Annotated in this window: 43 protein-coding genes, 2 tRNA genes, 20 pseudogenes and 1 other annotated feature; of the genes and pseudogenes, 31 read left to right on the top strand and 34 right to left on the bottom strand. The window is 35.8% G+C overall.

The window, feature by feature from the left end; all coding sequences use genetic code 11:
• Window positions 1-62: 62 nt before the first annotated feature.
• The 7 genes and pseudogenes from JCM21714_RS11030 to JCM21714_RS11000 all read right to left on the bottom strand — a co-directional run bounded on the left by JCM21714_RS11030 (window position 63) and on the right by JCM21714_RS11000 (window position 7,932).
• Window positions 63-1,469 carry a M23 family metallopeptidase gene (locus tag JCM21714_RS11030; RefSeq protein ID WP_035724326.1) on the bottom strand — a complete coding sequence of 469 codons (1,407 nt, stop codon included), beginning with the start codon at window positions 1,467-1,469 and terminating at the stop codon, window positions 63-65.
• 215 nt (window positions 1,470-1,684) lie between these two features.
• Window positions 1,685-2,975: pseudogene (locus tag JCM21714_RS11025) on the bottom strand (adenylosuccinate synthase).
• A 124-nt stretch (window positions 2,976-3,099) separates the two neighbouring features.
• A pseudogene (dnaB, locus tag JCM21714_RS11020) lies at window positions 3,100-4,465 on the bottom strand (replicative DNA helicase).
• A gap of 77 nt (window positions 4,466-4,542) precedes the next feature.
• Window positions 4,543-4,995 carry a 50S ribosomal protein L9 gene (rplI, locus tag JCM21714_RS11015; protein WP_035724323.1) on the bottom strand — a complete coding sequence of 151 codons (453 nt, stop codon included), beginning with the start codon at window positions 4,993-4,995 and terminating at the stop codon, window positions 4,543-4,545.
• Window positions 4,992-6,971, bottom strand: coding sequence for a DHH family phosphoesterase (locus JCM21714_RS11010; protein ID WP_035724320.1), 1,980 nt, complete (start codon window positions 6,969-6,971; stop codon window positions 4,992-4,994). Before JCM21714_RS11010 ends, rplI begins: the two co-directional genes overlap by 4 nt.
• 131 nt (window positions 6,972-7,102) lie before the next feature.
• Entirely contained in the window at window positions 7,103-7,675 is a 573-nt protein-coding gene (locus JCM21714_RS11005) for a DUF2232 domain-containing protein (protein ID WP_035724317.1), read from the bottom strand.
• Complete coding sequence (locus JCM21714_RS11000; protein WP_035724315.1) at window positions 7,672-7,932, bottom strand: YybS family protein; 261 nt, start codon at window positions 7,930-7,932, stop codon at window positions 7,672-7,674. The genes JCM21714_RS11005 and JCM21714_RS11000 overlap by 4 nt, the downstream gene beginning before the upstream one ends.
• A gap of 266 nt (window positions 7,933-8,198) precedes the next feature.
• On the opposite strand from JCM21714_RS11000, the pseudogene JCM21714_RS10995 reads away from it, so the two are divergent.
• Window positions 8,199-8,981 (top strand): annotated as a pseudogene (locus JCM21714_RS10995) (HAD family hydrolase).
• A gap of 84 nt (window positions 8,982-9,065) precedes the next feature.
• Here the strand turns inward: JCM21714_RS10995 and serA are convergent.
• From serA to rpmH, 19 genes and pseudogenes are all read right to left on the bottom strand, one after another.
• Window positions 9,066-10,657 (bottom strand): annotated as a pseudogene (gene serA, locus JCM21714_RS10990) (phosphoglycerate dehydrogenase).
• Between the two features lie 481 nt (window positions 10,658-11,138).
• Window positions 11,139-11,369 carry a 30S ribosomal protein S18 gene (rpsR, locus tag JCM21714_RS10985; RefSeq protein ID WP_035724312.1) on the bottom strand — a complete coding sequence of 77 codons (231 nt, stop codon included), beginning with the start codon at window positions 11,367-11,369 and terminating at the stop codon, window positions 11,139-11,141.
• 20 nt (window positions 11,370-11,389) lie between these two features.
• Window positions 11,390-11,934: pseudogene (ssb, locus tag JCM21714_RS10980) on the bottom strand (single-stranded DNA-binding protein).
• Between the two features lie 15 nt (window positions 11,935-11,949).
• Window positions 11,950-12,240, bottom strand: a complete 291-nt coding sequence (gene rpsF, locus JCM21714_RS10975) for a 30S ribosomal protein S6 (RefSeq protein ID WP_035724310.1) — start codon at window positions 12,238-12,240, stop codon at window positions 11,950-11,952.
• 131 nt (window positions 12,241-12,371) lie between these two features.
• On the bottom strand, window positions 12,372-13,475 hold the full coding sequence (gene ychF / locus JCM21714_RS10970; RefSeq protein WP_035724307.1) for a redox-regulated ATPase YchF: 1,104 nt from the start codon (window positions 13,473-13,475) through the stop codon (window positions 12,372-12,374).
• Window positions 13,476-13,680: 205 nt separating this feature from the next.
• Window positions 13,681-13,875, bottom strand: a complete 195-nt coding sequence (locus JCM21714_RS10965; RefSeq protein WP_035724304.1) for a DUF951 domain-containing protein — start codon at window positions 13,873-13,875, stop codon at window positions 13,681-13,683.
• Window positions 13,876-13,918: 43 nt separating this feature from the next.
• A complete protein-coding gene (locus JCM21714_RS10960) occupies window positions 13,919-14,929 on the bottom strand; it encodes a YkvI family membrane protein (RefSeq protein ID WP_035724301.1) in 1,011 nt (336 codons plus the stop codon).
• A gap of 150 nt (window positions 14,930-15,079) precedes the next feature.
• Window positions 15,080-15,791, bottom strand: a pseudogene (locus JCM21714_RS10955) (DUF554 domain-containing protein).
• Window positions 15,792-15,870: 79 nt separating this feature from the next.
• Window positions 15,871-16,709 (bottom strand): annotated as a pseudogene (locus JCM21714_RS10950) (ParB/RepB/Spo0J family partition protein).
• A pseudogene (locus tag JCM21714_RS10945) lies at window positions 16,702-17,461 on the bottom strand (ParA family protein). Before JCM21714_RS10945 ends, JCM21714_RS10950 begins: the two co-directional pseudogenes overlap by 8 nt.
• Before the next feature lie 206 nt (window positions 17,462-17,667).
• Window positions 17,668-18,528 (bottom strand): nucleoid occlusion protein, encoded by an 861-nt coding sequence (gene noc, locus JCM21714_RS10940; RefSeq protein ID WP_035724296.1) that lies wholly within the window; start codon window positions 18,526-18,528, stop codon window positions 17,668-17,670.
• A 233-nt stretch (window positions 18,529-18,761) separates the two neighbouring features.
• Window positions 18,762-19,479 (bottom strand): annotated as a pseudogene (gene rsmG / locus JCM21714_RS10935) (16S rRNA (guanine(527)-N(7))-methyltransferase RsmG).
• 15 nt (window positions 19,480-19,494) lie between these two features.
• Window positions 19,495-21,405, bottom strand: a complete 1,911-nt coding sequence (gene mnmG / locus JCM21714_RS10930; RefSeq protein WP_035724293.1) for a tRNA uridine-5-carboxymethylaminomethyl(34) synthesis enzyme MnmG — start codon at window positions 21,403-21,405, stop codon at window positions 19,495-19,497.
• 26 nt (window positions 21,406-21,431) lie between these two features.
• Window positions 21,432-22,813 (bottom strand): annotated as a pseudogene (gene mnmE, locus JCM21714_RS10925) (tRNA uridine-5-carboxymethylaminomethyl(34) synthesis GTPase MnmE).
• A 406-nt stretch (window positions 22,814-23,219) separates the two neighbouring features.
• The gene (locus JCM21714_RS10920; RefSeq protein WP_035724291.1) at window positions 23,220-23,462 is read right to left on the bottom strand and encodes an exotoxin beta-grasp domain-containing protein; all 243 of its coding nucleotides are present in this window, start codon (window positions 23,460-23,462) and stop codon (window positions 23,220-23,222) included.
• A 421-nt stretch (window positions 23,463-23,883) separates the two neighbouring features.
• Window positions 23,884-24,501, bottom strand: coding sequence for an RNA-binding cell elongation regulator Jag/EloR (gene jag, locus JCM21714_RS10915; protein ID WP_035724288.1), 618 nt, complete (start codon window positions 24,499-24,501; stop codon window positions 23,884-23,886).
• Window positions 24,501-25,293, bottom strand: a pseudogene (spoIIIJ, locus tag JCM21714_RS10910) (YidC family membrane integrase SpoIIIJ). Before spoIIIJ ends, jag begins: the two are co-directional and overlap by 1 nt.
• A gap of 102 nt (window positions 25,294-25,395) precedes the next feature.
• Window positions 25,396-25,743 carry a ribonuclease P protein component gene (gene rnpA, locus JCM21714_RS10905; protein ID WP_035724283.1) on the bottom strand — a complete coding sequence of 116 codons (348 nt, stop codon included), beginning with the start codon at window positions 25,741-25,743 and terminating at the stop codon, window positions 25,396-25,398.
• Window positions 25,744-25,829: 86 nt separating this feature from the next.
• Window positions 25,830-25,964 (bottom strand): 50S ribosomal protein L34, encoded by a 135-nt coding sequence (gene rpmH / locus JCM21714_RS10900; protein ID WP_035724279.1) that lies wholly within the window; start codon window positions 25,962-25,964, stop codon window positions 25,830-25,832.
• Window positions 25,965-26,532: 568 nt separating this feature from the next.
• Between rpmH and dnaA the strand changes: the two genes are divergently transcribed.
• From dnaA to JCM21714_RS10800, 27 genes and pseudogenes are all read left to right on the top strand, one after another.
• A complete protein-coding gene (dnaA, locus tag JCM21714_RS10895) occupies window positions 26,533-27,894 on the top strand; it encodes a chromosomal replication initiator protein DnaA (protein ID WP_035724273.1) in 1,362 nt (453 codons plus the stop codon).
• A gap of 188 nt (window positions 27,895-28,082) precedes the next feature.
• A pseudogene (dnaN, locus tag JCM21714_RS10890) lies at window positions 28,083-29,230 on the top strand (DNA polymerase III subunit beta).
• A gap of 170 nt (window positions 29,231-29,400) precedes the next feature.
• Window positions 29,401-29,628: a S4 domain-containing protein YaaA gene (yaaA, locus tag JCM21714_RS10885; protein WP_035724260.1), complete on the top strand. Its 228-nt coding sequence runs from the start codon at window positions 29,401-29,403 to the stop codon at window positions 29,626-29,628.
• Between the two features lie 18 nt (window positions 29,629-29,646).
• Window positions 29,647-30,766 (top strand): annotated as a pseudogene (gene recF, locus JCM21714_RS10880) (DNA replication/repair protein RecF).
• 7 nt (window positions 30,767-30,773) lie between these two features.
• On the top strand, window positions 30,774-31,061 hold the full coding sequence (gene remB, locus JCM21714_RS10875; protein ID WP_035724253.1) for an extracellular matrix regulator RemB: 288 nt from the start codon (window positions 30,774-30,776) through the stop codon (window positions 31,059-31,061).
• Between the two features lie 34 nt (window positions 31,062-31,095).
• A pseudogene (gene gyrB, locus JCM21714_RS10870) lies at window positions 31,096-33,028 on the top strand (DNA topoisomerase (ATP-hydrolyzing) subunit B).
• 70 nt (window positions 33,029-33,098) lie between these two features.
• Window positions 33,099-35,577 (top strand): annotated as a pseudogene (gene gyrA, locus JCM21714_RS10865) (DNA gyrase subunit A).
• Window positions 35,578-35,638: 61 nt separating this feature from the next.
• On the top strand, window positions 35,639-36,691 hold the full coding sequence (locus JCM21714_RS10860) for an HD-GYP domain-containing protein (protein WP_235182773.1): 1,053 nt from the start codon (window positions 35,639-35,641) through the stop codon (window positions 36,689-36,691).
• A gap of 578 nt (window positions 36,692-37,269) precedes the next feature.
• Complete coding sequence (locus JCM21714_RS24100; RefSeq protein WP_369403554.1) at window positions 37,270-37,737, top strand: IMP dehydrogenase; 468 nt, start codon at window positions 37,270-37,272, stop codon at window positions 37,735-37,737.
• Between the two features lie 61 nt (window positions 37,738-37,798).
• A complete protein-coding gene (locus JCM21714_RS24095) occupies window positions 37,799-38,053 on the top strand; it encodes an IMP dehydrogenase (RefSeq protein WP_369403553.1) in 255 nt (84 codons plus the stop codon).
• A pseudogene (gene guaB, locus JCM21714_RS24090) lies at window positions 38,028-38,740 on the top strand (IMP dehydrogenase). The gene JCM21714_RS24095 and the pseudogene guaB overlap by 26 nt, the downstream one beginning before the upstream one ends.
• A 155-nt stretch (window positions 38,741-38,895) precedes the next feature.
• Complete coding sequence (locus tag JCM21714_RS24760) at window positions 38,896-39,501, top strand: D-alanyl-D-alanine carboxypeptidase family protein (RefSeq protein WP_439644458.1); 606 nt, start codon at window positions 38,896-38,898, stop codon at window positions 39,499-39,501.
• The gene (locus JCM21714_RS24755; RefSeq protein WP_439644457.1) at window positions 39,474-40,235 is read left to right on the top strand and encodes a hypothetical protein; all 762 of its coding nucleotides are present in this window, start codon (window positions 39,474-39,476) and stop codon (window positions 40,233-40,235) included. The genes JCM21714_RS24760 and JCM21714_RS24755 overlap by 28 nt, the downstream gene beginning before the upstream one ends.
• A 114-nt stretch (window positions 40,236-40,349) precedes the next feature.
• Window positions 40,350-41,237 carry a pyridoxal 5'-phosphate synthase lyase subunit PdxS gene (gene pdxS / locus JCM21714_RS10845; protein WP_035724247.1) on the top strand — a complete coding sequence of 296 codons (888 nt, stop codon included), beginning with the start codon at window positions 40,350-40,352 and terminating at the stop codon, window positions 41,235-41,237.
• Window positions 41,238-41,262: 25 nt separating this feature from the next.
• A pseudogene (pdxT, locus tag JCM21714_RS10840) lies at window positions 41,263-41,833 on the top strand (pyridoxal 5'-phosphate synthase glutaminase subunit PdxT).
• 22 nt (window positions 41,834-41,855) lie between these two features.
• Window positions 41,856-42,070: a binding site (T-box leader), on the top strand.
• A gap of 249 nt (window positions 42,071-42,319) precedes the next feature.
• A pseudogene (serS, locus tag JCM21714_RS10835) lies at window positions 42,320-43,604 on the top strand (serine--tRNA ligase).
• Window positions 43,605-43,898: 294 nt separating this feature from the next.
• A tRNA-Ser gene (locus JCM21714_RS10830) sits at window positions 43,899-43,997 on the top strand.
• A 135-nt stretch (window positions 43,998-44,132) separates the two neighbouring features.
• A complete protein-coding gene (proC, locus tag JCM21714_RS10825; RefSeq protein ID WP_035724239.1) occupies window positions 44,133-44,954 on the top strand; it encodes a pyrroline-5-carboxylate reductase in 822 nt (273 codons plus the stop codon).
• 52 nt (window positions 44,955-45,006) lie between these two features.
• Window positions 45,007-45,082 (top strand) — tRNA-Arg (locus JCM21714_RS10820).
• A gap of 148 nt (window positions 45,083-45,230) precedes the next feature.
• Window positions 45,231-45,401, top strand: a complete 171-nt coding sequence (locus tag JCM21714_RS21485; RefSeq protein WP_235182772.1) for a hypothetical protein — start codon at window positions 45,231-45,233, stop codon at window positions 45,399-45,401.
• A 37-nt stretch (window positions 45,402-45,438) separates the two neighbouring features.
• Window positions 45,439-46,134 carry a tyrosine-type recombinase/integrase gene (locus tag JCM21714_RS10815; RefSeq protein WP_052000522.1) on the top strand — a complete coding sequence of 232 codons (696 nt, stop codon included), beginning with the start codon at window positions 45,439-45,441 and terminating at the stop codon, window positions 46,132-46,134.
• A gap of 141 nt (window positions 46,135-46,275) precedes the next feature.
• Window positions 46,276-46,842 carry a hypothetical protein gene (locus tag JCM21714_RS10810; RefSeq protein WP_035724236.1) on the top strand — a complete coding sequence of 189 codons (567 nt, stop codon included), beginning with the start codon at window positions 46,276-46,278 and terminating at the stop codon, window positions 46,840-46,842.
• A gap of 129 nt (window positions 46,843-46,971) precedes the next feature.
• Window positions 46,972-47,598, top strand: a pseudogene (locus tag JCM21714_RS24750) (transposase); the annotation flags it as partial.
• A 147-nt stretch (window positions 47,599-47,745) separates the two neighbouring features.
• On the top strand, window positions 47,746-48,486 hold the full coding sequence (locus JCM21714_RS21480) for a transposase (RefSeq protein ID WP_052000521.1): 741 nt from the start codon (window positions 47,746-47,748) through the stop codon (window positions 48,484-48,486).
• 149 nt (window positions 48,487-48,635) lie between these two features.
• The gene (locus JCM21714_RS21475; RefSeq protein WP_235182771.1) at window positions 48,636-48,983 is read left to right on the top strand and encodes a hypothetical protein; all 348 of its coding nucleotides are present in this window, start codon (window positions 48,636-48,638) and stop codon (window positions 48,981-48,983) included.
• Between the two features lie 11 nt (window positions 48,984-48,994).
• Window positions 48,995-49,150, top strand: a complete 156-nt coding sequence (locus JCM21714_RS21470) for a hypothetical protein (protein ID WP_235182770.1) — start codon at window positions 48,995-48,997, stop codon at window positions 49,148-49,150.
• Between the two features lie 63 nt (window positions 49,151-49,213).
• Window positions 49,214-49,546 carry an ATP-binding protein gene (locus JCM21714_RS10800; protein WP_052000519.1) on the top strand — a complete coding sequence of 111 codons (333 nt, stop codon included), beginning with the start codon at window positions 49,214-49,216 and terminating at the stop codon, window positions 49,544-49,546.
• A 77-nt stretch (window positions 49,547-49,623) separates the two neighbouring features.
• Here the strand turns inward: JCM21714_RS10800 and JCM21714_RS10795 are convergent, their stop codons facing one another.
• The 8 genes and pseudogenes from JCM21714_RS10795 to JCM21714_RS21445 form a co-directional block, all read right to left on the bottom strand.
• The gene (locus tag JCM21714_RS10795; RefSeq protein WP_035724233.1) at window positions 49,624-50,649 is read right to left on the bottom strand and encodes a tyrosine-type recombinase/integrase; all 1,026 of its coding nucleotides are present in this window, start codon (window positions 50,647-50,649) and stop codon (window positions 49,624-49,626) included.
• The gene (locus tag JCM21714_RS10790) at window positions 50,636-51,619 is read right to left on the bottom strand and encodes a tyrosine-type recombinase/integrase (RefSeq protein WP_035724231.1); all 984 of its coding nucleotides are present in this window, start codon (window positions 51,617-51,619) and stop codon (window positions 50,636-50,638) included. Before JCM21714_RS10790 ends, JCM21714_RS10795 begins: the two co-directional genes overlap by 14 nt.
• A gap of 101 nt (window positions 51,620-51,720) precedes the next feature.
• Window positions 51,721-52,167, bottom strand: coding sequence for a tyrosine-type recombinase/integrase (locus JCM21714_RS21465; protein WP_235182769.1), 447 nt, complete (start codon window positions 52,165-52,167; stop codon window positions 51,721-51,723).
• Window positions 52,168-52,219: 52 nt separating this feature from the next.
• Window positions 52,220-52,858: a site-specific integrase gene (locus JCM21714_RS21460; RefSeq protein ID WP_235182768.1), complete on the bottom strand. Its 639-nt coding sequence runs from the start codon at window positions 52,856-52,858 to the stop codon at window positions 52,220-52,222.
• Between the two features lie 121 nt (window positions 52,859-52,979).
• Window positions 52,980-53,318 (bottom strand): annotated as a pseudogene (locus JCM21714_RS10780) (ATP-binding protein); the annotation flags it as partial.
• A complete protein-coding gene (locus JCM21714_RS21455) occupies window positions 53,254-53,808 on the bottom strand; it encodes a hypothetical protein (RefSeq protein WP_235182766.1) in 555 nt (184 codons plus the stop codon). The pseudogene JCM21714_RS10780 and the gene JCM21714_RS21455, both read right to left, overlap by 65 nt.
• A gap of 10 nt (window positions 53,809-53,818) precedes the next feature.
• Window positions 53,819-54,661 carry an IS21 family transposase gene (gene istA / locus JCM21714_RS21450; protein WP_235182765.1) on the bottom strand — a complete coding sequence of 281 codons (843 nt, stop codon included), beginning with the start codon at window positions 54,659-54,661 and terminating at the stop codon, window positions 53,819-53,821.
• Entirely contained in the window at window positions 54,610-54,864 is a 255-nt protein-coding gene (locus tag JCM21714_RS21445) for a helix-turn-helix domain-containing protein (RefSeq protein ID WP_235182764.1), read from the bottom strand. The genes istA and JCM21714_RS21445 overlap by 52 nt, the downstream gene beginning before the upstream one ends.
• A 542-nt stretch (window positions 54,865-55,406) precedes the next feature.
• Here JCM21714_RS21445 and JCM21714_RS10770 point away from each other — a divergent pair.
• From JCM21714_RS10770 to JCM21714_RS21440, 3 genes are all read left to right on the top strand, one after another.
• Complete coding sequence (locus JCM21714_RS10770; RefSeq protein WP_035724227.1) at window positions 55,407-55,628, top strand: hypothetical protein; 222 nt, start codon at window positions 55,407-55,409, stop codon at window positions 55,626-55,628.
• A 567-nt stretch (window positions 55,629-56,195) separates the two neighbouring features.
• Window positions 56,196-57,014, top strand: coding sequence for a hypothetical protein (locus JCM21714_RS10765; protein WP_035724221.1), 819 nt, complete (start codon window positions 56,196-56,198; stop codon window positions 57,012-57,014).
• Between the two features lie 401 nt (window positions 57,015-57,415).
• A partial coding sequence (locus JCM21714_RS21440) for a hypothetical protein (RefSeq protein ID WP_235182763.1) occupies window positions 57,416-57,671 on the top strand: 256 nt, incomplete at its 3' end.

Below are 57,671 nucleotides of genomic sequence, written 5' to 3'. Positions count from 1 at the left end.
TGCTACTTTTTTCTGTAACAAGGGTTTTGGTATCTTTAGTTTTGGGTATTGTATTTATAGAATTAATACAAAGTTGCCGGGTTTACAAGGGAGCCATCTTTGTATACTTCAAAGTGTAAATGGATGCCTGTAGAAAATCCTGTCGTACCCATCACACCGATTTTTTGTCCTGCTTCCACTACTTGTCCAGATGAAACATCAATTGATGCAAGGTGCGCATAAACTGTACGGTATCCGTTATTGTGGTTAATCACAACTTTATTTCCATAGCCGCCACTGTCCCAACCAGCAGAAGTTACAGTACCGTTATCGGCTGCTAAAATCGAACGATTGCTGACACCTGCAATATCAAGCCCTTTATGGTAAGAACCCCATCTTTCGCCAACATGACTGGTGATAGTGCCACCAACAGCAGGCCATTGAAAGCTTCCCGAACCACGGGATGATACAACTTTTGTGCCTTTTACAATTACCTTATTAGTAGGTTCCTTCGTAATGTTTTCAGCCAAAATTTCCATTTCAACACTTTTACCGTTTATTTTTTCAATACGATAATGAGTCTCCACGGTACCATTTTTGCCCTCGTGCTTCACTTCTTCTTCACCTTTATACATATCTTCTGACTCTTCTATTTCTGTTTCAAAAGCAATTTTGTCTTCTTCTAACTTCTCTTCTACTACTTTTACTTCGACATATGGTTCAAATGCTGTCACATTCAGCTCATCACCAATTTGAATGACAGAATCTGCATTTAAATTTGGATTTAATTCTAGTAATTTATCTATTGATAAGTCATATTTACTTCCAATCGACCCTAACACTTCGCCAGCATTCACGATGTGTTTTTTATTCTCGAGTGTGCCCTTTTCAAGTAATGTAAGACCTTCTTCTACGGTTAAAATCTTATCTTCAGCAACTTTTGATTTTTCAAATGTAACTTCTTTCGTAAGTGATACGTCTATAATATTAGAATCTCCTGCAGATAATGGTTCCGTTTCTGCTGAATCATTATCTAATTTTTCTAATATGTCGGAACTAACGTATTTTTCTTTATAGGATTGAATTACCTGATTTGCTTTTTCCTGTTCAGAAAAGTAACCAACTACTTTATCCCCCCCTATTTTTAATGCTTGTGCTTCGACACCTATTGTAATCTCTTCCTCTAAATAATCTAGCACTTCCTGATTATCTGCCTTTGAGGAAAATACTTGCTCTGTTACATAGGAAACCTTCTCGTTTATGGTATATGTATAATTATTCTCTCCTTGATGATGAGAGATTGTATCCGTAATATATTTCTCTACTACCTGCTTTTGATCTACAATACCAACGTGTTCATTGTCTACATACACGTGATAAACATTGGTTAGCTCTGTGTCGTCCGCGAACGCTATCTGTGATGTAAGACCTAAAGCTACTACACTAGCAACCGTTAGATGCTTTACATATCCTTTTACATTCCCTAGCATTTTTGCTTCCTCCTATAACCCCCAAAACATACTTTTTTTATATTATCTTTAATTCGAGTGTTTCCGCTTTAATTAATCTATCATATCCTTCTTACGAATTAAATGGTTTTAATAGGAATGTAATACAACTGTATAATAAAACCCATTAATTTACATGAAAACACAAAAAAAGTCACTCTAATATAATTTTGAGTGACTTTTTAACTTACTCTTATTTAGCTGTATACGCTTCTTACAATGTTCGTTTGAGAACGGTCTGGCCCCCCCACAGAAAAGATGGAAAGCGAAATCCCTGTTAACTGTGAGATACGCTCTAAATAATGTCGGGCATTTTCAGGTAATTCATGCAATGATTTCACACCTGTTAGATCTTCTGTCCAGCCAGGCAGTTCTTCATATATCGGCTCACATTCTGCCAGAACTTTCAAACTTGCAGGAAATTCTTCCATGATTTCTCCCTTATATTTATATGCAGTACATATTTTTAATGTTTCGATTCCTGTTAATACATCAATAGAATTCAAAGATAAGTCAGTAATACCACTAACTCGACGTGCATGTCTTACAACGACACTGTCGAACCATCCGACACGGCGAGGTCGACCTGTTGTAGTCCCATATTCATTACCAATCTCACGAATCTTGTCACCCACTTCATCGTGTAATTCAGTTGGGAACGGACCATCGCCAACGCGAGTCGTATATGCTTTTGACACACCTACAACATGATTAATCTTAGAAGGACCTACTCCTGAACCAATCGTCACTCCACCAGCAATCGGATTGGAGGATGTTACAAATGGATAGGTTCCCTGATCAATATCCAACATTACACCTTGGGCTCCTTCAAATAGGACCCGACGTCCACCATCCAACGCTTCATTTAATACAACCGAAGTATCAGCAACATATTTTTTTAACTGTTGACCGTATTCGTAATATTCTTCTAAAATATCTTCTATTTTCAGTTCTTCTGTTTCATACACTTTTTTAAACAGGCGATTTTTTTCTTTAAGATTACTTTCTAATTTTTCCTGGAAAGTTTCTTTATCCAATAAATCAGTTATACGGATACCTACACGTGCTGCTTTATCCATGTATGCTGGTCCAATACCTTTACGTGTTGTTCCAATCTTATTGACACCTTTATCCTCTTCTTGCAAGATATCCAATTTTAAGTGATAGGGTAGAATCACATGTGCACGATTGCTGATTCGTAAATTATCTGTGCTTATATCCCTGTCATGCAGATATTTTAATTCCTCTATCATTGCTTTCGGATCGATAACCATTCCGTTTCCTAGTACACAAACTTTATCATCGAAAAAGATCCCTGAGGGAATTAAGTGTAGTTTATATGTAATACCATCAAATTTAATAGTGTGTCCTGCATTATTACCACCTTGATAACGTGCTACAACCTCTGCGTTTTGGGAAAGAAAATCTGTGATCTTGCCTTTTCCTTCGTCTCCCCCATTGTGTTCCTACAACTACTACTGAAGACATAAACGGCACCTCCGCCTTATCATTTTATTCATTCCAAACTAATTCTACCAACGATAATGACCAATGTCAATTGTATATACGAACAATTCTTTTGTTTATATTAATATCGTTCGTGAAACATGTTTCACCCTGGTGGTACATCGCCGGCTTGGTAGCGGTGATCGAGATCGACGAATTTATTATATTCTTTGACAAATGCTAGTTCTACTGTACCAACTGGGCCGTTACGCTGCTTTGCGATAATTATTTCAATAATATTTTCTTTCTCTGATTCCTGGTCATAATAGTCATCACGATATAAGAAACCAACAATGTCGGCATCTTGTTCAATACTCCCGGAATCACGTAAGTCAGACATCATTGGTCGTTTATCCTGGCGCGACTCGACGCCACGGGATAACTGAGATAAAGCAATTAAAGGAACATTTAATTCTCTTGCTAACCCCCCCTTTAAGGACCTTGAAATATCTGATACTTCCTGTTGTCTGTTCTCTTTGGCGTTTCCGCTTCCTTGAATAAGCTGGAGGTAATCGATTAAAACCAATCCCACTCCGTGTTCCTGTTTCAAACGACGACATTTAGAGCGAATTTCATTTACCCGGATACCTGGTGTATCATCAATGAAGATCCCGGCGTTCGATAAACTACCCATTGCCATTGATAAACGTCCCCAGTCCTCTTCTTCTAAAGAACCGGTTCGTAATCGTTGGGCATCGATATTGCCTTCTGCACATAACATCCGGGAAACTAACTGATCTGCACCCATCTCCAAACTAAAGATGGCCACATTCTCATTTGTTTTAATTGCCACGTTTTGGGCAATATTTAAGGCAAAAGCGGTTTTCCCCACTGAAGGACGGGCAGCAACGATAATCAGATCATTTTTCTGAAAGCCTGATGTAATATAATCCAGGTCGCGAAAGCCTGAAGCAATTCCGTTCACTCCGCCGTCATTCTTGTGCAACCTATCAATATTATCATAGACTTCCATTAAGACATCTTTAATATTCTTAAAAGCGGATGCATTTTTACGATTTGAGACCTCCAGTATCCGCTTCTCTGATTCATTGAGAACTTCCTCAACATCATCTTCTTTGGAATAACTATCGGTAACAATATCCGTTGCCGTACGTATCAATCTTCTCAGGATTGATTTCTCTTCCACGATCCGACAATAATAAATCATATTAGCTGCTGTAGGTACTGCATTTGCCAAGTCACTCAAATAGGAAACACCGCCAACATCATCTAACTGCTGTACATTGGACAAAGACGTTGTCGTCGTAACAATATCGATTGGTTCCCCTTTATCTGAAAGATCTAACATTACTCGAAAAATCTGTTGATGACTGGCACGGTAAAAATCTTCCGGGATTAATATTTCAGAAGCACTTGAAATTGCATCCGGCTCTAAAAAGATGGCCCCCCAGCACCGCTTGTTCTGCTTCAATATTATGTGGTGGCGTTCGCCCTTGTATTGCATCTGCCATATCCTTGCACTCCTTCTTACTGCTTCAACCCATTATAAGAATAAAAAAAGGGAAGCACGAAAAACTCCCCCATTTCATTACGCTTCTACAACATGTACCTTGATCATTCCTGTTACTTCTGGATGAATTTTTACGGGAACATTCGTATAGCCTAAAGCACGAATGGGCTGATCTAATTCAATCTTGCGCTTGTCCATGCTGATGTTATGGTCTTTTTTTAAGGTTTCTGCAATTTGCTTACTGGTAATAGAACCAAACAAACGACCTGCTTCCCCCCCCGATTTTGCTGTTAATTTCACTTCTAGATTTGCTAATTTTTCTTGCAGTTGTTTCGCTTCGTCTACTTCTTCTTGTTCCAGGTTTTGTTCTTTCTTTTTCTTTGCATCCAGTGCTTTCATATTACCGTGATTTGCTTCCACTGCCATGTTATTTTTTAACAAAAAGTTTCTTGCATACCCATCTGAAACGTTCTTAACGTCCCCCCCTTTTTTTCCTTTTCCTTTTACATCCTGCGTAAATATTACTTTCATTCTGAATTTCCTCCCTCATAATATTCATCAATAATGTCCTTTAACCATTCATAAGCATCAATTACTGCCATGTCATCTAACTGTGTAGCGGCATTCGTTAAATGACCACCACCGTTCATTTTTTCCATAATAACTTGAACGTTGACACCACCCAATGATCTGGCACTAATTCCAATTCGTCCATCTTTTCTTTCTGAAATGACAAAGGACGCTTCCACGCCTGTCATCGTTAACAGAGTATCTGCAGCCTGAGCGATCACAACTGGTCCATAAGCTTCTCTGGAATTTCCGACAGAGATTGCAATATTACCCCGATAAATATTTGTGTTTTCAATAAGTCTACTGCGTTTCACATAAATATCCAAATCTTCTTTAAGGAATTTCTGGACCAGCACCGTATCCGCACCCTTTGAACGTAAATAGGATGCTGCATCAAAAGTTCTGGATCCGGTTCGCAATGTGAAACTTTTGGTATCTACGATCATACCCGCCAATAACGCTGTCGATTCTAACATGTTTAATGTCAGTTTACCTGGCTGATATTCCAGCAATTCTGTCACAAGCTCAGCGGTAGACGATGCATATGGTTCCATATAGACTAAGATAGGATGATCGATAAATTCTTCACCACGTCGATGATGGTCGATAACTACCACATGTTCTGTTTTCTGAATTAATTTTTCCTCTTGTACTAATGAAGGTTTATGGGTGTCAACAACGACAAGCAAGGTTTCTTTCGTAACAATGTCTAAGGCAGAGTCAGGATCAATAAAGTGAGACCAAAGTTCATCATTCTCTTTCATTTCTTCTACCAGCCGCTGGACACCTGTATCAATATCATTTTCGTCTAACACGATATATCCGTCGATATCATTTGCTTGTGCTATCTTTAAGACACCGATCGATGCTCCAATCGAATCCATATCAGGAGCTTTATGCCCCATTACTAATACTTGATCACTTTCTTTTACTAATTCCTTCAAGGCATGGGAGATAACTCGTGCTCTAACTCGTGTTCGCTTTTCCATTGGGTTCGTTTTACCACCATAAAAACGCACTTTCCCTGATTCATCATCTTTAATTACAACCTGATCCCCACCTCTGCCTAAGGCTAAATCCAGACTTGATTGCGTCAATTCACCTAAATTAGGTAATGTCTCACAACCCAGGCCAATACCTATACTTAATGTGAGTGGAATATTCTTATCGGTTATTAACTCTCTCACTTCATCTAATATTTCAAATTTAATATCCTCTAATTCTGACAATATTCTCTGATTCATCACAGCAAGGAATCTCTCCTGTGATGTCCGTTTTAGATAAATTCCGTGTTCGTTTGACCATTTATTCAGAGTAGATGTTACTTGTGAGTTGATGTGACTCTTCGCTGTATCGTCTAGATTTTGGCTAATTTCTTCATAGTTATCTAAAAAGATAATCCCTAATACTGTTTTATCATTTTGATATAAACACTGTAATTCCGTTTGTTTCGTTCGATCAAATAAATATAATAGACGTTCTTCTCTTTTATTATAGACTTGGAAATCATATTCATCGATTGTCAGCCAAAATATCTCTTTCTCATCTTTTAAAATGGATGTTATATCATTTGACAATACTTCTAAGTTTTCGCCAACCAAGGTCTCTTCTTCCGTAAATTGACTCATATACGGATTTGACCATTTGATTTGATAATCATCACCATATAGGATAATACCAATTGGCATCTCTAATAAAGCTTCCTCCCCAACTTTTTTAACCCGATAGGAGAGCGTAGAGATATATGCCTCTGTCTGATCCACTAGTTTTCGCTCTCGTTGGAAGCTATAATATAATGATATGGTAAACAAAACAGCTATTATAATTCCTAGAATCCAATGATAATAAAACAGGAAGATAAGCAACACAAATGATAATATATAAATAGCAATTATATGCCGTCCCATCACTACTGATTTATCCATTAATTTTGGCATTTGTTCAGCTCCTAACCAAAGTCCTCTTTACTTTGCCATTCTTTTTCTTAATTCAAATCCTAAATCAATTATACCTAAGATTCTCATCAAATAAAGACCTAACACAGGAAAAAGTATGACGAATATAACACTTAGAACAGGTAATGCCATTGATTTACGTTTCGTATGACTATAAAAAATACAAAGGATAAACCATTCAGGGCGATTAGGATTCCTCCTAATTGAAATACATTCAAAACGATAACGGAAGCAGTTGTTGAATAATCACTCGCCACAAAAAGGGAAATAATTAACATAAGGAAATAGATCCATAAAATAATTTTAGGTAATTGTAATTTGCGAAAAGCCGGGAAATATAATTGTTCCTTATACCATTGGTTCATAATCTTATAGGTTATCCATTGTGTCAAAATCGCCAAAGCCATCGATACTACTACTAAAATTACCGGCAGCAGTTGTAACACATTCATCATTTGCTCACGAACTAATTCAAAATCCTGCTGACCCATCCCAATACTCTGAAATAAATCTTCTGTCATCTGCAATGAGTCGTCAATGGTGGTCTCCAAATAATCCGTAATCGAAAATTGTACAATCATCTCAATATACATATAAATCAGCACTAAACCTAATGCATATCCTGCAGTACCCTTCGCCCATGTTTCATAAGGATGCTGTGCCTTTACAATCGAACATGCTATCATACCCCCCCGCTAATTAACGCTAATACAGTTAGAGGTATAGAGAAATAAGGAAAAACAAACAAGGAAAATACGAACATGATTCCCATTGCAATTGCTGCCCACTTTAGTTGATATTGTTTCATTACTAATATAATAGGGAGCGGAAGCAAAAAGATCATAAATCCCGATAGGAAAGGAATAAATATGGCTGCTAACACGAGCAAGAAAAATAATCCGATATATAAGAAAAAATCTATTTTAATTGATTTGGGGACCATCTACATTTCACCTTCTTTCCAACAGATGCTTGCGCTTAACTTGTTACTCATCTTTGATGGAAAAAGCACAGCAAGAAAGTGCTGTGCTTTTCCTATTTTTATAACCTAATTATATACGATACTCCTACTACCGACAAATCAAAGCAACTAAAAATCAAGACTTTGATCGTCTGCCTATTTGTTCACCACTGATAAGCAGTACTATGATAAAATAATAGACACTGATTATTATTGTCCAATACCAGCTAAACAGGAGGAAATAAACTATGATAACAACGATAATATTTGACCTTGATGATACCCTTCTATGGGACAAAAAGAGTGTAAAGACAGCCTTTGAAGAAACGTGTCAACTTGCGCAGAAAAAATATCAACTTGATCCCGAAAAATTAGAAGAAGCTGTGAGAGAGGAAGCCCGTAAGCTATATCAAGGCTATGAAACCTATGAATTCACTCAAATGATTGGTATCAATCCCTTCGAAGGATTATGGGGGGGTAATTTTTTAGACGATCATACCTATTTTAAAAAAATGGCCGAGATTGTCCCTAACTACCGGAAGGATGCTTGGACAAGAGGACTATATCGACTCGGAATTGACGATTCAGAATTTGGTGCCTATTTAGGAGAACAATTCCCTATCAAGCGGAAAGAAAATCCGTTTGTTTTTGAGGAAGTATTTTCTATTTTAGAGAAATTGAAAAAAACTACCAGTTAATTATGTTAACGAATGGATCACCGGAATTACAGCATACAAAATTATCGATCACCCCCAGAATTAAACGATTATTTTGATCATATTATAATCTCCGGAGATTTTGGTAAAGGGAAACCGGATCCGAGTATTTTTGAACATGTATTAACGACGGCAGATGTCTCCAGGACAGAGGCAATAATGGTTGGTGATAATTTAATGACAGATATCCTAGGAGCTAACCGTGCAGGCATTAAAAGTGTATGGATTAACCGTGACAATAAACAAGCAACAGAAGTTAAACCGACCTATGAAATCAGCCATTTAGAAGACTTGTTTGAATTACTTCATAAATAAAGTTTTGCGATAAATAGAAAGAGCACTCCTGAAATGGACTAGCGAAAGCCATATCGGAGTGCTCTTATGCTATTTGTTATGGAATTAAAGTTCCATAGCTGTTAGTTTTTCAATTTCATCTAATTGTTTTAATGCTTCAACATCTGCATCTTCCAGGCTTTTATCGACGGTTAAAATCATAATTGCCTCTCCGCCAACGCCAGTACGTCCTACTTGCATTGCGCCAATATTAATTCCCTTTTCAGCAAGCAGGCTACCTACTTTACCAATAACACCCGGGCGGTCATTATGCTTAATAACCACTAGATTCCCCCCTCTGGTACTAAGTCAACACTGTATGCATCAACTTGTACAATACGTGGTCCTAAGCCATTCAGTAATGTACCTGCAACAGAACGAGTCACTTCTTTGGTTTTTACTTCTACTTTTAATAGGTTTGTAAAACCCTTAACGGCAGAAGTTTTGTTTTCATTTACTTGAATACCACGTTTTTCTGCTAAATAAGATGCATTCACATCATTCACATGGTCTCCTAAGTGACGTTTTAGCAACCCTTTAATCGTATTACGTGTGATTGGAGCTACTTCTTGTTCAGATAATTCACCGGAATAGGAAATATTAATTTCTTCAATAGCATCTGTTGCCAAATAAGTTAAGAAAGTACCCAATTTTTCTGATAAGTAGAAGTATGGTTCAATTTTACTCATGATTTCTTTTGGTACAGATGGTAAGTTAACAGGATTTTTTGCGACACCTTCTGTGAAGTACCTTACCACATCATGACTTACATCAATCGCAACATTTTCTTGTGCTTCTACCGTACTTGCACCTAAGTGTGGTGTTCCAATCACTTCAGGGAAATCAAATAAGCGGTTATCTACAGCTGGTTCTTCTTCATATACGTCAAGCGCAGCACCGGCAACTTTTCCTGATTTGAGGGCTTCATATAAAGCATCTTCATCAAGTACACCACCACGTGCACAGTTAATGATCCGTACGCCTTCTTTCATTTTTGCAAAAGCTTCTTTATTAATAATATGCTTCGTTTCTTTCAATAGTGGCGTGTGAATTGTAATAAAATCTGATTTTGTAAAGACATCATCAAGTGTACCATATTCGACACCAAGCTTGTCCGCTCTTTCTTTAGTTAGAAAAGGATCATAGCCAATTACATTCATGCGCTGACCTTTTGCACGAAATGCTACTTCAGAACCGATACGGCCCATACCAATAATACCCAATGTCTTCCCATTAATTTCTACCCCCCCTACATGTGTTTTACGATCCCAATTGCCATTTTTCAATGCTAAAAAGGCTTGCGGAATTTTACGAGATAGAGACATCAACATAGAAATCGTATGCTCTGCAGCAGAGTTGGTATTACCATCTGGTGCATTTACGACAATTACACCATATTCTGTTGCTGCGCTTAAATCGATGTTATCAACACCTACGCCTGCGCGACCAATTATTTTTAACTTACTTGCCTTACTAATGATATCTTTTGTTACTTTTGTTTGACTTCTTACAAGCAATGCATCATAGTCACCAATTTTTTCAGCCAGTTCATCTGGAGATAACTCAGTGTCAACGTCTACTTGAATATTATCTGCTTCACGTAATGGCTGTATACCATCTTCACTTAACGGATCACTAATTAAAACTTTAAATGTCATAGTTGTCCCCCCCTCCACTAATTTTATATATTGTTCATTATAGCTTATAAAGCCTGTTTCGTGAATGTTTTCACTTATACTTCTTGCTTTTTTAAGAAAATTCTTTCAACACTAAACATTATAGCACTTTTGCCAGTTAATAAATAGAAATGTAGTAAGAAAATTTAGACTTTTTAATCTTTTTCATTTCTATTTGATTAAATGTTCTCTCTATCATAGCAAATTAATTGATATTGTCAATACGAATCACAACTAAAACCTCATTAATGTTCGTGTTTTATGATTAATTATGGGTAATATTATAGATAAAGTTGTTTAAATCAGCCATAAAAACGAACATTTTCATACCACTCGCATTCATTGTATAATTTTACATAGCGGAGGCGTCCACTATGACTCCTGAGGGATCAGCGTGATCTGAAGATCCACATTATATAAAAAGGGCTTGGGGTAGTTTACTACTCCAAGCCCTTTACTATCATTACTCAGTCACATATGGTAATAGTGCCATTTGACGAGCACGCTTAATTGCTATTGTCAATTTACGTTGGTATTTTGCAGAAGTTCCAGTTACACGACGAGGAAGAATCTTTCCACGTTCAGAAACGAAACGTCTTAATAAGTCAACATCTTTATAGTCGATATGTGTAATACCGTTCGCTGTAAAATAACACACCTTACGACGCTTTGCGCGTCCACGACGAGCTGCCATAATCAAAAACCTCCTTTAGATTAAAATGGTAAGTCATCATCAGAAATATCGATCGGCTCTCCACTATCCTGAAACGGACTATCGCCTCCGTTATTTCCTTGATTATTTTGGTTATTTTGATTTTGATTATTGTTATTATTATTGTTTTGATTATATTGATTCTGGTTTGCTTGACTCGGTTGGTTCTGATTCTGATTTTGATTATATCCTTGAGATCCCTGGTTAGGTTGTCCACCACCAGATCCACCTTTAGATTCCAGGAATTGGATGGAATCTGCTACTACTTCTGTAACAAAGACTCGCTGACCTTCCTGATTATCAAAGTTACGGGTTTGAATTCGGCCGTCTACACCGACTAAACTTCCTTTGCCCATGTAGTTAGCAAGATTCTCTGCTTGCCTTCTCCATGTAACACAGTTAATAAAGTCTGCTTCGCGTTCCCCTTGCTGATTGGAAAAAGGTCTATTACAGCTACTGTAAAATTGGCTACCGCTACGCCATTTGGTGTATAACGCAAATCAGGATCTTTCGTTAACCTGCCGACAAGCACGACACGATTTAACATCAGAACCACTCCTTATTATTTATCGTCTTCGCGAATTGCCATGTAACGTATAACGTCTTCAGAGAATTTCGCTTGACGATTAAATTCGTTAATTGCTTTTTCATCACCAGCAAATTTAATAATTACGTAGTATCCATCACGGTGATCATTGATTTCATAAGCAAGACGTTTCTTACCTACTTCTTCAACTTTTTCAATTTCCGCACCATTATTCGTAAGGTAACCACTAAAACGCTCAATTAAAGCTTTCTGTGCTTCCTCTTCGATATCTGGGCGGATGATGTACATGATTTCGTATTTATTCATCCGTTTACACCTCCTTTTGGTCTTGGCGGCTCTATTTTATAAATAGAGCAAGGAATAATAGTCTCATTACTCACAATAAATTATTTTATCATTTTTTCAATAATAATGCAAATATTAATTTAGTAATTTCATTATACGTTAAAACGGAAATGCATCACATCTCCATCTTTCACCAAATAATCTTTACCTTCTAACCTTACTTTACCCTTTTCCTTAGCTGCCTGTTCAGAGCCTGCCTCCACTAAATCCTCATAGGAGACTGTTTCTGCGCGGATAAATCCTTTCTCAAAATCAGTATGAATAATTCCTGCAGCTTGAGGTGCTTTGATCCCTTTCTTAAATGTCCAGGCCCGTACCTCTTGTTCACCTGCAGTAAAGTACGTTGCAAATCCCAATAATTGATAGGTGGCTTGGATCAATTGATCTAAACCTGATTGAGCAATACCCAATTCCTCAAGAAACATTGCTTTCTCTTCGCCATCCAATTCAGCTATTTCAGATTCAACCTTTGCGCTAATAACGATAAACTTCGCCTCGTCTTTTTCGGCAAACTCTTTTACAAGCTGCACATACTTATTATTATCTATGTCTAATAATTCATCTTCACCAACATTTGCTACATATAATACTGATTTGCTTGTTAATAGGTGGAAACCTTTTACTAGTTTTTGTTGATCTTCAGTGAATTCGACTGCGCGAGCAGGTATTTCCTCTTCAAATGCGTCTCTTAGTTTAGAGAGCACTTCAAATTCTGCCATTGCTTCTTTATCCTTTTGTCTTGTCAATTTTTCTACGCGTTGAATTCTTTTCAAAACGGTTTCCAGGTCAGCTAAAATTAATTCTAAATTAATGGTTTCAATATCTGAAATGGGATCTACCTTTCCAGAGACATGTGTTATATTATCATCTTGAAAACAACGCACAACATGACAAATAGCATCCACCTGACGTATATGGGAAAGAAATTTATTGCCTAACCCCTCACCTTTACTTGCACCCTTAACAATCCCTGCAATATCAGTAAATTCAAATGCTGTGGGAATTGTTTTCTTGGGGGGGTTTACTAATTCTGTTAATTTTTGAAGTCTATGATCAGGGACTTCTACGATCCCTACATTTGGATCAATTGTACAGAAAGGATAGTTTGCTGATTCTGCTCCAGCCTGCGTTATTGCGTTAAATAATGTTGATTTACCCACGTTAGGTAAACCGACAATTCCTGCTGTTAATGCCATGTAACTTTCACTCCTTAAGGATTGCGTCCATATGAACGTTTCAGTCATACCAATTATAGTGATACTTTTAATAATTGACAAGTTATTAAAAAACAAAAATCAAGGGATTGATGTCCTTGATTTTCTGATTATTCCTATACCAAAATACCATTTTATATAGAAATCACTTGTTAAAAAAATGGATTTGTTTCACGTGAAACATTTTTTATTCAGCATTTACGAGTACCTTTTTCAATTTTTGTTCGAAACGTTTGCGTGGCAGCATTACACTATGCCCACAACCCTCACACTTAATTCGAATATCCATCCCCATACGAATTATCTTCCAACGATTTTCTCCGCATGGATGGGACTTTTTCATTTCTACGATATCGTTTAATTCAAATTGTTTCCGTTCCATCCTATCACCTCATCAAAACAACGCCTACTCTTTCATTATTATATTAGATTTTCTTATAAAATGGAAATAGTAAGATAGCACATAATAAATATAAATTTACAATGCCGTATATTGGATATAATAAAGCAATTAGGGTAGAGAAGCCTATTTTTGTTAATGGGGTTAAAATAAAAAGCAGCACACATGCTATCTGCCACATATTATATTTTATAAATCTGGCTAACCTTGTTACGATACCAAGAACACTGGATACAGCCGTGGTAAAAATAGCGAACCATAATAAGACGGTCATAATAATATACGTATAGTCAGGATAATTCTTTAAAATTGCAAACAATGGTATTTCATATAAAATAATGATTTCCGAGATTTGGATGAGACTGTTATTATATAAATACGAGGTAAATCCCAAGATAAGGCCACTGCCAATACTAGCAATTATAATTTCCCCATTTGACTTGATCTGATCCCCTACCGCTCCAAGCACGGCTAAAATGGACAATATATTTAATGCAGTGAAAGTAAAGGCAGCCATCCAGTTATCCTGATGATCCAGTTTTATCATAAAGGTAAGTTTTTCATCCAATGAGTATATGACTAATATCGATAGTAAGCCTACCATTAAAAGAGGTAATACCGCTACATTAAAGGTAAGTACTCCATTAATTCCCTTCATGAATATCAGAATAATAAATAGAATGATAAAAAAAATTCCAATCCATTTAGAAAGAAAGAAAGCCTCAAATGTCGCACCGCTTCCAGCAATCATTATAACTGTAGTGGACATTAGGTAAAAAAAGATTAATACATCGTAAAATCTGGCAATTTTGGTACCTAACAAAATTTCTAATAAATTATAATAGTTTTTTGTTTGATTGGCATAGCTTACTTTCATAGTAATGGCTACCGCACAAATAAATAATATGGTAAATAAAATAATGGCTAGTCCACTTTCGTGACCGAAAAATTGCCATAATTCACGACCAGAGGCATATCCAGCACCAACCATTGTTCCAATGATTAAAAACATCCACTTCATTCCAGATTTCCACATATTTTTGCCTCCAAAAAGCTTTAGATATAATAAAATATGCAACAGGAGACAAACCTATGTGATAAATATTCTTATCGTCAAAGCTTGACTTTATAAACCTGAACCGTAAAGTGAATGGTTATTTAGAAAGTATAATAAATCGAAACAGCTTTAAACAAGTAATGAATAGCTAAAGTAAAAGATAATAAATACGAAGATAGCAGGCAGGAAATCACCAATTTTAATTTTTGTGATATTCAATATATTTAGCCCAATCGCTAATATTAACAGGCCACCAATAGCAGTAACTTCATTAATAAAACCATCTAATACCTGTTGTGGCAGCCATTTATTTATCTGAACAGCTAATAATGCAATTGATCCTTGGTATAAAATAACAGGGATAACAGAAAAAACAACTCCAAATCCTAAGGTAGTGGTTAAAACCATCGCCATAAAGCCGTCTAAAAATGCCTTTGTTATTAAAACCTCATGATCATTCCTTAAACCCCCCATCAATTGCACCTACAATCGCCATCGCACCAATTACAAATATTAAAGTAGCAGTTACAAAGCCTTCTGTTAAATTACGTTTTCCATTACCTTTTTTATTCAATCTAGTTTCAAGTTTTTTCCCAATTATATTCAACTTATCCTCTAGCTGGATACCAGTGCCAATAAGCGAGCCTATCAAAAGGCTTAAGAGAATTAAGACAACATTATCTGCTTGTATGGCCATCTGAATTCCGATTATAGCTACTACTAATCCTATTCCTTGCAATGCGGTTTCTTTCATTCTATCTGGAATATTTGTAAAGATAAGGCCTAAAATTGTTCCAATGATAATACATAAACCATTCACTAATGTCCCTAATAACACCATTTTCGTTACTCCTTCATATCCATAAAATTCACAATGAAAAGGTCTGATTGTTTGACTAGCAAACAATCAGACCTTATGGTTATTCCATTTTGTCCAAAATACGATTTAAATCATCTTCAGAGAAAAATTCAATCTCTATTTTACCTTTTCTTTTACCTTTGTTAATTTTAACGTTAGTTCCAAAAAGGTCTTTTAAATGATTTTCTTTTTCTGTTATAAAAACATCTTTCTTTTCTTTCTTTTTCTTTTGTTTAATTTGATGATTATTTAGTTCGTTTACTAACGCCTCTACCTGGCGGACATTAAGCTTCTCTGTAGTTATACGCTTTGCTACTGGTATCATTCGATTCTCATCTTTTAGTCCTAACAATGCTCTACCATGTCCCATTGAAAGTGCCCCCCCATGATTTATCTGAGTAATAATATCTTCCGGTAAACTTAGTAAACGCACTAAATTCGCAATATGTGATCTGCTTTTACCGAGGCGCTTTGATAACTGATCCTGAGTAGTGCCTAATTCCGTAATCAGTCGCTCATAGGCAGTAGCTTCTTCTATAGGAGTTAAGTCTTCCCGTTGGATATTTTCCAGTAATGCTAATTCCATCATTTGTTCGTCCGTTAAATCCTTGATTATTACAGGGACGGTTTCTAAATTAGCTTCTTTTGCTGCACGGAATCTTCTTTCTCCTACTACAATTTCATAGCCTCTGATACTTTTACGGACAATAAGTGGTTGTAGTATGCCATGCTCAAGAATCGATTCTTTTAATTCATCGATTGCATCAGCTTCAAAGACTTTACGAGGTTGATATGGATTTGGCCGGCACTTTTTTAATTCGATCTCTTCTATCTTATCTGAATCTTTTTCCTCCATTCCTGGAAAAAAGCGTCTAATCCTTTACCTAATCCTCTAGCCATCTGCAAGCACTTCCTTTGCAAGATCAAGATATACTTCTGCACCCCTTGATCTAGAGTCATAAGTTATAATCGGCTGACCATGACTTGGTGCCTCACCTAATCGAACATTTCGAGGTATAATTGTCTGGTAGACTTTATCCTGAAAATATTTCTTTACTTCCTCGATTACCTGCAGACCCAAATTAGTTCTGGCATCTAGCATAGTTAATAGAACACCTTCTATCATCAGCTCTTTATTTAAATGTTTCTGCACCAATCGAATCGTATTTAGCAATTGACTTAGTCCCTCTAATGCATAATATTCGCATTGAACCGGAATTAAGACAGTGTCAGAGGCTGTTAGTGCATTAATAGTTAATAACCCTAATGATGGAGCAGTCTATTATGATAAAATCATATTGATCTCTGATATTATCAATTGCTTTTTTTAATCTCACTTCACGTGAAATAGTAGAAACGAGTTCTATTTCCGCACCAGCTAGTTGAATGGTTGCGGGAATAATATCTAAATTTGAAATCTCCGTATCTATACACACTTTACTAGTTTCAATATCATCCACTAATACATCGTAAATACAGTGGTTAACATCTGCTTTATTTATCCCTACACCACTAGTAGCATTCCCTTGTGGATCTATATCAACTAATAATACTTTTTTATTAAAATGTGCTAAACCTGCACTCAGATTAACGGAAGATGTTGTTTTGCCGACGCCACCTTTTTGGTTTGCAACGGCTATTACTTTTGCCATGATGTGTCACCTACCTCTTGCTTCATTATCATTTATTTTTATTTTATCATTGTTTCTAGTAAATAAATATTTCTTTTTAGCAAAATTTAATAAATAGTGCTATCGATTCAATAAAATCTATCAATATTACTATATATTAAAATTAATTATACTTTCTCATAAAACAACCCATCTTCTTTGATCATTAAAGATGGGTCTTTGTTTTATCATTTTTTCTTTGATATTTTAATAGTAATTTGATAAAAGTCCTCATGATCTTGTTCATCTGTTTCTAAATCTATACCAGCATCAGATACCATGTCTAAGGATTGCCGGATCGTATTCATCGCTATTCGCATATCCTTATTGATTCCCTTTTGACGTGGTTTCTTGGGTTTTTTCTTGTCTGTCATTAATCTCTCAATCTGCGCTTCCGTTTGCTTCACATTCAAATCTCTCTCGATGATTTGATTTAATACTTTTAATTGTAACTCTTCGTTTTTTAGTATGATTAAAGCCCTTCCATGTCTTTCAGTAATCTGCTTTTTCAATATGGCTTGTTGCACTTCTTCTGGCAGTTTTAACAGGCGCATTTTATTAGCTATTGTAGATTGATTCTTCCCTAAACGTTGTGCCAGGGCCTCTTGCGTTAATTCATGCAACTGAATTAATTTTTCATATGCGGCGGCTTCTTCAATTACCGTCAGTTCCTCCCGTTGCAAGTTTTCTATTAACGCTACAGATGCGGTTTCCTTATCTGTCATTTCACGAATAATGGCAGGGACCTTATCCCAATTAAGACTTTTAGCTGCACGCCAGCGTCTTTCCCCAGCAATTATTTCATATTTATCTGTAGCATTTTCAATTCGACGTACAACGATTGGTTGGATCAAACCGTGCGTATGTAACGTTTGGGCTAATTCTTTAATTTTTTCCTCATTAAATATTGATCTTGGTTGGAAACGATTTGCCTCAATAGCATCAATGTTAATAAAGACCACTTCATCCTGAAGACTATTTGTATCTTCTATGATGTTTTCTTCAGCTTTATCGCCAATACCAAAAATACGACCAAATGGGTGTAACATATTAAACACCACCTTTTTTCTGCTTCAACAAATTCAAAAAAAAAAATTCGTCATCTACTTTAAAGTATATAAAAGGGAAAACTTGCTTAAATAATTGTTTTAAGCAAGTCATGGAAGTCGTTATATATTCCAAAATGTTTCACGTGGAACATAACTAGTAATCTGTTACTATCATTTTATCATAAAAATACAAAAAGCGATAAATTTTATGCCTTATTTTTAAAAATAAATAATTATAGTGGGTTTTTATTAGGCACACCTGGTTTTCTAGGAAAATTCTTTGGCGTCTTCCTTTTTTTATCAATAAATAAGATATTTCTTTCTCCATTATTTTCAGGCAACTGAAAATGTTCTATCTTTTTAATTTTACCTCCAAGTAACTCAATTGCTTCTTTACCATCTGCTAATTCTTCTTCCATGTGAGCACCCTTCATTGCAATAAACATACCATTTGTGCGAATTAAAGGTAAGCATAATTCTGACAGAACTGATGTTCTTGCTACAGCGCGCGCCATTACAACATCAAATTTATGTCTGAATTTTTCATTTTTCCCAAATAACTCTGCGCGATCATGGTAAAAGGATACTCCCTCTAGTTCTAATTCAGATGCTAGATGATTTAAGAATGTAATTCGCTTTCTTAATGAATCAACTATAGTAACTTGCAGATGGGGGGGAAAGAGAATTTTTAGCGGAATACTTGGAAAACCTGCCCCCTGCCCCGACATCACACACATGTAATTCCTGAGTAAAGTCAAAATAAAATGCAGCCGTTACCGAATCAAAGAAGTGTTTAGCGTATACTTCTTCTTTTTCGGTAATTGCTGTTAAATTCATTTTTTCATTCCACTCTACTAATGTGTGATAATAGGTTTCAAATTGTTGTAATTGGTTGTTTGAAGGATTAATACCTTTTTCCTGCAAATTTTCTTGAAAAGACTGGAGATTCATTTAGCCACTCCTTTATTATTCATTCGATACTTTAGCTACATTTCCTTGTTCAATATAGACTAATAAAATAGAGACATCTGCTGGATTAACGCCCGAAATTCTGGAAGCTTGTGCAACTGATAGAGGTCTTACCTTTTTTAGTTTCTCTCGTGCCTCTGTTGCAATTCCGCTGATCGCATCATAATCGATATGATCAGGGATTAATTTATTCTCCATTTTTTTCATTCGTTCTACTTGTTGATTAGATTTAGCGATATACCCCCCCTGATACTTAATTTGAATTTCTACCTGTTCTTTCACATCTGCTGCTAACCCTTTCTCTGAAGGTACGATTTGATCGATCACATGATAGGTGACTTCAGGTCTTTTTAATAAGTCGTAGGCTAAGATTCCATCTTTTAATTGTGTGCCACCAATTAAATCCATTATTTGCTGCAGTTGTTCTGTTGGTTTTAATCGAAGCGTACTTAGTCGTTCCTTCTCTTCTTCAATTAGTTGTTTCTTTTCCTCAAAACGGGCATATCTTTCTGCAGAGATTAATCCAATTTGATGACCGATTTCTGTTAAACGTAAATCCGCATTGTCATGACGCAATAATAAGCGATACTCTGCGCGTGATGTTAATAAACGGTAAGGCTCATTTGTTCCTTTTGTAACCAAGTCATCAATTAAAACCCCCCCGATATATGCCTGAGAGCGATCCAAAATTAACGATTCTTCCCCCCCTAATGCTTTTGCCGCAGCATTTATACCAGCCATTAAACCTTGGCCAGCTGCTTCTTCATAACCAGAGGTTCCATTAATTTGACCAGCTGTAAACAGCCCTTCGATATTTTTCACTTCTAACGTTGGCCATAACTGTGTAGGGACAACGGAATCATATTCAATCGCATATCCAGATCGCATAATTTCTGATTCTTCTAATCCTGGAATGCTGCGTAAAATTTCCCTTTGAACAAACTCTGGTAACGATGTGGACAAGCCTTGCACATATACTTCATCCGTGTTACGTCCTTCAGGCTCTAAGAAAATTTGATGACGCGGTTTATCATGAAAACGAACTATCTTATCTTCAATAGATGGACAATAACGTGGGCCTGTCCCTTTAATCATACCTGAATACATAGCAGATAGACCTAAATTATCATTGATAATTTGATGTGTATTTTCATTTGTATATGTTAACCAGCATGGAATCTGATCGACAATTGCTTCCGTTGTTTCATAGGAAAAGTGTTGAGGGTTTTCATCCCCCCCTGGTTGAATTTCTGTCTTAGTATAATCAATCGAATGACTGTTCACTCTTGGCGGTGTTCCTGTTTTAAAGCGAACAAGATCAAAACCATTTTCCTCCAAATTTTCTGCAAGCTTCACACTTGCACGCTGATTGTTAGGTCCACTCTCATATGAAATATCGCCAATAATCACTCGTCCCCCCCGCATAAAAGTCCCTGTGGTGATAATGACAGACTTCGCCCGGTAAAGTGCTCGCGTTTCGGTAATCACGCCTTTACATTTGCCATCCTCCACAAGTAATCTTTCTACCATGCCTTGACGAAGCGTTAAATTTGCTTCTTTTTCTAACGTTTTTTTCATTTCCTGAATGTATAACGGTTTATCCGCCTGTGCTCGTAATGCACGAACAGCAGGACCCTTCCCGGTATTTAACATTCTCATTTGAATATATGTCTTATCGATAACTTTGCCCATTAAACCACCTAATGCATCGATTTCGCGTACAACAATTCCCTTCGCAGGGCCGCCTATCGATGGATTACATGGCATAAATGCAATCATATCTAAATTTAATGTTAATATTAGTGTTTTTGCACCTCTCTTTGCTGCAGCGTAAGCAGCTTCTACCCCCCCTGCATGTCCTGCACCAATTACAATTACATCATATTGACCAGCTTCGTAAGTTGTCATCGCTGATCCTCCTTTTAAATTTTCAGTTATTTACCTAAACAAAATTGGGAGAACAATTGATCAATTAAACTATCCTGCATTGTATCACCAACAATTTCACCTAACAATTCCCATGCTCTTGTTACATCTATTTGAATTAAATCAATTGGCATTTCTGCATCCATTGCATCGATCGCATCCGTTAATGACGATAGCGTCTCTTGTAACAATTGAATATGGCGGACATTTGATACATAGGATAAATCACCTGTATCAAGCTCACCTTCAAAAAAGAGACTTGCAATAGCTTCTTCGAGTGTATCCATTCCCTTATCTTCAATTAAAGCTGTCGTTATCACCTTTTGTTTGCCTGCAAGTTGTTTTACCTCTTCCAGGTCCAGTTTAGCCTCTAAGTCTGTTTTATTTACAATCACAATATATTCTAATCCTTCTACGGCCTTAAATAGATTATGATCTTCCTCTGTTAATGCTTCACCATAATTCAAAACCAGTAAAATTAAATCCGATTCCTTCAAGGCTTGACGTGAGCGTTCTACCCCCCCAATTCTTTCTACGATATCTTCCGTTTCTCTAATTCCAGCTGTATCAACTAATCTTAATGGTATGCCCCCCCGGACATTTACATATTCTTCGATAATGTCTCTCGTCGTGCCTGGTATATCAGTTACGATTGCCTTTGTTTCCTGGACAAAAGCATTCAATAGAGAAGATTTACCAACGTTAGGTCGTCCAATAATAGCTGTAGCAATTCCTTCTCTTAGTATTTTCCCTTGTCTTGCCATACTTAGAAGTTTGTCTACTTCCTGATACACTTCATTTGTTTTTTCCCGCAACATTTGGTGTGACATTTCCTCGACATCCTCATATTCCGGGTAATCTATATTAACTTCTACGTGTGCCACCGTTTCTATTAACTTTTGTCTTAATTGGTGCACAAGCTTCGATAATTTTCCATCTAATTGTTTTAAGGCAACATTCATCGCCTTATCTGTTTTAGCACGAATTAGATCCATGACAGCTTCTGCTTGGGATAAATCAATTCTTCCATTCAAAAAGGCCCGCTTTGTAAATTCACCTGGTTCAGCAAGACGTGCCCCATGTAACAATACTTGTTCCAGTAAACGGTTTACCGAGCTAGTCCACCATGGCAATTTATTTCAACAACATCTTCTTTGGTAAACGTTCTGGGTGCCCGCATAACGGAAACCATTACTTCCTCCATCATTTCTCCAGTAGCCGGATCAATGACTTTTCCATATTGGATAGTATGTGTGGCTACCTTTTCTAAGTCTTTGCCTTCAAATAATTTATTACTTATTTTAATAGCATCTTCTCCACTCAATCGAACAATTGCTATTGCACCTTCGCCAATTGGTGTGGATATTGCTGCAATTGTATCCTGCTCCATTTTTTCACCCCCCATTACAAAAAGTATATATATTTCAAATTTATTAATTTAAATTGTGTCACGACATATTAGAATATCATACATCTCTATCAATTGGAAAGATATCCACACTTATTTTTCACTTTTTATTATAAATTATTTTGTCCACATGTGTATAACTTTTTAAATTTAATACTATTCACATGCTATTCATGGTATATAATAAAAACCTGTTAAGCACAACTTATCTTTATTATTACTTCAGATGATTTACCTTTCCTAATATTGAACCGTATTTTGTAGTACCAATTCAATTATAATTGAGATTTTTCTCCTATTTATTTTCAATTGTTTGTTCAACTAAAGCACCCGTTAATTTAAGTGTACCTCTTCACAAACTGCATTATAAGAGAATCCAGCCTTTCCATTAAGACTGGATTCTCTTCTCAAGATTATTTATTTTCGTATCATGTTTACCTGTTTTCTCACTTAAATAATCAACATCATACAATATATTGTCAACCTTCTTTGATATTAAATGTAATGTTCCTTTAACATCATCCTGCTGACTTTTCTCTATACTATCAAGTCTGTTTAATACTTCTTTGAACTGCATGTCCACTTTATCAAATCGTTCTAAGATGATTCTAAGCAACTGGTCATTATCCATTAAATCGCCTCTTCAAATAATTACTTATATTATATCATAAGATTAAGTGAATATTATCTAATCACAGATAGAAATTGAAAAATTACTTGTTCAATATAAGCTCCTTTTAGTTGAACACTATTCCTTACATATTACTTTGATTTCCTCTTCCCACAATGTTGTCAGGATGTAAAATCACCCTCATATTCATAGTCGCAATTAGGGCATTTTATAAGTCTTGTGTGAAGTTGTCTCTCACGCTCATTATATATAACAAGTGTCCTACTCATTATTAACACCTACCTTTATTGAACATTACTGCTCGTTAGTTTAAGTGTAGTCGTTCAAAATATAAATACTGGAATGGCAATGCTTATATACTTTACTAATTTATAACAAACACGAGCAATCTATTTAAGATTACGCGTGTTTTTTTGGAAGATTATTTTGGTTTTATGACAACATAACGATTTGGTTCACTACCTTGTGAATCCGTCTCGATTGCTTTATGTCGTTGTAATGCCGTATGAATGATTTTACGTTCATAAGATGGCATCGGTTCAATTTTTACAGGTTTATTAGTTCTGACAGCACGATCCGCTAATCGTTCTGCTAAAACTATTAATGTCTCTTTTCTTCGATCCCGATAACCTTCTGCATCAACAATAACCGTATAGTATTTATCAGCATATCGATGAATAGCAAGTTGTGCAAGATACTGAATCGCATTTAATGTTTGTCCACGCTTACCAATTAATAATGCAATTCTTTCTCCTAACAACTGAAACGTCACGACATTTTGTTCCACCTTCATATCGATATTTATCTCAATATCAAATTCAGAAATGATATTTTTCAAATATTTTTGAAGCTTTTCAACTGGATCTTCCTCTTTCATCACTTTAACAACAGCAGGCTTTGACCCAAATATCCCAAAAATACCTTTCTTTCCCTCATCAATAATCTCGACTTTCGCTTGGTCCTCTGTGATGTTTAACTGCTTCAATGCTGAATGGACCGCTTCTTCCAATGTTTGTCCACTAGCAGTTATTTGTCTCACTATTTATTTCCTCCTGTAGCAGCCTCATTCTTTTTCATCATTGGGTTTTTAATTAATAATGTTTGCAATACCATAAAGATATTACCTACTACCCAATATAATGCCAATGCGGATGGGAAGAAAATCGCAAAGACCCCCAATCATGATCGGCATAAGATAAAGCATCATTGTCAACTGAGGCATCATAGAATTTTGTTGCATGCTTGTACCAGCCATCATCAACTTTTGCTGTAAATAGGTGAAGCCGGCAGTTAAAACCGGTAATATATAATAAGGATCTGGCGAGTCTAATTGGAACCATAAGAATTGATGTCCATCGAGTGCACCTGTTCGCATGATTGCATGGTAGAATGCAATCAGAATTGGCATCTGCACTATAATCGGTAAACACCCAGCTAATGGATTAACCCCCCCATTCTTTTGGAATAACTGCATGGTTTCCTGTTGTAATTTTTGCTGTGTTTGTTGATCTTTAGAACTGTATTTCTCTCTAATTTCTTGAAGTTGCGGCTGAATCGCCTGCATTGCTTTTGAACTTTTTAATTGTTTTATATTAAGTGGTAATAAAACAAAACGAATTAAAATAGTGACAATCACAATCGATAAACCATATCCATATTCTGCTTTAAAAAATTCTGCTACATTAACAATCAGCCACGATAGTGGGAATACAAAATATTTATTCCATATTCCCTCACTTTCTGAGGTAATATCCTGATCTATTTCAGTACAACCAGATAATAAAAGTACTACACCCACTAAGGCCAGTAATATTAGGAGCCTCTTACGCATGCTTTTCCTCCTTAATTCCTTCACATTTACGTTATTATAGTTTTTTATTTTACCACTATTATCTAACAACAAGCTAGCAATAATGATAGAAAAATAAATAAACTACTTATTTTTCAGCAAAAGGTTCGTTTTATATAATAAATGATTCACACTTTTTTTTATTCCGTGAAAATCCATTTCTTTTACAGGTTTTCTAGCAATAATAATTATATCATAATTATTTTTAATGTTTAAATCCATTTCAAGAAATGCCTGTCTAATATAGCGCTTCACCTGATTACGCACGACCGCATTACCAATCTTTTTGCTTACAGATAAACCGACTCGATAATGTTGTTGCTGATCTCTATGTAAATAAAAGATAACTAATTGTCGGTTAGCAAAAGAATCACCCTGTTTAAAAACTTCCTGAAACTCGCCATTTTTTTTAATTCTCCATGCTTTCTTCATAATCGTCGATCCTCCATTAAAGCAAACCATACTATCTATTCCATATTGCCTTACATGGAAAAAAGACCACTGAGTGTATCAGTGGTCTATGCAGACAAGACTTTTCTACCCTTTTGACGACGACGAGCTAGAACTTTACGTCCGTTTTTTGTGCTCATACGCGCACGGAATCCATGAACTTTTTTACGCTTACGGTTATTTGGTTGAAATGTACGTTTCACTATATATGCACCTCCCTGAGGAATTTATAATCTAAATCGATTAGACAGTCTTCCTCATTATACTTATAACTAAAGATAAATGTCAATGCCATTTCAAAAAAAAATATGCTATCAGTAGCTTTTTTTACTAAGTCTCAATTACCCGTCTGTATTATAACAGGTTTTCATTATAAGTGTTATATAACAACCACCTGTGGATAACCGTGATTACATAAAACTACTTATTCTTACCTTTATCGACAAATTACCCACAAAATAAGAACCTGTGTAGAAAAAAACACACATATTGTCTAACTTGTGGATAACTCTCTATAAATCATTGCATTAATCGGCTAAATTTGATATTATATTTGTGTTTTAGTTTGTGCATAAATAAATTCACTATTAATATTATCCACAGTCTGTGGATTAAGTGTGGACAATTGTTCACAGCTTGTATATTAGTTTATACACAACCATGTGGAAAACTTAATTTCTAGGTTTTCCGCTTTTTTGTCAGGGTCTAACTATCCACAAGTTATTAGAAACAAATTTTACTTGTGTTTAGCTCACGAAAGGAGGGTATATCGTGGAAAATATTGAAGATCTTTGGAGAAATACAATAGAGATAATCAAAGATAAAGTAAGTAAACCAAGTTATGATACATGGTTAAAAAATACGTCTGTAGATCAGCTTAAGGAAGATACTATCATTATTTCAACCCCCCCTAATGAATTCACCAGAGACTGGCTTGAATCCCGCTATACATCTATAATAGCTGAAGCCTTATATGATTTAACCGGAGCTCAATTAACAGTTAAATTTGTGATCCCAGAAAGTCTGGATGAGACAACAGAAGAATTTACACAAATGAAAAGAAAAAAAACAATCCCAGTACAGAATAACGAGATTTCACCTAAATCGATGTTAAATGATAAATACACGTTCGAAACATTTGTAATTGGATCAGGGAATCGATTTGCTCATGCTGCCTCATTAGCCGTTGCGGAAGCACCTGCTAAGGCATATAACCCTTTATTTATTTATGGTGGTGTTGGTTTAGGAAAAACACATTTAATGCATGCGATTGGTCATTATGTATTGGACCATAATCCTTCAGCAAAGGTAGTTTATTTATCATCTGAAAAATTTACAAATGAGTTCATTAACTCAATTCGCGATAATAAAGCAGTTAATTTCCGCAATAAATACCGAAATGTAGATGTTCTCCTAATAGATGATATTCAATTTTTGGCAGGAAAAGAACAAACACAAGAGGAATTTTTTCATACTTTTAATACCTTACACGAAGAGAATAAACAAATTATTATTTCTAGTGATCGGCCGCCAAAGGAAATACCAACATTAGAAGACCGCCTGCGCTCGCGATTTGAATGGGGGGGGTTAATTACTGATATCACTCCTCCTGACCTGGAGACAAGAATTGCAATTCTTCGAAAAAAAGCCAAAGCAGAAGGATTAGACATGCCTAATGAAGTGATGTTATATATCTCCAATCAAATTGATACAAATATTAGAGAGTTAGAAGGAGCTTTAATAAGGGTTGTAGCCTATTCTTCCCTAATCAATAAAGATATAGACGCATCATTAGCAGCAGAAGCGTTAAAAGATATTATACCTTCATCAAGACCTAAAGTGATTACGATCCACCATATTCAGGAAGAAGTAGGAAAAAGATATAATGTAAAGCTTGAAGAATTCACAGCTAAAAAACGCACGAAATCTATTGCATTTCCCAGACAAATTGCTATGTATCTATCCAGGGAACTGACAGACTTTTCACTCCCTAAAATTGGGGGGGAAGAATTTGGTGGAAGAGATCATACTACCGTTATTCATGCCCATGAAAAAATTTCAAGACTTATGGAAACTGATCAATTATTAGGTAGAGATATAGAAGATATTAAAGAGAAATTAAAAACAATGTAATGGAAAAGACTAGAATAACCTGTGGATAATGTGGATAACTAAAACAAACCCATAAACACCTTATCCACATCTGGATAACTTTATGTAATAACAGTCTTATCCACTTATCCACATATTCACAGGCCCTATTACTATTATTACGGTATTATATTAATAATAAATAAATATATTCCTCAAGGAGGATGAAAATGAAAATCATAATTAATAGAGAGAAATTAATGGAAAGTATTCAACATGTTACAAAAGCAATTTCTTCTAAAACAGCGATTCCGATTTTAGCAGGATTAAAAATACAGGCCAGTGCAAATGGTATTACGCTAACTGGAAGTAATTCAGATATTACGATTGAGTCATTTATACCAATTGAGGAAGAGGGCATTCAATTTATAGATGAATTAGAAGCAGGTGAAATCATTCTGCATGCAAAATACTTTCCTGAAATTATTCGAAAATTACCTTCTTCCACCGTCATCATTACTACAGATGAAAATTTACAGATTACCATTCAATCTGGCCACGCTGAATTTCATTTGAATGGACAAGATGCGGATGAATATCCACAAATATCTGCGATTGAAACGGATACTAATTTTGAATTACCGATAAATTTATTAAAAAATATGATAAAACAAACTGTATTTGCCGTTTCCACTTCGGAGACCAGGCCAATTTTAACAGGGGGGTGAATCTTAAAGCAGAGAATGATCATTTACATTTTATCGCAACAGACAGTCACCGATTAGCAGCAAATAAATTACCTGTGAATCATGAGATTAGTTCTTTTCCTTTTGAACAGGTGGTAATACCCGGTAAAAGTTTAAACGAATTAAGCAAAATATTAGAGGATACAGAAGACAAAATTCAAATTAGCATTTCAGAAAATCAAATTGCCTTTCAATCCCATCATCTATATTTTGTTTCGCGATTATTAGACGGTAAATATCCAGAAACATCTCGTTTAATTCCAGAGGAAAGTAAAACAGTGCTCTATGTAGATACGAAAACACTACTTCAAGCTGTTGATCGGGCATCATTATTAGCAAAGGATAATCATAATAATGTCATTCGACTACAGACAAAGGAACAACAAATAGTAGAAATATCTAGTAATTCACCCGAAATTGGTAAAGTAGAGGAAGAAATAGAAGCAGAAAAAATAGAAGGGGGGGAAGAATTAAAAATTTCATTCAGTTCTAAATATATGATAGATGCATTGAAAATTATGGAGACCGATCAGGTGAAAATTGAATTCACCGGAGCGATGCGTCCATTCATTATTAAACCAACAGATAATGACCAAATTTTACAGCTGATTTTACCAGTAAGAACTTTTTAATGACGTCAAAGAAAGAGGAACAATCTATTTTGTTCCTCTTTCCCTTATTTTTATAGAATATATTAAAGAATAATTAGCAGGTTTCCTTTTCTATTTAACAAATGTTTAGTAAAATAGATAGAAGGGCTATACTAAATACCAATATCTCTTTTCAAAAAGTAGGTGGAAGCATGGAAGAACAGATTGAAATATCAACAGATTATATCCAACTGGGACAATTTCTCAAACTAGCTAATATTTTAGAATCCGGTGGTATGATTAAAGTTTTTTTACAGGAAAATGGTGTCTATGTAAATAACGAGTTTGAGACAAGACGAGGTAAAAAACTTTATCCAGGGGGGGATACAGTCTTTGTTAAAGATGTTGGTACATTCGTGGTTAAGAAAAGTGAGCAATAAATTCGAAAGGAAATTCGAATGCATATACAACAATTACATTTGAGCAATTATCGTAATTACCAGCAGTTATCAGTTAATTTTGATGATAAAATAAATGTGTTCATTGGAGAAAATGCACAAGGGAAAACAAATCTAATGGAGGCTATTTACGTATTAGGTTTCTCCAAATCACATCGAACAACAAAAGATAAAGAATTAATTCATTGGGACCAAAACTATGCTAAAATAGAAGGTAGTGTATTAAAGCGCAAGCAGCAATTCCCAATGGAAATTCAAATTACCAATAAAGGCAAGAAGGCAAAATTAAATCACCTTGAACAAAAACGTCTCAGTGATTATATTGGGGCTTTAAATATTGTCATGTTTGCCCCCGGAAGATCTAAATCTTGTCAAAGGCAGTCCACAGATTAGAAGACGTTTTATAGACATGGAAATTGGCCAGATAAAACCGATCTATATTTATCATTTGGGTCAGTATGTCAAAATATTAAAACAAAGAAATCATTTACTTAAGCAATTACAGAAGCGGAAAAATGATGATCGAACAATGCTGCGTGTGTTAACAGACCAACTCATCGACCATGCAGTTATTATTTTGGAAAAACGCTTTTTATTTATGAAACGTTTACATGGCTGGGCAAAGGATATACATAAAAGCATAAGTAGAGGGTTGGAAGATTTGCACCTTCAATATGCTCCAACGATTGATGTAACAGAAAACGAAAAAAAAGACCAACTATTAACTATTTTACAGGATAGTTTTAAAACTATTGAAAATAAAGAAGTCGAACGTGGTACAACCTTAATTGGACCACATCGCGATGATCTTCTCTTCTTTGTAAATGAGAAAAATGTCCAAACATATGGCTCCCAGGGCCAGCAAAGAACAACGGCATTATCTTTAAAATTAGCTGAGATTGAACTTATTTATCAGGAAATAAATGACTATCCAATTCTGCTTCTGGATGATGTGTTGAGTGAATTAGATGATTTTAGGCAGTCCCATTTATTAGATACCATTGAAGGGAAAGTGCAGACCTTTGTTTCGACTACAAGTGTCGATGGCATCCATCATAAAACATTAGAAAAAGCAGAGATTTTTAGAATAAATAATGGAAAAATTTTGGATAAAAAGTAGGGATAGTATGTTTATTCATATTGGAGATGACCATGTTATCCAATCTAAAGAAGTGATTGGAATAATTGATTATAATTTAGTGAATTCCTCCACGATCAATGAAGAAATGTTAACGCAATTAAAAGCAAAGGGGCAAGTTGTAGCAACGGATGAGACCTTTGCAAAGGCTGTCGTAATTACAACAAATAAAGTATATTACAGTTCATTATCTGTTTTAACATTAAAAAAACGGGCAAGTATGATGTCCACCATCAGTAAGTTAGAAAACTACTCAGAAATAAATGACGAAGAATAGATAATCAAAGAAAATGTAGGTGATTGAATTGACAATGGAAGAAAATTTACCAATAGAAGAAGCCTATGATGCGGAGCAAATTCAAGTATTAGAAGGATTAGAGGCAGTTCGAAAAAGACCTGGTATGTATATAGGGGGGGCAACGAATGAACGAGGGCTTCATCATCTCGTATGGGAAATCGTAGATAATAGCATTGATGAAGCATTAGCAGGATATTGTGACCATATTCAAGTTTTTATTGAAGAAGATAACAGTATTACGGTAACCGATAATGGCCGTGGAATACCGGTAAACATCCATGAGAAAACCGGTCGTCCTGCAGTAGAAGTAATTATGACGGTTTTACATGCTGGCGGTAAATTTGGTGGTGGCGGTTATAAGGTATCTGGAGGTCTGCATGGTGTTGGGGGGGCTTCTGTCGTAAACGCCTGTCCAGTGAATTAGAAGTATATGTTCACCGTGATGGAAAAATACATCACGTAAGCTTTAATCGCGGCAAGCCCAACAATGACTTACAGGTAATTGGAGAAACGGACATTACAGGTACAAAAACTCATTTTAAACCAGATCCAGAGATTTTTACAGAAACAATTGAATTTGATTACGGTACATTAGCGACTAGATTAAGAGAGCTTGCCTTTCTAAATAAAGGTTTATTTATTACTTTTCAGGATAAACGAGAAGATCGTGATCCGGAGACATTCCATTATGAAGGTGGAATTGGATCTTATGTGGAACATTTAAACCGTTCTAAAGAAGTACTGCATGAACCATTTTTTGCAGAAAAAGAAGAAGATAACATCCAGGTGGAAGTGGCTTTGCAATATAATGATGGATTCGCAAGCAATATTTATCCTTCGCTAATAACATTAATACACATGAAGGTGGTACACATGAATCCGGATTTAAAACAGGATTAACCCGTGTCATTAATGATTATGCTCGAAAAAATAACTTATTCAAAGAAAATGACCCTAATTTAACGGGGGGGGATGATGTACGAGAAGGATTAACGGCAATTGTTTCGATTAAACATCCCGATCCCCCCCAATTTGAGGGCCAAACGAAAACAAAATTAGGTAACAGTGAGGCAAGAACCATTACAGATTCGGCTTTTAGTGAGTTATTTTCAAAGTTTCTTTTTGAGGATCCCAATACAGCTAGAATTATTGTTGATAAAGGACTAATGGCATCACGGGCCCGTCTCGCAGCAAAAAAAGCAAGAGAATTAACAAGAAGAAAAGGCGCTTTGGAAGTATCAAACCTTCCTGGTAAATTAGCCGATTGTTCTTCACGTGATGCTGCGATCAGTGAATTGTACATTGTAGAGGGTGATTCTGCTGGTGGGTCAGCAAAACAAGGGCGTGATCGTCATTTTCAGGCGATTCTACCACTTAGAGGGAAGATTTTAAACGTAGAAAAAGCAAGATTGGATAAAATTCTATCTAATAATGAAATCCGCTCTATGATTACCGCTCTTGGTACCGGCATCGGAGAAGACTTTGATATTACAAAAGCTCGTTATCACAAGATCGTTATTATGACTGATGCCGATGTAGATGGAGCGCATATTAGAACATTGCTATTAACCTTCCTCTTCCGTTTTATGAGGCCTTTAATAGATTATGGTTATATTTATATCGCACAGCCACCACTCTATCAAATAAAACAAGGAAAAGCAGTTCATTACACGTATTCTGATAAGGAATTAGAGCTGTTATTAGCGGAATTACCTAAACAACCAAGACCTGGTTTACAGCGTTACAAAGGTTTAGGGGGGGAAATGAATGCCATCCAATTATGGGAAACAACCATGGATCCAGCTGGACGGACATTATTACAAGTCAGTCTCGAAGATGCGATGGAAGCAGACATCGTCTTTGATATGCTGATGGGTGACAAAGTAGAACCAAGACGGAACTTTATCCAGGAAAATGCCGTATATGTGAGAAATTTAGATGTTTAACAAATAGAAAGATCGAGAATCACTAGCGAAAGTTCACGTCTTCCTGCAGTGAAATAGGAGGTAATTAAATATGGTGGATCATAATCGTCCACAAGTACAAGAAATAAATATAGGGCAAGAAATGCGTACATCCTTTTTAGATTATGCGATGAGTGTCATTGTATCCCGGGCCTTACCTGATGTTCGTGATGGCATGAAACCAGTTCATCGTCGGATATTATATGCTTTAAATGACCAGGGTATGCATGCGGATAAGGCGTATAAAAAATCAGCACGTATTGTTGGGGATGTTATCGGTAAGTATCACCCACATGGTGATTCTGCTGTATATGAAGCAATGGTAAGAATGGCACAGGATTTTAGTTATCGTTATATGCTTGTGGATGGTCATGGTAACTTTGGTTCTGTTGATGGTGATCCGCCGGCAGCAATGCGTTATACAGAAGCAAGAATGTCCAAAATTTCGATGGAAATGCTGAGAGACATTAATAAAGATACGATTGATTATGCCGATAACTACGATGGTTCTGAAAGAGAGCCTAAAGTATTACCTGCAAAATTTCCAAACTTATTAGTGAATGGTGCGTCTGGGATAGCAGTAGGGATGGCTACAAATATTCCTCCACATCACTTAGGAGAAACTATTGATGCGATTCTTGCTATTTCAGAAAATCCGGATATTTCGATAACAGAACTCATGGAAGAATATATTGCAGGACCTGATTTTCCAACTGCTGGCCAAATCTTAGGCAGAAGTGGAATTCGAAGAGCTTTCGAAACAGGGAAAGGCTCGATTACTATTCGTTCCAAGACAGAAATTGAAGAACAAGCCAATGGTAAGTCACGTATCCTGGTATCGGAACTTCCTTATCAAGTAAATAAAGCAAAATTGGTTGAAAAAATAGCGGAATTAGCGAGAGATAAGCGCATTGAAGGGATTACCGACCTACGTGATGAATCCGATCGAAATGGAATGCGTATTGTTATTGAATTACGACGGGATGCCAATCCAAATGTGGTATTAAATAATTTATATAAACAAACCTCTTTGCAAACATCATTTGGTATTAATATGCTTGCATTAGTAGACGGACAGCCAAAAGTCTTGACATTAAAGCAATGTTTGGAATATTACTTAGAACATCAGAAAGAGATTATTATTAGAAGAACCAAATACGAGTTAAATAAAGCGGAAGCAAGAGCACATATTTTAGAGGGACTACGTATTGCCCTTGACCACATTGATGAAATAATTAGATTGATTCGCGGCTCGCAAACAACTGATATTGCTCGTGAAGGATTAATGACTAATTTCAATCTGTCTGAGAAACAGGCTCAAGCCATTTTAGATATGCGACTGCAGCGTTTAACTGGTTTAGAGCGTGATAAGATTGAAGAGGAATTCAATCAAATTATGGAATTGATTGAGGAATTAAAAGCAATTCTAGCGGATGAGCAGAAAATTTTAGAGATTATTCGTGAAGAATTATTAGAGATCAAAGAGAAATATAGTGATGAAAGAAGAACGGAGATTATTTCTGGTGGCATTGATCTTATTGAAGATGAGGATTTAATTCCAGAAGAAGGTATTGTAGTAACCTTGACACATAGAGGTTATATCAAACGATTGCCAGCTTCAACTTACCGTGCACAACGTCGAGGTGGACGAGGGATACAAGGAATGGGCACAAATGACGATGATTTTGTGGAACATTTAGTATCTTGTTCGACACATGATACGGTCTTATTCTTCACCAATAAAGGGAAAGTATATCGTACCAAAGGATATGAAATACCAGAGTTTAACCGAACTGCAAAAGGTATCCCGATCATTAATTTATTAGAGGTAGAACAAGGTGAATGGATTAACGCAGTAATAACAGTTGAAGAATATTATGAAGACTGGTATTTATTCTTTACAACGAAGTACGGTATTTCAAAAAGAACAGCACTTCCCCAATTTGCCAATATTCGTAAAGGTGGACTAATTGCCGTTAATTTAAGAGAGGAAGATGAATTAATTTCTGTACGATTAACGGACGGTCATAAGGATATATTAATTGGCACAAAAAATGGCTATGTGATTCGATTTGAAGAAACCCAAATTCGCTCAATGGGAAGAACTGCCGCCGGTGTCAAAGGTATTTCGTTAAGAGAAGATGATGAAGTTATATCGATGGAATTCATTGAAGAAGATCAATATGTGCTGAATGTGACAGAGAATGGTTATGGAAAAAGAACCCCCTGCTGCAGACTACCGCCGAACAAACCGTGGTGGAAAAGGCATCTTTACCTGTAATATTACAGAAAAAACAGGTAGAGTAGTTGCTGTTAAGGCAGTGACTGGTGAAGAGGATATTATGATTATGACGATTTCCGGTGTCTTAATTCGCATGCAAGTAGAAGGTATCTCTACAACAGGAAGAAATACACAGGGTGTGCGTCTAATCAGATTACAACAAGAGGAAAAAGTAGCGACGATAGCAAAAGTGGATCCGGAAACTGAACTAGATGAAGTGGAACAAACAATCGAAGATACAGAAAACTAATAATAGGGGTGTGATCCACTTGAAGGTGCATCCACAACAACTTATTCCTGGATGTATAGTAATGAAACCCGTTTTAGGCATGTCCAATCATCCAATCATTGAACAACACACAGTAATTGAAGATAGACATATTAAAGTATTAGAGCACTTTGATATCAATGTAATTGAGGTTTCAGCAAAATTACAGTCTGGAAATGAATTCTCACCACAGCCGTTTGATAAAGAGGCATATGATGATCTGAAAAAAGTGCAAAGGAAGTCAAGTACTTCCTTTGATACTTTGTATGTTCAGGCGGTTACGGATTACAAATCGATGTTTAAGAAATGGCAGAGTGGCGCTGCTGTAGATATTTATCAGGTTCGAAAAATAATGATGCCTTTATTTGAATATCTAAATGAGATTGGTTTAGATTTGTTTTTACTACATAAGTTTGCCTCAAAAGAGGATTATTTTTATCATCACGGGGTGTCTATCTCTTTATTATCCGCCCATCTGGCTAAAAAAATGGGATATGAAAAACAATGGATACAGGTGGGAATTGCAGGTATGCTTGCAGATTGTGGAATGGCCAGACTTAGTGAGAACTGGTTGATGAAAGAAACGAAGTTAACGATGGCAGAATATGAAGAAATCAAAAAACATCCAACTTTATCTTATCGAATGATTGAGACCATTCCTTCCATTACCAAAGAGATGAAGCTAGGTATTTTACAGCATCATGAAAGAATGGATGGTAGTGGTTATCCGATCGGGGGGGTACCAGAGGAAAAGATTCATACCTTTGCCAAAATTATTGCAGTGAGTGATACCTATCATGCGATGACCTCGGAACGTGTATATCGAAGAAAACAGTCTCCATTTAGAGTAATTGAGGAAATGTTAAAATTAAAATATCAAAAGTTTGATTATCTGGTTCTTCAAAAGTTCGTAGATGGCTTATTGAATTATACGCTTGGAACTCGCGTAATGCTTTCCACTGGTAAGGAGGCATTTATTGTTTTTATGGATCAAAATTTTCCGACAAGACCAATGGTACGATTACTGGATAGTACGGAAATCATTGAATTAAAAGAAAAACCAGCCATATTTATTGATAATATTATAACCGACTAAACAGAAAACAATCCTCGTTTTCTGTTTTTTATAAAGTATATAATTACTAGCATCCATGTTGTCTAGCAGGTAATAAAATATCTGAGATTGAAATAATAAAACTCAGTAGATGAACCTATGGAAGATAGTACGACATACCTTTGATATACAGAGTAGTAATTTTGAAATATATATTAGTTGTAACACCCGCTCCGGCTTGCCCACTTCGCTTTCCGGGGGGGCGATGCTCTTCAGCTAACTTTGCAAAGAAGACCACTTTACAAAGTGGATCTTCAGATCACGCTGATCCCCCAGGAGTCGAAGTGGACGCCTGCGCTAATTAACATACTTAAAAGAGGTATATGTCAAAATTTATTTTGTGTATTGTAACCTCTTACATGATTGATTTAATCGTATTGTTTAATATGACACAATGAATAAAAAAAAAAGGTTGAAAAACGGTGAAACATATCGTATTGTAATTAACAATAGTTAAGTATATAAGCCGCAGAACATAGATGAAACTCTTTAAATAGAGACCTTCATTCCCCCTCATTTTTCCAAATAATACTCAATAAAAATTTTAAGGAGGTTCACCAATGAGAACAGACAAGTTTAGTAAAGAAGGTTTGACTTATGACGATGTACTTTTATTACCAGCGGAATCTCATGTATTACCAAAGGAAGTATCCGTTAAAACAAAATTAAGTGAAAACATTACACTTAATATTCCTTTTATTAGTGCAGGTATGGATACTGTTACAGAGGCAAATCTAGCAATTGCCATTGCTAGACAAGGCGGAATTGGTGTCATTCATAAAAACATGTCAATCGAAGAACAAGTAGAAAATGTAGATCGTGTAAAACGATCCGAAAGTGGAGTTATTACCAATCCTTTCTTCTTAACACCTGATCATCAAGTATATGATGCGGAACATCTAATGGCTAAATTCCGGATTTCTGGTGTACCAATTGTTAACAATGATCATGAACAAAAATTAGTAGGAATCCTGACTAATCGTGATCTACGTTTTATTGAGGATTATTCAATAAAATTTCTGAGGTAATGACTAGTAAAAATTTAGTAACTGCAACAGTAGGTACTACGTTAAAAGAAGCAAGCAAAATTTGCAAAAACATAAAATTGAAAAACTGCCATTAGTGGATGAACAACAGGTACTCAAAGGTCTTATCACAATTAAAGATATCGAAAAGGTCATTGAATTTCCTCAATCAGCAAAGGATAAACATGGTCGCTTATTAGTAGGTGCTTCTGTTGGTGTTGGTGCTGATTCCATGATACGTATCGATAAATTAGTAAAAGCAGGTGTAGATGTCCTTGTAATTGATACAGCCCATGGTCATTCTCAAGGGGGTAATTGATCAGGTTAAACGAGTGAGAGAGCATTATCCTGATATTGACCTAATTGCTGGTAATGTGGCTACCGCAGAAGCTACTAAAGCACTAATAGAGGCGGGTGCAAATATAGTCAAAGTAGGTATTGGGCCTGGATCTATTTGTACAACCAGAGTAGTGGCAGGAGTCGGCGTACCTCAAATTACAGCTGTTAATGACTGTGCAATGGAAGCTGAAAAATATAATATACCTGTAATCGCGGACGGCGGTATTAAATATTCAGGGGATATTGCCAAGCACTTGCTGCAGGGCACATGCTGTCATGCTTGGAAGTTTATTTGCAGGGGGTTACAGAAAGTCCAGGAGAAACAGAAATATACCAAGGTAGAAGATATAAGGTTTATCGTGGCATGGGTTCTGTTACATCGATGAAGGCAGGTTCCAATGACCGATATTTTCAGGATTCACAGGAAAGCAAGAAACTTGTACCGGAAGGAATTGAAGGTCGAGTTGCTTACAAGGGCCCATTAGCAGATACCATCTATCAATTGCTTGGCGGTTTACGTGCTGGAATGGGATATTGTGGAGCAGCGGATATCGATACCCTGCGTAATGATGCAGCATTTATCCGCATGACAGGAGCAGGACTGAGAGAAAGTCATCCACATGATGTTCAAATTACAAAAGAAGCACCAAATTACTCTTTATCATAAAAAAATAATATAGTACAATGGTTTGGGGAAAACTTGGTTATCAAGTTTTCTTTTTTCCTTTTCTTTTTGATTATTAGTCATAAAGCGTTATTTTCTATTTATGTTGGCTATGATAAAATGATTGCATGTAATTAATATAGGTGGAGGTAGGAGTAGTGATAGACATAATGAAAAAAGCAAGTATGTTAATAATGATTTTGATGTTAATGATCGCAACATATTCATTGACTAATGTATCCGTACAGGCTGCAGAGAATATAGAAGTAGAGGCTGAATCTGCTATTATTGTAGATGCCAAAACAGGTAAGATTTTATTTGAGAAACAATCTGATTTAAAATTACCTCCAGCTAGTATGACTAAGATGATGACAGAATACTTAGTATTAGAAGCAATTAAAGAAGGTAAAATCAATTGGGATACGACAACACAAATTAGTGATTATGCGTATTGGCTATCGGCTGATCCTAGTTTTTCAGGGATTGGTTTAATTCAGGATAAAAACTATACCGTTCGCCAGCTTTATGAAGGAATGGCAATTATTTCTGACAATGCTACAACTGTTGCATTAGCAGAATTAGTTGCAGGCTCTGAAGGTGAATTTGTTAAGATGATGAATGAAAAAGCAGTTGAAATGGGCTTACAGGAATATAAATTCGTTAATTCTACCGGTTTATCCAACTTGGATCTTGGTGAAAATTATCCGGAGGCACAGAGCCAAATGCAGATAATTTATTGTCAGCACGATCTGCTGCGTTGTTAGCATATCATTTAATTCAGGATTACCCAGAAGCATTGGAACATTCAAGTATGCTGCGTTCTGAGTTAGATGGCAGAGAATTATTAAACTTAAATTGGATGCTGCCATGGGAAGATAATAATTTTACTCAATATGCATATGAAGGAATGGATGGTTTAAAAACAGGTCATACCGATGAAGCTGGCTACTGTTTTACCGGAACAGCAAAGCAAGGGGAACGTCGTTTGATTACAGTTGTGATGAAGGCAGATTCAAAAGCATCCCGATTTGTGCAAACCAAAAAATTGATGGAATACGGTTTTTCTCAATTTGAAACAGCAGAATTGTTTCCATCAGGTTTTCAATTAGAACAAGAGTCAGTCTTACCTGTATCAAAGGGTAAAGAAGAACAGGTAGAAATAGCAACAGCCGAAGCTTTAGAAACGATGATAAAAACAGGTGAACAAGAACAATACTCGATTTCCTATCAAATTGATCAAGACAAGCTTGCTGAGGATGGTAGTTTGAAGGCACCCATTAAATCCGGAGAAAAAGTTGGTGAAGCTATCCTGCAATATGCTGGTGATGTTAACTATGGATATATCGGAGGAAAAGATAGCGATCAACGAGTTGATTTAGTGACAACAAGTGCTGTTGAAAAATCAAATTGGTTTATGCTTTCGCTTGGTGCAATCGGAGACTTTTTCTCTGGTATATTTTCAACTGTTGTAGATTTCTTTAAAGGTCTATTTTCATAATCAATTCCTATTTCAACAGTTGGCATTTATAAAAAAATTTGTTATATAATGTATAAAGGGTAACAATGACTTATTTAATAGTGATTAGTTGATCATACAGGAGGAATTCTTAGAATGTCTAAAATAGGTACAGATAGAGTTAAACGAGGAATGGCAGAAATGCAAAAAGGCGGCGTTATAATGGACGTTGTCAATGCAGAACAAGCTAAAATTGCAGAAGAAGCTGGTGCCGTAGCAGTCATGGCATTGGAACGAGTACCATCAGATATTCGTGCAGCAGGTGGAGTTGCACGTATGGCAGATCCAACTATTGTCGAAGAGGTAATGAATGCCGTCTCGATACCTGTCATGGCAAAAGCACGAATTGGACATATAGTAGAAGCACGTGTATTAGAATCAATGGGTGTAGATTACTTAGATGAAAGTGAAGTATTAACACCGGCTGATGAAGTTTATCATTTAAATAAAAGAGAATTTACCGTACCATTTGTCTGTGGATGCCGTAACCTGGGAGAAGCAGCCCGTCGTATCGGGGGGGAAGGTACGTCGATGCTACGTACCAAAGGTGAACCTGGAACAGGAAATATCGTTGAAGCAGTGCGACATATGCGTGAAGTTAACGGACAAGTTCGTACCCTTGTGAGCATGTCAATAGATGAAGTAATGACATATGCGAAAGAATTAGGTGCACCATACGAAGTTCTTTTAGAGATTAAAGAAAATGGTCGCTTACCCGTCGTAAACTTTGCTGCAGGTGGTATTGCAACTCCAGCAGATGCAGCCTTAATGATGCAATTAGGTGCTGACGGTGTATTTGTAGGTTCTGGTATTTTTAAATCTGATAACCCTGCAAAGTTTGCTAGAGCGATTGTAGAGGCAACAACGCATTACGAAGACTATGAATTAATTGCGAGAGTATCCAAAGGACTTGGTGCAGCAATGAAAGGAATAGAAATTAGTACCATTGCTCCTGGAGAACGTATGCAAGATCGTGGTTGGTAAGAGAAGCAGTGAGGAGTAAAAAGTAATGGTGAAAATAGGTGTATTAGGTTTACAGGGAGCTATTCCCGAACATATACGATCTGTTCAAACTACTGGTGTAGAAGGTATTATTATTAAAAGAAAAGAACAATTAGATGAGATAGATGGACTAATCCTGCCTGGTGGCGAAAGCACCACAATGCGGCGATTGATTGATAAATATGATTTCTTTGATGCCTTGGTTACCTTTGGCAATAGGGGGGAAACCTATCTTTGGCACCTGTGCAGGATTAATATTGCTTGCCAATCAAATTATTGGACAAGATCATGCTCATTTATCTTTAATGGATATGAAGGTTGAGCGTAATGCATTTGGCAGACAGCGGGAATCATTTGAAGCTGAGCTTGAGATAAAAAATGTAGCAGAAGACTTTGAAGCTATCTTTATCCGCGCTCCATCTATAGAGAGTGTTGGTCCGGATGTAGAGGTATTAGCTACTTATCATGACAAAATTGTTGCTGCACGTCAAGGACACTATTTATGTAGTGCCTTCCATCCGGAACTAACGGATGATCATCGGTTAACAGAATACTTTGTCAAAATGGTGAAAAGCTAATAAAATTGAATATAATGTTATAAAGAAAGCGATGAAGGGAACTACTAGCTTATTTCCTTATGGAAGAGAGCCGATGGCTGGTGTGAATCGGTATAAGGTATAAGTGAATCCATCCTTGAGTAGTATACGGAAAACAAAGTACGTATACTCGGTGATAAGCCGTTATCTAAAAAATGAAGCCGGGAGAAGTCTATTCTCCAATCAGGGTGGTATCGCGGGAAAACTCTCGTCCCTACTAGACAGAATTAGTATGGACGGGAGTTTTTTGTATTTAGAAATAACTTAAATGAAATGAGGAGTAGACCCAAACTGCGACGTAATGACAATTTTGAAAGTATGGTGAGTATATGGCAAAAGCTCCGTCCATTTACTTCGCTTTCCGCAGCGACGGATTAAGTCTCATCTACAACTTTTATAAAGTTTCGCAACTTGTTACTTCGCAGTTTAGTTAATTAAGAATATATTTTATTATTGGAGGGTTTTTATATGTTAGATATGAAAATGTTACGCAAAAATTTTGGTGAGGTAAAGGAAAAATTAGCTCATCGCGGAGAAGATTTAACTGATTTAGGACGGTTTGGGGGATTTAGACGAAAAACGGAGAAAACTGATTGCAGAAACAGAAGACCTTAAAGCAAAACGTAATGAAGTGTCGAAGCAAATCTCCCAATTGAAAAAAGAAAAGAAAAATGCAGATGACATGATTGTAGAAATGCGAGAAGTTGGTGATCGAATCAAAACAATTGATCAGGAACTAAAACAAGTAGAAGAAGAACTAGAAATTCTCATGCTATCTATTCCAAACATTCCACATGAATCAACTCCAATTGGGGGGGAGACAGAAGATGATAATATGGAGGTTCGTAACTGGGGGGAGAGATACCAACCTTTTCATTTGAGGAAAAAGCACATTGGGACTTGGGGGGGACAGAATTAGATATTTTGGATTTTGAGAGAGCAGCTAAAGTAACTGGAAGCCGTTTTGTTTTTTATAAAGGCTTAGGAGCAAGATTAGAACGTGCCCTTATCAACTTCATGATGGATCTCCATTCCGATCAACACGGCTATCAGGAAATGCTACCACCATATATGGTGAATCGTACTAGCATGACTGGAACTGGTCAATTACCTAAATTCGAAGAAGATGCGTTTAAACTAGAAAAATGGGATTACTTCTTAGTACCGACTGCCGAAGTACCGGTAACAAACTATTACCGGGGGAGAAATCCTAAAGGCAGAAGATCTTCCACAAAAATTTACAGCATTTAGCGGTAGTTTTCGTTCAGAAGCCGGCTCTGCAGGAAGAGATACGAGAGGTTTAATTCGCCAGCATCAATTTAATAAAGTAGAATTAGTTCAATTTGTAAAACCGGAAGATTCTTATCAGGCATTAGAGGAATTAACAGGACATGCAGAAAAGGTTTTACAGCTACTAGAATTACCTTATCGTGTAATGAGTATGTGTACGGCTGATTTAGGTTTTACAGCAGCAAAAAAATATGATATTGAAGTCTGGATGCCAAGTAATGATACGTATCGCGAAATTTCCTCCTGTTCCAATTTTGAAGATTTTCAGGCAAGACGGGCAGGAATCAGATTTCGCCGTGAAGATAAGGGGAAACCAGAATTTCTCCATACCTTGAATGGTTCTGGCTTAGCAATTGGACGCACGGTTTCAGCTATCATGGAGAATTATCAGCAGGAAGATGGAAGTATCAAAATACCGGACGTTCTAGTATCCTATATGGGTGGCAAAACTATAATTAAATAACTTTAATTAGTTGAACTGCTTCAACTTTAAACTATTTTAAGCATGAAAAAATTGTTAGGGATATCTTCACGGGAAAAGTGCTTCGCTAAACGGGAAAAACCAATATTTCCCGTCAACAGCGTAATATTTCCCGCGAAGCCAACCATATTTCCCGTCAACAGCTGAACAATTCCCGTGAAATTATAACAATATCTAGTAGATAGAAATAACATGCTTAGAATATTACCTTTTTTCAATTTTTTATTGACTGTGAGTTTTTGTTATGCTATATTATTATTTGTCGTCAGTAATCACGGAGGAGTACCCAAGTCTGGCTGAAGGGAGCGGTCTTGAAAACCGCCAGGGGGGGCTTCATCGCCCGCGGGGGGGGTTCGAATCCCTCCTCCTCCTCCATAAATCAAACACAAAGTTGGAGATCATAGATTGAAAAAATTGTTATCATTGTATAACAATTTTTTGGGCTAAATTACTTTATACTATAGTATACTATATTATAATCATTAATTTTTATATAAAGGATGGGTATCAGTGAGAGAGACGATTGCATTTCTAGGTGCTGGATCGATGGCAGAAGCTATCATTTCTGGAATGACAGCAAATAAAATAGTATCGACACAACAAATTATTGCCACGAATCGATCTAATCAAAAGAGACTATTGGAGTTAGAGGGAACATACCATATTAAGACATCACTAGATAAAAAAGAAGTGATCGAGCAAAGTGATATTCTTATTTTGGCAATGAAACCTAAAGATATTAAAGTAGCTATTGCAGAGATAAAGTCATTGTTAACAGAAAACAAGATTATTGTTTCCTTATTAGCTGGTATTTCTACTGGCTTTATCCAACAACAATTAGCAACAAAAAATCCAATAGTACGTGTTATGCCAAATACTTCCGCAATGATTGGCCAATCAGCAACGACTATTACTTCTGGTAAGTATGCTAGTGCAGAGCATGTTCACTTAATTGAAAAGTTGATGACTTCGATTGGGACAACTATAGTGATAAAGGAAGAAGATATGGATGCTTTTACAGCCTTAGCCGGTAGTGGACCTGCCTTCTATTATTATATGGTAGAGGCTATGGAACAATTTGTAGAAGCAAAAGGATTAGATAAAGAGATCGCTAAGCCTCTTATGGTTCAAACCATCAAAGGTGCGGCAGCAATGTTAGAAGCATCACATGATTCGCCAAAGGTGTTAAGAGAGAAAATAACAAGTCCTGGTGGAACAACGGAAACCGGGATTAATACGTTATCGGAGCATCGCTTTCAAGCGGCAATAATAGCCTGTTTGGAGCAAGCAACATTAAGATCTAAAGAGCTAAGAGATTTATTTGAAAAGTAAAACTTGCTTTTTTTATCTACTTCTTTCATAATATCACTTGTAATGTTTTTAAGGCCCTATAGCTCAGGGGGGGATAGAGCATTCGTTTCCTAAACGATGTGTCGCAGGTTCGAATCCTGCTAGGGCCGTTATAGCCTTATGTAGCAACGGTTACATGCGTTAAGCCTTCCGGATAGCTAAACGTATAGCACACAGTTTCATATCCATATTTTGAGAAGCCTTCTTCTCGTTTATTTACGTATTTATTACGTATCTAATCGGGAGGGAGGCTTTTTTTTGTTGCGAAAAGGTAAGAAGATCGTACAACGTAGGACAAGTGTTAATCCTATCACAAGTAACGAGGTAACTATGACGTTATCGGAGGCGTTCGACTTCGTTTATTCTCAGAAACAATCGGAAGGACTTCGAGAAAAAACTCTAAGAGGTTATAAAGTTTTATATCCGTAAGACACGCGAGTTAGGTTTATCGCCGTATTCTGTTAACGTGAAAATCCGATTACTGAAATCGTTCTTTAACGTACTTCACAAGGAGGAAATAATAAAACGCAATCCAATTATCGGAATCAAGTTATTAAAGGTAGAAGAGGACGCATTTAAACCATTGACGGACGAGGAAATAAAGCGGTTATTAAATACACCAAATATCGAATATTACGCACAATTTAGAGATTTAGTCGCCATGTACCTTATTTTAGATACCGGCATAAGATCATCAGAATTATTTGATATGAAAATATCGAATGTAGACTTTAAAAGCCGTTGTATCATACTTCCAGGAGCGATAACAAAGAACCGGAAACCTAGAGTATTGCCGTTATCGAATCAAGTATTACGGCTAGTTATGGAGTTAATGCAAGAAGTTAAAGCGAACTTTGATACGGAATATTTATTCGTTTCTAACTTTGGCGAAAGGTATATGCCGAACAGTTTCCGGAAAAGGTTACACAACTATAAAAATTTAGCCGGAATAGATAAGAGGTTATCACCGCATTCTCTAAGGCATCAGTTTTGCCATGATTATATCATGAATGGCGGAGATGTATTCTCTTTGCAACGTATAGCCGGACATGCAGACATACAAACAACGAGGAAGTATATCCAATTTACAACAGAAGATATACAACGGAAACATGCAGAGTTTTCACCTATTTCAAGATTACGTAGTAAGTATCGAAAATAAGACAAAAAAAGAAGTACCGGAGAAAAACCCGATACAACTTTTCGAAAAAAATTACAAGTCGTAAATTGGACAAGTCTATCTATCGAATAGAACGTATGTACTGGTTAGTTTCTTCCGGTCATAATACGGAGGAGTTACACCATGCAATATTTAACTATTAATCTACCGGAATTACAATCATTAGCAACCTTTAAAACAACCAAAGAAATGGACGAGGTTATCTATCAGTACATAGACATATTACGGACTAACAACGAGCCAACGTCTGTTATAGATACGCTATTGTTTCTAGGTCGTTCTAGTCTCCGTATCACCGGAGTAAGTTTCGCCAGGTATGAAAAGATAGGCAACGTCATAGGCAAGTCCAAGCGGACTGTTATACGAATTATGAACGTCCTTGCAGGCTATAACATGATAGAGAAGTTACCGACAACTAAGACTTGGTACGGAAAAAGCCGAAAGAAGTCAGTTAACATTATCCAAATTTTACCGGAAGCTATTCCACAAATGTCACCACAGCATGTCACCACAGAGACCACCGAAGAAGTTACGCAGGACAACGGAAAGACAGACGAAACTGTCTCCGAACCAATTAACTATAAGCATTTTATTAATAATTCTATTAATACGTATTCCACATGTGCAAGTCGTTCACTAACGCCATATGTTGTATATGTTAACTTAAAAGTGAACCACATTGTTAATTGAAAAATGAACCACTCTAATAGAAAATAAACCTAACAAGATTATTTGTTAGGGGGAAAATATGGAGTGATTGATTTGAAACTAAAACAGGATGTTATTAAATTATATATCAAAGGGTTGAGTTAAAGAAAAATAGAAAAGGAACTTCCGATCAGTAGAAATACAGTTAGAAAGTATTTAAAGGAGTTTAAAGAAAGCCAATCAAAAGATGTTAGGAATCTACCGATTCCAGAGTCAATTACGAGCCCACCAAAGTACAAGCATAGAGTTAGTCCGAAACGTGTTTTAACAACAGAAATACAAGAGAAAATCCAGTATTTCATTGCTCAGAATGAGTGGAAAAAGAATCATTACATGGGGGGGAAACAACAGATGAAGATCATTGATATGCATGAGGCTTTACTTAAAGAAGGTCATACTGTTGGTTACACAACAATAAGAAATTTTGTGAGCGAAATATCAAAGAAAAATAAAGAAGTGTTTATTCGTAAACATCCAGAGCCTGGTGCAGAAATTGAATTTGACTGGGGAGAAGTTTAGTTAGAAATCAAGGGAAAAATAAAGAGCTACTCATTAGCAGTCTTTACGTTACCTTTTAGCAACTATAGATTCGCAAGAGTCTATGAATCTGAAACACAAGTATGTGTGTTAGATGCTCATTCAAAGTTAATTCAGCATATAAAATTTGTTCCAAGATCTTTTACGTATGACAATATGAGAACTGTAGTAAAAACATTTATTGGTCATGAGAAGGTAATTCATGTGTTTAATGCATAATAAAAGTAGTGAGTATTGCAACCGAAATCTTAGAAGGTTGCACATATAAAAAAAGGCTTGCCAGCCCCCCCTTCAAAATAACCTACCGTTAATAGTGTCTAATCAATTAATGGTGGGAGAAGTGAAAGGATGCTAGCAATGCCTGAAATTAATCATATCAAAAAATTAAGGAATATAAAATTACTATCAATCAATGAAATTTCAAAACGTACTGGTTTTTGTTGGGAAACCGTTAAAAAATATGCAGATGAAGATCAGTTACTTGAAGAAAAATCACCTACGAAGAAAGGAATGATGTATGAGGAAAAGTGGGGGGGAGAAATTGTATCAGATTGGCTAATGGAGGACTATGCTCTAAAAAAGAAATTGAGGAGAAACAATAAAATTATATTTGAACAATTACAGAAGTTGGAATTTCCAGGTTCTTATCGAACCGTATGTAACTATATTGCAGAGTGGAAAGATAAAACATTGGATGAAACCGAAGGAATGAAAGAAGAATTTGAAAGGTTAACACATCCTCCTGCAGAAGCCCAAATAGATTTCGGTGTTACGGAGGTTGTACAGGAAGGAAAAGTAAAAGATATTCATTGCTTGGTTATGAGTTTGCCTTACAGCAATGGAGGGTTGGTTGTACCTTTACTTGCGGAAAATCAGGAATGTTTTTTGGAAGGCATTAAAATGCTTTTTGAACAGGCGGGATATGTCCCGAGAAAGCTTCGTCTCGATAATCTTTCAGCTGCGGTTGTAATGCTAGAGGCCGGCAACAAGAAACTGTCTTTACAGAAGCTTTTCAACGCTTTGCAAGTCATTATGGATTTGATCCGCAAGCTTGCAACCCAAGAAAAGGAAATGAAAAAGGACATGTAGAAAATAAGGTAGGTTATGTCCGATACAACTTTTTCACCCCATCACCTGTTATTCAAGACTTAACACACTTACGTGATTTATTACAGGAGCACTGTAAGCAAGATCATCAACGAAAACATTATAAGAAAGGCACCATTATTGCGGATTTAATGGAGGAAGAAAAGAAGTATGGTTTGGCATTACCTGAAACCGAATACCCTGTATTTAAAAAAACTATGGTAACGGCTAACAAATATGGTGAAGTAACGATTGATGGCATGGCAGTTCACGTAACAAATAGTTATCACTATAACAAATTATATTTAATTGTGTACTGGGATCATTTTAAAGTCATCTCTCAACATGGAGAGTTACTTTCTAAAGGGCCAAGGCCATATATGAATCAAACAAGAGAAATTCCATGGCAATCCATATTGAAAAATTGGATGAGGAAGCCGCGATCAATTGTTTATTCACGATATTTTCCTTACCTCCCTGGCAGAATCGCCATTACTTAAATATCGATTCTATGAAACTAAGGAAAGAACGAGTCCAGTGGTTAGTAAGTTTAATAATAAAGTATGAAATGCAGGAAATAGATGACCGTTTTTATGAATTATTACCGATAGAGAAAGAAGAAAGAGAATCATTTCATGATTCAATCGAACCCCCCCTTATGACGTGAATTGGAACATATACGACTCCCTTCAGCCTTTGAGTGATTCCCTGTCAAAGGAGGAGGTTGAACATGTCTGACCTAATTAGAGCAAGATGCAAATCACTACGTTTAGCATATATTGCGGATATTTATGAGAAAATCCCATTTGATAATCCAGAGCAGTACGTAGCAGCATTATTTCAACAAGAATTGGAGCTACGGGAAGCCGCAAAAGGAGAGCGATTAATCAAAAAGGCAAAATTAATGAATGAAAAAGAATTAAAGGATTATCAATGGAGTGACCATATACGATTTCCACCACAACTTGATAGAAACGCACTTGAATTACTACACTTTATCGATAGAAAAGAGAATTTGATATTGACTGGTGCTCCTGGAACAGGAAATTATCGAAAGTTTTAACTTATGGAAAGATACTTAAAATGAATCTTTACATTCATGCTTGATAAGCCAAATATCTTTCCATAATATTTAAATTCCTATCTACAAAATTCATCTAACCACTTTAATAGATCTGTATCCTCGTCCCAAACAGGGGGGGTATCTTGCGTTACAACTTCCATATACGTGCCTTCTAATACTTTTCTTTTTATTTCCGTATTTGCTCTTAAATATATTTCAGTTGTAGTTACATTTACATGTCCTAATAAATCTCTTATATAAATAAGATTTACTCCCGCCTCTAATAAATGCATAGCTTTTGTATGCCTAATCATATGAGGATGCAATCTGTCGCAGAAAAGAACATCTAAATGAGCTTCTTTAGCTTGTCTTAAATACTTTTTCAAAATATACGTTATTCCAGGCCTTGTGAATGGGCACGTATTACTGTTATAAAAAAGTGGATAATCTTGTTTACCATTCTCCAATAACTTGTTTTCTTTCATGTAATTCTCTAACAGATCTCGTGTTTTATTCATAATAGGGACACTTCTTCGTTTGTTACCTTTGCCTGTTAAGGTAATAGTGGCAGGCTTTGTAAGCCTGACATCTCTTGCTTTCAAGTCAATTAATTCTTGTACTCGTGCCCCAGTATCATAAAGAGTTGCTATTAATGTTAAATCTCGTCGACCTTTCTTCCTATTAATGTCAGGTTGTTCCAATATATACCTTAGAGATTCTTGTGAGAGAAATTCCACCGTCTTTTTTTCTCTCTTTTTAAAGGGAATTCCTAAGATTCTTTGACATTCAAATATGTTTTCAGGATGTTCTGATTGCGCATATCGGTAAAAACTATGAATGGCCGCTAATCTTTGGTTTCGAGTATTAATTCCTACGTTTCGCGACTTTTCAAGCCAAAGGAGAAAGTCTTTAATTTTTTCTGCCTTAATTTTTTCAAATGTTAGTTGCTCAGGTTTAGTATTCAATTCAAAATCGAAATATTTTAATACCTGTTTAAAGGTATCCCTATAAGACTTTATTGTATTAACGCTGACATTACGTTGGCTCGGAAGATAATCGGACAGAAATCGTGTAAGTGTCCTGGAAAAATCAGTCTGTTTCATCAAACAATACCTCCGGTATTAAAATTGAAAAATTCTGTTCAACTGATTCTATAATTTTTGGATATAAATCAGCAGTTAGCCTTAAGTAATGTTGTGTACCTCTTAAATCAACATGACCCAAAAATGCAGAAAGATAGGGAAGGAGATTCGTAATATCTTCTTCATTTAATACCCACTTTTTCAAGCAATGGACCGCAAAAGTATGCCTTATATCATGTATTCTTGGTCCCTTACCACTATGGGAAATTCCAGCCTTCCATAAAATCTCTCTAAATAGTTTATATATCGTACTTTCTTTATAATGTCCTCCGTAAGGAGATGGGAATAAAAAGGTATCACTCGATTCCAGTCGATGAATTTCTTCTACATATAAACGGCAACGTTTCGTCAAGTTTTCGGCCATTGGAACTTTTCTCTCTTTTCCAAATTTCGTATTCCGAATGAATAAGGTACCTTGATTCAAATCAACATCTTTAAGCTTTAAACTTAACGCCTCTGATATTCGGAAACCACAACCATACAATATTCGGAACAGAATAGGTAAGATCAAATGTCTTTTGGGAGAAACCTCTGAGAAGGGATAATTGTCACATATGGTAAAAATATTTTTTAACTCAATTTCTGAAAAGATATATGGCACATAAGAATATCGATCAATCGTAATAGTGGCAGCTGGGTAAATGTATGCTTCATAACCTAGACGTACCATATATTTTCCTAGACCACGTATAATTGAGATTCTTCCGCTTCTAGTACTAATAGACTCATTTAGTCTTTTTTCAGTCCAAAGTAGTACTAATTCCTTTGGAAGATTTACATTTAATAGTTCTTCGTTGCTAGCCAAAGTATCAAATTTTTTCAAAAGAGAGGAGCCTTTTTTGTACTTATAGCCAACAGACTTCATTTCCTCTATATATCCATCAATCAGTGGACCAAGAACACTTTGAAAGACAACAGTTTTCTTAGACATTCTCTAGCTCCTCCTCTGGATCAATGGCACATTTCCTTAACCGATCCATACCTGTATGAAGATAAACATTAGTAGATTTAGAATTTAAATGTCCAAGGACCTCAGAGATTACTGTTAATGGGGGTTCCTTGCTCAAGCAAATTACTCGCAAGAGTATGACGAAGCGAGTGTAAACCTTGCTTATTACCATTTGGAACAGTAATTCCAGAAAGTCTAGTATATTTCGTTATAATATTATGAAGATTAGCGTCTTTTCCAAAAGACTCATAGGGTGCATTCATCCGGATAAAAACGAAAGGAGAATCACTGATAGGACGTGCATTTTTTAGGTAATCAATCAATGCCCAACCTATATCATTTAAAATTGGATATGATACGCTACTCTTCGTTTTACTTTGAATTATATCTATAGTTTTTAAGTTCCAGTTTAAATCCGATAACTTTAAGGATTTGATGTCACCAACCCTTATGCCAAGTTTGGCAACCAGAAGCAGAATTGCATAATCTCTCTTTCCAGTTGGATTTCCTCTATCTATACTTTTCAACATACGTATAACATCTTCTTTATTCCAGACAGAAGGAACTGGTGGATAATAATATTTACTTTGTTTGGGGGACCTTAAAAGATAAATCTTCATCCGTATATTGGTTAAGATAGAGAAATCTTAAATAAACCCTTAGTGTTGTTAAGATAGACGCAATACTTTTTTCATGATACCTGTAAATGGTTTTTACATAATCAGAAATCATTTCTGCCGTAATATCATTTGATTTTTGAATATTTCTATTCTCTAGATAATCAATAAAAAAGAACAAACGCTGCATACGCGTGCGTAGTCCTCTTTTGGAGTACTCGTTATTTTCACACTCCTTCTCATAAGCAGTAAGTTCAGGTCTAAACTGTTCTGGCTTTATATAACCTGGTTTTTTTACAATCCTTCGGATTACCACACCATGAAGTTGGTAATCACCTAAAACCCGTATTCTTCTAATAGGCCCTTTTACCCCCCCTTTGGGCATGGCTTTCTTATAATAGTCAACTGTGCAATGGTATTTTTCCTCTAAAAAGTCTCTTCCTAACACTTCTGAAAAATTGATTTCATTCCTTTCTTTTGCGAATGCAACAACTCTTTTGTAAAATGCACGGTAACCACAAATAGTGTTGTATGCATAATTTAGCCTTTCTAATTCAGTTAATACTTTTGAAACTAGTTCTTCAATAGGAATTCGAGTTTCCATTTAACACCTCCTAGATTAATAAATCTATTATGGCGAATTATGGAAAGAAATAAACATATATTTTCGATGAAATTAGAGATATACACTTATTTCTTTTCATAAACAATTACTTTCGATAATTACCTACTCCTGGTGGCCCAAGAAGAATCAAATTATATTGCTCCTCCAGCCAAAGTAGTTCACGCAGTTGTTTTAGCTGCTTCGTACTGATTGATCGCTGGGCCTTTAAATCAAATTCATCCAATGTTTTCTGATAGGGAAAACGAGCCCATTTTAATAACTTTGAAATGAGTTTTTCCTCTCGACTGATTTGCTCATATCTTAATAATTCATAAAGTAGCTCATGATATGTCCATTGATGAGACTCTGCTTTTCTGATTAATACAGGTAGCTCCTTAGCGGTTTCTGCCAGCCTTAATGAACGACAGATATCCTGTAACTGTGTCATGGGGTGCGTCATGCTGGCTGTCCCCCCCTTTGAGAATCTCAATATAGGAATCTACCTGTCTTGTCGTAGCGTCAATATGAGCGTAAGGTGACTCGGAGCTTTTAGTATCAACTTTCTGAGAAGGTGTCTCCTGGATCAATGAGTAAAGAAGATCCCTTAAATCGTTGGCACTCGTCAATCTAAGCTCCATGGCTCTATCTAAAGCCTGGTTCACCATCTTAGGCTCCTGCTGTAAAAGGTTCCAAAGAATCGCCAACTGATCTCCCATATGACGCGGATAACGTTCTCTAAGCTGATTCATAAACGCTTTTATTTTTTCCTCATCTTCGAATAGGGAGATGATTTCATTTTCCCATTCCGTTAATTTTGTTGAGCGTTTTCGTTTGTGCGTATGATCTTGTACTAACTGCCCCCCCTTACCAGAAGCTAATTTGTGATCTGCCAGAATCTCTCCGTCAGGAGATAGTCTGATCAGAAGACGACCACCCTCCGTTCGTTCCAAATAAGCGACATTACTTTTTGAAGGTCTGTAGGTACCGTAGGGAGCTGTAGCGATTAGATTCATACGAAATGACATTGTCCTTGCGAATGTTCCTTGTTATACTTGTTGTAAGGTTATTCTCGAAAGAGAATGAAGTTGAGACTTTTTGTAAGTGTTGCTTTTCTAGGGCGTGCACTTCAAAGGGTCTCTTTTTTGTTGTGTGATGAACGTTATGATTTCCAGTTCTCTCTAGCCATCTCATGCTTTGTTCTTCCCACACCTCTAAAGAGGTGAAGATACGGTTTTTGCTAAAGTTATATTTCACGTACTTAACGGCATTTTCTACTTTGCCTTTTGTTTCTGGATCGCTTTTTCTGCATAAATAAATGCTAAATTTCCTTACCTGCTGATAAGCTTGAAACTCTTTGGTCAGAATAATATCTCTGGCATTCTCACTGACAGCGATCAAGTGATCCTGGTCATATACGAGCTCTCGAGGCATTCCGCCATAGAACTCAAAAGCTGCCTCATGTGATTGAATGACATCTCTTGTCGTAAAAGGTCTGTTTAACCACCTCACAAATTTATACCTCGAATGAGATAACACAAAGACAATAAACCATAGTTTTTGACGGGTGCCATCTTGTTTAGCTACTGTTGTTTCTCCAAAGTCAACTTGAGCCTGGTGGCCCATTGGAAGTTCTTCTACTGTTTGATAGCTCCTGAAAGATGTTTGTTTAGGAATCATGTGCCTTTCACGTAACTCTCTCACATATCTTCTGACTGTACTTTCACCAATGGTGAAATGCTCATAATGCTCCTTTAACCAATCATGAACCTGTGCCCAGATAGATCCTGATGCTCTTTTAGCCATCCTAAGATTGTATTGTGATAAGGATCTAGTTTTTTGGACCTTGTCATTGAACCATGTATCCAATGATCAAACTCTTCTGGTGTCATGTTCATATAACTGTAAATCGTATTTCTACTGATGTTTAGTTTCTTAGAAATGGCTGCAATGCTAAACCCTTTTTGTTTTAATTGCATAATCTCACTATAAATCATCCACTTTTCCACTCCGTGACCCCCCCCTGGCTGCCGCTACTGTAAAGTTATTATACCTAAGCACAGTTGATAGGTTATACTGTTCAATTTTATTGAGCAAAAAGTGTTAAGTTTAGTTTAGCGTTTACAACAATTAAAGCAATGATTATATTAGCTAAAGTTTTATAATGACAAACAAACCACTTTATATCCTTCTATTCTTTATCAAGTCACACTGTTAAAAGGTAATATAATAATAGTAATAACAATGACTATAACTACTTCCCCCCCATATTAAAAAGCTATTCTTTCTCAAAAGAATAGCTTTTTTAGTACGCTCGCATGGGTAATAACTCGAAGTAAAAGTCTGTTATAGAATTGGCAGGCAACATGTAAAGGAAATGTTTTCCATTGTGAAACAGAATTTAAAGAAATTTTTAAAAATTTTAAAAAGTATAATTGACAAGGAAATTTTTTTAGTTCATAGTAAAATATGGGAGTAGAACAAAAGTTTTACTTATTAGTAAAAAAAACAAATTCAAAAGAATTAACTAATAGAAAGAGGTGATATTGGGATGAATTTTGAGACTATGTTCAATTATATTATTCGACTGACTGGCTTAAGTTTTGGAGCAGCAAGTACTGTACTTGCATTTCTAGACTATGCTGCATGGATCAGCGTATTAATGGGTCTAACAGGCATTGGTTTGGGTGCAGCAAGTATTATAATGGCATACCGCTTTGCAATTGGAAAAGTACTTATGCAAAAAGGAAGGTACGAAGCAATTCAGCTGTAGTTTTTCATATCCACTCCTCTTACATGTAAGTATATAACACTATGTACTAATAGTGTTGCAATTTTCAGTTTAATAATTTCAAATGGAAAGAGCCAAAAAGTGATAACCTCATAGATATGGCTCTTTCCATTTGAAAATTGCATATAACCAGTATAGGTGACAGAAACCTTTTAATAGTTAAGTCTGCCCTTAAATTTTTCATATCTAGATTCGATCTTGGTTATATATTGTAGATTGTAAATATTGACTGGCTTATATATTTATTATTTTCCACTTACTTCTGGTTTAAAATGAAGCTTTTTGTATAACCTCTTACGTTTGTTGGTTCTTTTTTAATGGATTTGGACATTTATCATTTTTGCTTATCCATTATAAAAAACTTTTTAATTGACTGAAAATTTAGTGTATAATTTGAATTTTTAAAATATTGGACATAGATTATTACAAAATGAGTAATTGCATAGCTACTCTTATTGTTAAATTCAGCGAAAGCAGTTTGCTCTTATTCCTACTGTACTTAATTTTCATGAGTATCAAGGTGATTTGTCGCTTTTGGGAGGATACAGGATGTTCTACAAATATAAAAAATTATATACATTTCGATTTATGAAAGAACAATTGAAAATTATATATGCTAGGATATTAGGGATTTTCACAGCAAAAGACAGAGAAAAAGTAGTTGACTTTTTAATTAATTCGACAAAATATGTGAACATTATTCCTTTTCTTATGTTTAGTACAATTTATTTTTTAGTATTACTAATTATCTCCGATTCATTAAATAGAAATATAATATTAGCTGGTGTAATTTCGATTGTTCTTTCTGTATTATATACAGTATTTAAATATAGAGAATCAAAGCTTAACGATATGAAGGAAGAACTATCCCTCATATTAAACCATATTAATCCCAAGCAATCATCGGCTTTTTTAATCAAATATTTATGTATCGATCTGTTTAAGAACGTTATTTTCTATGCCGCACTTCCATACATAATTACAGGAACTTTACTATTAGCGATAACGGAATTTAATGTTTATTTATTTCTTATTTTGCTGGGCTACTTTGCTTTATCCTTTTCTTTAACTTTATGTATCTTGATAACCAAAATTATTATTAGAAATCAGATAATATTCGATTTGTTTATGAGCCTGGTATTAATAAGTGTAGCAACCTATCTTTATACAGTCATTCCATTCCCTGAAAATATTGAAAATATAATAATAAATAATTCTGCTAATTTAGAAGTGAAAGAACCAACACTTATTGCGCATGCAGTTTGGGTGAGCTGTTTCATAATAAGCACTATAATAACCTGTCTGTGTATCCTAAAAATTGATAGTGAGCAGTTTTTCAAAGTATTTTTCTATAAAGAAAAAATTTAAATGTTAACAAACAATATCAAACATCGTTTATTTTACAGAATTTCTACAGAGTCTTACTGCAAGATAAAACATTAATGACGTTAAATATTATCTATATTTCGATGAGTATTATTGTGGTAGTCATTTATCCTTTAATAAATAAAATAGAAAATATAGGGATTATTTTGACTATATTACTGTTTGCATTCACACCTTCCTTTTTTAATATTTTTTTAAATTATTCGATTTTCTCTAAAATATTCAATAGAAGTTATTTAATGACATCAAATTATTTAGTTTTAAAATACAATGCAATGGATTATCTAATTAATAATACATTAAAATTTTCAATAAAAAATACAATATTATCTATATTTCCATTTGTCACGATTGTAATACTCTATAAACCTCCCTTTCCAATAGTGCTAACATTATTATATTTTCTTTTAATAATTCTATTACAATGTCTGTTTATATTTCGTAGTTATAAAATTGAAAAATACACACTAGAAGAAATAGCTGCTCTAGATAATTCATTTATTTTGTCAAATGGAAATGAGAATATGATGTTCCTCGGTATTCCGATTGCTTTATCCATGCCTTTAATAACATTATATGTTTCAGAGCAAATCAGTTGGCTTCCAAGTGTATTCATCTTTAGTTATATTTTTATTTTAT

It is taken from the genome of Gracilibacillus boraciitolerans JCM 21714 (assembly GCF_000521485.1).
Taxonomy (GTDB): domain Bacteria; phylum Bacillota; class Bacilli; order Bacillales; family Amphibacillaceae; genus Gracilibacillus; species Gracilibacillus boraciitolerans.
This window is presented reverse-complemented; position numbering and strand designations above follow the sequence as displayed.

Coding starts and splice junctions, on each gene's coding strand:
- JCM21714_RS11000 (WP_035724315.1), bottom strand. CDS start 7,932: ATGGTCCCCAAATCAATTAAAATAGATTTTTTCTTATATATCGGATTA.
- JCM21714_RS10765 (WP_035724221.1), top strand. CDS start 56,196: ATGTTCTACAAATATAAAAAATTATATACATTTCGATTTATGAAAGAA.
- noc (WP_035724296.1), bottom strand. CDS start 18,528: ATGTTACACCCATTTGGTCGTATTTTTGGTATTGGCGATAAAGCTGAA.
- JCM21714_RS21460 (WP_235182768.1), bottom strand. CDS start 52,858: ATGGAAACTCGAATTCCTATTGAAGAACTAGTTTCAAAAGTATTAACT.
- JCM21714_RS21470 (WP_235182770.1), top strand. CDS start 48,995: ATGAAACTAAGGAAAGAACGAGTCCAGTGGTTAGTAAGTTTAATAATA.
- JCM21714_RS10965 (WP_035724304.1), bottom strand. CDS start 13,875: ATGGAACGGAAACAATTTGAATTAAACGATATCGTAGAAATGAAAAAG.
- JCM21714_RS10800 (WP_052000519.1), top strand. CDS start 49,214: ATGTCTGACCTAATTAGAGCAAGATGCAAATCACTACGTTTAGCATAT.
- JCM21714_RS10810 (WP_035724236.1), top strand. CDS start 46,276: ATGCAATATTTAACTATTAATCTACCGGAATTACAATCATTAGCAACC.
- JCM21714_RS10790 (WP_035724231.1), bottom strand. CDS start 51,619: ATGTCTAAGAAAACTGTTGTCTTTCAAAGTGTTCTTGGTCCACTGATT.
- yaaA (WP_035724260.1), top strand. CDS start 29,401: ATGGAAGAACAGATTGAAATATCAACAGATTATATCCAACTGGGACAA.
- JCM21714_RS21480 (WP_052000521.1), top strand. CDS start 47,746: ATGCTAGCAATGCCTGAAATTAATCATATCAAAAAATTAAGGAATATA.
- rnpA (WP_035724283.1), bottom strand. CDS start 25,743: ATGAAGAAAGCATGGAGAATTAAAAAAAATGGCGAGTTTCAGGAAGTT.
- JCM21714_RS10860 (WP_235182773.1), top strand. CDS start 35,639: ATGAAACCCGTTTTAGGCATGTCCAATCATCCAATCATTGAACAACAC.
- mnmG (WP_035724293.1), bottom strand. CDS start 21,405: ATGACAACTTACGAAGCTGGTCAATATGATGTAATTGTAATTGGTGCA.
- JCM21714_RS11030 (WP_035724326.1), bottom strand. CDS start 1,469: ATGCTAGGGAATGTAAAAGGATATGTAAAGCATCTAACGGTTGCTAGT.
- JCM21714_RS10795 (WP_035724233.1), bottom strand. CDS start 50,649: ATGAAACAGACTGATTTTTCCAGGACACTTACACGATTTCTGTCCGAT.
- rpsF (WP_035724310.1), bottom strand. CDS start 12,240: ATGAATAAATACGAAATCATGTACATCATCCGCCCAGATATCGAAGAG.
- ychF (WP_035724307.1), bottom strand. CDS start 13,475: ATGGCATTAACAGCAGGAATTGTCGGTTTACCTAACGTGGGTAAATCA.
- JCM21714_RS11005 (WP_035724317.1), bottom strand. CDS start 7,675: ATGATAGCATGTTCGATTGTAAAGGCACAGCATCCTTATGAAACATGG.
- JCM21714_RS21465 (WP_235182769.1), bottom strand. CDS start 52,167: ATGTTGAAAAGTATAGATAGAGGAAATCCAACTGGAAAGAGAGATTAT.
- JCM21714_RS10770 (WP_035724227.1), top strand. CDS start 55,407: ATGAATTTTGAGACTATGTTCAATTATATTATTCGACTGACTGGCTTA.
- remB (WP_035724253.1), top strand. CDS start 30,774: ATGTTTATTCATATTGGAGATGACCATGTTATCCAATCTAAAGAAGTG.
- JCM21714_RS21475 (WP_235182771.1), top strand. CDS start 48,636: ATGGAGGAAGAAAAGAAGTATGGTTTGGCATTACCTGAAACCGAATAC.
- istA (WP_235182765.1), bottom strand. CDS start 54,661: ATGGCTAAAAGAGCATCAGGATCTATCTGGGCACAGGTTCATGATTGG.
- rplI (WP_035724323.1), bottom strand. CDS start 4,995: ATGAAAGTAATATTTACGCAGGATGTAAAAGGAAAAGGAAAAAAAGGG.
- rpsR (WP_035724312.1), bottom strand. CDS start 11,369: ATGGCAGCTCGTCGTGGACGCGCAAAGCGTCGTAAGGTGTGTTATTTT.
- JCM21714_RS11010 (WP_035724320.1), bottom strand. CDS start 6,971: ATGCCAAAATTAATGGATAAATCAGTAGTGATGGGACGGCATATAATT.
- pdxS (WP_035724247.1), top strand. CDS start 40,350: ATGTCTAAAATAGGTACAGATAGAGTTAAACGAGGAATGGCAGAAATG.
- JCM21714_RS24100 (WP_369403554.1), top strand. CDS start 37,270: ATGAGAACAGACAAGTTTAGTAAAGAAGGTTTGACTTATGACGATGTA.
- JCM21714_RS10920 (WP_035724291.1), bottom strand. CDS start 23,462: ATGGATAATGACCAGTTGCTTAGAATCATCTTAGAACGATTTGATAAA.
- JCM21714_RS10960 (WP_035724301.1), bottom strand. CDS start 14,929: ATGTGGAAATCTGGAATGAAGTGGATGTTTTTAATCATTGGAACAATG.